At 63.6% G+C, this 54,022-nt stretch carries 59 protein-coding genes (1 of these 59 cut by a window edge); 9 read left to right on the forward strand and 50 right to left on the reverse strand.

The window, feature by feature from the left end:
- The first annotated feature begins 103 nt into the window (after positions 1-103).
- Positions 104-415 (forward strand): TIM barrel protein, encoded by a 312-nt coding sequence (locus tag F7R19_RS30660; protein WP_150982067.1) that lies wholly within the window; start codon positions 104-106, stop codon positions 413-415.
- 562 nt (positions 416-977) lie between these two features.
- On the opposite strand, the gene F7R19_RS22065 is transcribed toward F7R19_RS30660, so the two are convergent.
- Both F7R19_RS22065 and F7R19_RS22070 read right to left on the reverse strand, forming a co-directional pair.
- Positions 978-2,369, reverse strand: coding sequence for an efflux transporter outer membrane subunit (locus tag F7R19_RS22065; RefSeq protein ID WP_223505785.1), 1,392 nt, complete (start codon positions 2,367-2,369; stop codon positions 978-980).
- 103 nt (positions 2,370-2,472) lie between these two features.
- A complete protein-coding gene (locus F7R19_RS22070; protein ID WP_150982020.1) occupies positions 2,473-2,880 on the reverse strand; it encodes a carboxymuconolactone decarboxylase family protein in 408 nt (135 codons plus the stop codon).
- Positions 2,881-3,198: 318 nt separating this feature from the next.
- Here F7R19_RS22070 and F7R19_RS22075 point away from each other — a divergent pair, with 318 nt between their 5' ends.
- The gene (locus tag F7R19_RS22075) at positions 3,199-3,849 is read left to right on the forward strand and encodes a TetR/AcrR family transcriptional regulator (RefSeq protein ID WP_150982021.1); all 651 of its coding nucleotides are present in this window, start codon (positions 3,199-3,201) and stop codon (positions 3,847-3,849) included.
- Here F7R19_RS22075 and F7R19_RS22080 read toward each other — a convergent pair.
- The 3 genes from F7R19_RS22080 to F7R19_RS22090 all read right to left on the reverse strand — a co-directional run bounded on the left by F7R19_RS22080 (position 3,815) and on the right by F7R19_RS22090 (position 7,021).
- A complete protein-coding gene (locus tag F7R19_RS22080; protein WP_150982022.1) occupies positions 3,815-4,213 on the reverse strand; it encodes a GlcG/HbpS family heme-binding protein in 399 nt (132 codons plus the stop codon). The genes F7R19_RS22075 and F7R19_RS22080 overlap by 35 nt on opposite strands.
- The gene (locus F7R19_RS22085; protein ID WP_170292632.1) at positions 4,197-5,801 is read right to left on the reverse strand and encodes an MFS transporter; all 1,605 of its coding nucleotides are present in this window, start codon (positions 5,799-5,801) and stop codon (positions 4,197-4,199) included. The genes F7R19_RS22080 and F7R19_RS22085 overlap by 17 nt, the downstream gene beginning before the upstream one ends.
- A 149-nt stretch (positions 5,802-5,950) precedes the next feature.
- Complete coding sequence (locus F7R19_RS22090) at positions 5,951-7,021, reverse strand: HlyD family secretion protein (protein ID WP_170292633.1); 1,071 nt, start codon at positions 7,019-7,021, stop codon at positions 5,951-5,953.
- A 376-nt stretch (positions 7,022-7,397) separates the two neighbouring features.
- Here F7R19_RS22090 and F7R19_RS22095 point away from each other — a divergent pair, with 376 nt between their 5' ends.
- Positions 7,398-8,012 carry a TetR/AcrR family transcriptional regulator gene (locus tag F7R19_RS22095; protein ID WP_150982068.1) on the forward strand — a complete coding sequence of 205 codons (615 nt, stop codon included), beginning with the start codon at positions 7,398-7,400 and terminating at the stop codon, positions 8,010-8,012.
- 41 nt (positions 8,013-8,053) lie between these two features.
- Positions 8,054-8,989: an amidohydrolase family protein gene (locus F7R19_RS22100; protein WP_150982025.1), complete on the forward strand. Its 936-nt coding sequence runs from the start codon at positions 8,054-8,056 to the stop codon at positions 8,987-8,989.
- Positions 8,990-9,385: 396 nt separating this feature from the next.
- Here F7R19_RS22100 and mobH read toward each other — a convergent pair whose 3' ends face one another.
- Complete coding sequence (mobH, locus tag F7R19_RS22105; RefSeq protein ID WP_150982026.1) at positions 9,386-11,218, reverse strand: MobH family relaxase; 1,833 nt, start codon at positions 11,216-11,218, stop codon at positions 9,386-9,388.
- Between the two features lie 306 nt (positions 11,219-11,524).
- On the opposite strand from mobH, the gene F7R19_RS22110 reads away from it, so the two are divergent.
- Genes F7R19_RS22110 through F7R19_RS22120 form a run of 3 tightly spaced genes read left to right on the forward strand, consistent with a single transcriptional unit; the run spans position 11,525 to position 12,690 of the window.
- Positions 11,525-11,842, forward strand: a complete 318-nt coding sequence (locus tag F7R19_RS22110) for a type II toxin-antitoxin system PrlF family antitoxin (RefSeq protein ID WP_150982027.1) — start codon at positions 11,525-11,527, stop codon at positions 11,840-11,842.
- On the forward strand, positions 11,842-12,300 hold the full coding sequence (locus tag F7R19_RS22115; protein WP_150982028.1) for a type II toxin-antitoxin system YhaV family toxin: 459 nt from the start codon (positions 11,842-11,844) through the stop codon (positions 12,298-12,300). The genes F7R19_RS22110 and F7R19_RS22115 overlap by 1 nt, the downstream gene beginning before the upstream one ends.
- A gap of 27 nt (positions 12,301-12,327) precedes the next feature.
- Positions 12,328-12,690 carry a DUF3742 family protein gene (locus F7R19_RS22120; protein ID WP_150982029.1) on the forward strand — a complete coding sequence of 121 codons (363 nt, stop codon included), beginning with the start codon at positions 12,328-12,330 and terminating at the stop codon, positions 12,688-12,690.
- A gap of 7 nt (positions 12,691-12,697) precedes the next feature.
- Here the strand turns inward: F7R19_RS22120 and F7R19_RS22125 are convergent, their stop codons facing one another.
- From F7R19_RS22125 to F7R19_RS22325, 41 genes are all read right to left on the reverse strand, one after another.
- Entirely contained in the window at positions 12,698-14,221 is a 1,524-nt protein-coding gene (locus tag F7R19_RS22125) for a conjugal transfer protein TraG N-terminal domain-containing protein (RefSeq protein WP_150982030.1), read from the reverse strand.
- Between the two features lie 12 nt (positions 14,222-14,233).
- Positions 14,234-14,587 (reverse strand): hypothetical protein, encoded by a 354-nt coding sequence (locus F7R19_RS22130; protein WP_150982031.1) that lies wholly within the window; start codon positions 14,585-14,587, stop codon positions 14,234-14,236.
- Positions 14,584-15,996, reverse strand: coding sequence for an integrating conjugative element protein (locus F7R19_RS22135; protein WP_150982032.1), 1,413 nt, complete (start codon positions 15,994-15,996; stop codon positions 14,584-14,586). Before F7R19_RS22135 ends, F7R19_RS22130 begins: the two co-directional genes overlap by 4 nt.
- 10 nt (positions 15,997-16,006) lie before the next feature.
- Positions 16,007-16,957 (reverse strand): TIGR03756 family integrating conjugative element protein, encoded by a 951-nt coding sequence (locus F7R19_RS22140; RefSeq protein WP_150982033.1) that lies wholly within the window; start codon positions 16,955-16,957, stop codon positions 16,007-16,009.
- Positions 16,954-17,400: a TIGR03757 family integrating conjugative element protein gene (locus F7R19_RS22145; RefSeq protein WP_425545176.1), complete on the reverse strand. Its 447-nt coding sequence runs from the start codon at positions 17,398-17,400 to the stop codon at positions 16,954-16,956. The genes F7R19_RS22140 and F7R19_RS22145 overlap by 4 nt, the downstream gene beginning before the upstream one ends.
- A gap of 87 nt (positions 17,401-17,487) precedes the next feature.
- Entirely contained in the window at positions 17,488-18,213 is a 726-nt protein-coding gene (locus F7R19_RS22150) for a DsbA family protein (protein ID WP_150982034.1), read from the reverse strand.
- A 12-nt stretch (positions 18,214-18,225) separates the two neighbouring features.
- Positions 18,226-21,105: a conjugative transfer ATPase gene (locus F7R19_RS22155; RefSeq protein ID WP_150982035.1), complete on the reverse strand. Its 2,880-nt coding sequence runs from the start codon at positions 21,103-21,105 to the stop codon at positions 18,226-18,228.
- A complete protein-coding gene (locus F7R19_RS22160) occupies positions 21,105-21,548 on the reverse strand; it encodes a TIGR03751 family conjugal transfer lipoprotein (protein ID WP_150982036.1) in 444 nt (147 codons plus the stop codon). The genes F7R19_RS22155 and F7R19_RS22160 overlap by 1 nt, the downstream gene beginning before the upstream one ends.
- Positions 21,529-22,980: a TIGR03752 family integrating conjugative element protein gene (locus F7R19_RS22165; protein ID WP_150982037.1), complete on the reverse strand. Its 1,452-nt coding sequence runs from the start codon at positions 22,978-22,980 to the stop codon at positions 21,529-21,531. Before F7R19_RS22165 ends, F7R19_RS22160 begins: the two co-directional genes overlap by 20 nt.
- Positions 22,970-23,890: a TIGR03749 family integrating conjugative element protein gene (locus F7R19_RS22170; RefSeq protein WP_150982038.1), complete on the reverse strand. Its 921-nt coding sequence runs from the start codon at positions 23,888-23,890 to the stop codon at positions 22,970-22,972. Before F7R19_RS22170 ends, F7R19_RS22165 begins: the two co-directional genes overlap by 11 nt.
- The gene (locus tag F7R19_RS22175) at positions 23,887-24,621 is read right to left on the reverse strand and encodes a PFL_4703 family integrating conjugative element protein (RefSeq protein ID WP_150982039.1); all 735 of its coding nucleotides are present in this window, start codon (positions 24,619-24,621) and stop codon (positions 23,887-23,889) included. The genes F7R19_RS22170 and F7R19_RS22175 overlap by 4 nt, the downstream gene beginning before the upstream one ends.
- On the reverse strand, positions 24,618-25,043 hold the full coding sequence (locus F7R19_RS22180; protein ID WP_150982040.1) for a TIGR03750 family conjugal transfer protein: 426 nt from the start codon (positions 25,041-25,043) through the stop codon (positions 24,618-24,620). The genes F7R19_RS22175 and F7R19_RS22180 overlap by 4 nt, the downstream gene beginning before the upstream one ends.
- Before the next feature lie 12 nt (positions 25,044-25,055).
- Positions 25,056-25,424: a TIGR03745 family integrating conjugative element membrane protein gene (locus tag F7R19_RS22185; RefSeq protein ID WP_150982041.1), complete on the reverse strand. Its 369-nt coding sequence runs from the start codon at positions 25,422-25,424 to the stop codon at positions 25,056-25,058.
- A 22-nt stretch (positions 25,425-25,446) separates the two neighbouring features.
- Positions 25,447-25,686: a TIGR03758 family integrating conjugative element protein gene (locus tag F7R19_RS22190; RefSeq protein WP_150982042.1), complete on the reverse strand. Its 240-nt coding sequence runs from the start codon at positions 25,684-25,686 to the stop codon at positions 25,447-25,449.
- Positions 25,683-26,048, reverse strand: a complete 366-nt coding sequence (locus F7R19_RS22195) for an integrative conjugative element protein, RAQPRD family (protein ID WP_150982043.1) — start codon at positions 26,046-26,048, stop codon at positions 25,683-25,685. The genes F7R19_RS22190 and F7R19_RS22195 overlap by 4 nt, the downstream gene beginning before the upstream one ends.
- A gap of 152 nt (positions 26,049-26,200) precedes the next feature.
- A complete protein-coding gene (locus tag F7R19_RS22200) occupies positions 26,201-26,950 on the reverse strand; it encodes a TIGR03747 family integrating conjugative element membrane protein (protein WP_150982044.1) in 750 nt (249 codons plus the stop codon).
- The gene (gene traD, locus F7R19_RS22205; protein WP_150982045.1) at positions 26,947-29,109 is read right to left on the reverse strand and encodes a type IV conjugative transfer system coupling protein TraD; all 2,163 of its coding nucleotides are present in this window, start codon (positions 29,107-29,109) and stop codon (positions 26,947-26,949) included. Before traD ends, F7R19_RS22200 begins: the two co-directional genes overlap by 4 nt.
- 12 nt (positions 29,110-29,121) lie before the next feature.
- Complete coding sequence (locus tag F7R19_RS22210; RefSeq protein WP_150982046.1) at positions 29,122-29,655, reverse strand: integrating conjugative element protein; 534 nt, start codon at positions 29,653-29,655, stop codon at positions 29,122-29,124.
- Positions 29,652-30,200, reverse strand: coding sequence for a transglycosylase SLT domain-containing protein (locus tag F7R19_RS22215; RefSeq protein ID WP_223505783.1), 549 nt, complete (start codon positions 30,198-30,200; stop codon positions 29,652-29,654). The genes F7R19_RS22210 and F7R19_RS22215 overlap by 4 nt, the downstream gene beginning before the upstream one ends.
- Positions 30,201-30,235: 35 nt before the next feature.
- Complete coding sequence (locus F7R19_RS22220; protein WP_150982048.1) at positions 30,236-30,964, reverse strand: TIGR03759 family integrating conjugative element protein; 729 nt, start codon at positions 30,962-30,964, stop codon at positions 30,236-30,238.
- A gap of 10 nt (positions 30,965-30,974) precedes the next feature.
- Positions 30,975-31,622, reverse strand: a complete 648-nt coding sequence (locus F7R19_RS22225) for a hypothetical protein (RefSeq protein ID WP_150982049.1) — start codon at positions 31,620-31,622, stop codon at positions 30,975-30,977.
- A complete protein-coding gene (pilL2, locus tag F7R19_RS22230) occupies positions 31,619-32,230 on the reverse strand; it encodes a PFGI-1 class ICE element type IV pilus protein PilL2 (RefSeq protein ID WP_150982050.1) in 612 nt (203 codons plus the stop codon). Before pilL2 ends, F7R19_RS22225 begins: the two co-directional genes overlap by 4 nt.
- Positions 32,231-32,470: 240 nt before the next feature.
- Complete coding sequence (locus F7R19_RS29850; protein WP_170292634.1) at positions 32,471-32,617, reverse strand: hypothetical protein; 147 nt, start codon at positions 32,615-32,617, stop codon at positions 32,471-32,473.
- A gap of 18 nt (positions 32,618-32,635) precedes the next feature.
- Positions 32,636-33,007 (reverse strand): hypothetical protein, encoded by a 372-nt coding sequence (locus F7R19_RS30260; RefSeq protein WP_223505781.1) that lies wholly within the window; start codon positions 33,005-33,007, stop codon positions 32,636-32,638.
- Positions 33,008-33,121: 114 nt separating this feature from the next.
- Positions 33,122-35,401 carry a helicase-related protein gene (locus F7R19_RS22240; RefSeq protein WP_150982051.1) on the reverse strand — a complete coding sequence of 760 codons (2,280 nt, stop codon included), beginning with the start codon at positions 35,399-35,401 and terminating at the stop codon, positions 33,122-33,124.
- A 106-nt stretch (positions 35,402-35,507) separates the two neighbouring features.
- Positions 35,508-35,819 carry a hypothetical protein gene (locus F7R19_RS22245; protein WP_150982052.1) on the reverse strand — a complete coding sequence of 104 codons (312 nt, stop codon included), beginning with the start codon at positions 35,817-35,819 and terminating at the stop codon, positions 35,508-35,510.
- 103 nt (positions 35,820-35,922) lie between these two features.
- Complete coding sequence (locus tag F7R19_RS22250) at positions 35,923-37,104, reverse strand: DUF6094 domain-containing protein (protein WP_404842173.1); 1,182 nt, start codon at positions 37,102-37,104, stop codon at positions 35,923-35,925.
- Complete coding sequence (locus F7R19_RS22255) at positions 37,101-37,751, reverse strand: hypothetical protein (protein WP_150982054.1); 651 nt, start codon at positions 37,749-37,751, stop codon at positions 37,101-37,103. Before F7R19_RS22255 ends, F7R19_RS22250 begins: the two co-directional genes overlap by 4 nt.
- A 90-nt stretch (positions 37,752-37,841) precedes the next feature.
- Positions 37,842-38,183 carry a hypothetical protein gene (locus tag F7R19_RS22260; RefSeq protein WP_150982055.1) on the reverse strand — a complete coding sequence of 114 codons (342 nt, stop codon included), beginning with the start codon at positions 38,181-38,183 and terminating at the stop codon, positions 37,842-37,844.
- 539 nt (positions 38,184-38,722) lie between these two features.
- Positions 38,723-39,334, reverse strand: a complete 612-nt coding sequence (locus tag F7R19_RS22270) for a DUF3275 family protein (protein ID WP_150982057.1) — start codon at positions 39,332-39,334, stop codon at positions 38,723-38,725.
- 116 nt (positions 39,335-39,450) lie between these two features.
- Positions 39,451-39,993: an STY4534 family ICE replication protein gene (locus tag F7R19_RS22275; RefSeq protein ID WP_150982058.1), complete on the reverse strand. Its 543-nt coding sequence runs from the start codon at positions 39,991-39,993 to the stop codon at positions 39,451-39,453.
- A gap of 312 nt (positions 39,994-40,305) precedes the next feature.
- On the reverse strand, positions 40,306-41,148 hold the full coding sequence (locus F7R19_RS22280; RefSeq protein ID WP_150982059.1) for a phosphoadenosine phosphosulfate reductase domain-containing protein: 843 nt from the start codon (positions 41,146-41,148) through the stop codon (positions 40,306-40,308).
- A 135-nt stretch (positions 41,149-41,283) separates the two neighbouring features.
- Positions 41,284-41,649 carry a DUF3085 domain-containing protein gene (locus F7R19_RS22285; protein ID WP_150982060.1) on the reverse strand — a complete coding sequence of 122 codons (366 nt, stop codon included), beginning with the start codon at positions 41,647-41,649 and terminating at the stop codon, positions 41,284-41,286.
- 95 nt (positions 41,650-41,744) lie between these two features.
- On the reverse strand, positions 41,745-42,554 hold the full coding sequence (locus F7R19_RS22290) for a GTPase (RefSeq protein ID WP_150982061.1): 810 nt from the start codon (positions 42,552-42,554) through the stop codon (positions 41,745-41,747).
- A 287-nt stretch (positions 42,555-42,841) separates the two neighbouring features.
- Positions 42,842-43,120, reverse strand: a complete 279-nt coding sequence (locus F7R19_RS22295; RefSeq protein WP_003108989.1) for a hypothetical protein — start codon at positions 43,118-43,120, stop codon at positions 42,842-42,844.
- 96 nt (positions 43,121-43,216) lie between these two features.
- Entirely contained in the window at positions 43,217-43,954 is a 738-nt protein-coding gene (locus tag F7R19_RS22300) for a DUF5983 family protein (protein ID WP_003098947.1), read from the reverse strand.
- Between the two features lie 213 nt (positions 43,955-44,167).
- Positions 44,168-44,560 carry a hypothetical protein gene (locus F7R19_RS22305; RefSeq protein WP_003098949.1) on the reverse strand — a complete coding sequence of 131 codons (393 nt, stop codon included), beginning with the start codon at positions 44,558-44,560 and terminating at the stop codon, positions 44,168-44,170.
- A 21-nt stretch (positions 44,561-44,581) separates the two neighbouring features.
- A complete protein-coding gene (locus F7R19_RS22310) occupies positions 44,582-44,794 on the reverse strand; it encodes a hypothetical protein (protein WP_003116833.1) in 213 nt (70 codons plus the stop codon).
- Positions 44,795-45,131: 337 nt separating this feature from the next.
- Positions 45,132-45,443, reverse strand: coding sequence for a hypothetical protein (locus F7R19_RS30665; RefSeq protein ID WP_003108988.1), 312 nt, complete (start codon positions 45,441-45,443; stop codon positions 45,132-45,134).
- Positions 45,444-45,779: 336 nt separating this feature from the next.
- Positions 45,780-46,280 (reverse strand): signal peptidase II, encoded by a 501-nt coding sequence (gene lspA, locus F7R19_RS22320; protein WP_003098955.1) that lies wholly within the window; start codon positions 46,278-46,280, stop codon positions 45,780-45,782.
- 3 nt (positions 46,281-46,283) lie between these two features.
- Positions 46,284-49,196 (reverse strand): heavy metal translocating P-type ATPase, encoded by a 2,913-nt coding sequence (locus tag F7R19_RS22325; RefSeq protein ID WP_003098961.1) that lies wholly within the window; start codon positions 49,194-49,196, stop codon positions 46,284-46,286.
- 91 nt (positions 49,197-49,287) lie between these two features.
- Here F7R19_RS22325 and cadR point away from each other — a divergent pair, with 91 nt between their 5' ends.
- Entirely contained in the window at positions 49,288-49,686 is a 399-nt protein-coding gene (gene cadR / locus F7R19_RS22330) for a Cd(II)/Pb(II)-responsive transcriptional regulator (protein ID WP_003098965.1), read from the forward strand.
- A 67-nt stretch (positions 49,687-49,753) separates the two neighbouring features.
- Here the strand turns inward: cadR and F7R19_RS30270 are convergent, their stop codons facing one another.
- A complete protein-coding gene (locus F7R19_RS30270) occupies positions 49,754-50,128 on the reverse strand; it encodes a DUF3703 domain-containing protein (protein ID WP_055312603.1) in 375 nt (124 codons plus the stop codon).
- Positions 50,129-50,140: 12 nt separating this feature from the next.
- Positions 50,141-50,377, reverse strand: coding sequence for a hypothetical protein (locus F7R19_RS30275; RefSeq protein ID WP_003098970.1), 237 nt, complete (start codon positions 50,375-50,377; stop codon positions 50,141-50,143).
- 384 nt (positions 50,378-50,761) lie between these two features.
- On the opposite strand from F7R19_RS30275, the gene F7R19_RS22345 reads away from it, so the two are divergent.
- Positions 50,762-51,397 (forward strand): cation transporter, encoded by a 636-nt coding sequence (locus tag F7R19_RS22345; protein ID WP_003098972.1) that lies wholly within the window; start codon positions 50,762-50,764, stop codon positions 51,395-51,397.
- Positions 51,398-52,120: 723 nt separating this feature from the next.
- Here F7R19_RS22345 and F7R19_RS22350 read toward each other — a convergent pair.
- Positions 52,121-54,022: the 3' portion of a DNA topoisomerase III gene (locus F7R19_RS22350; RefSeq protein ID WP_003116834.1), read on the reverse strand. It continues 129 nt past the right edge of the window; 1,902 of the gene's 2,031 nt are visible here — the last part of the coding sequence; its start codon lies off the right edge, out of view; the stop codon is at positions 52,121-52,123.

Below are 54,022 nucleotides of genomic sequence, written 5' to 3' on the forward strand. Positions count from 1 at the left end.
CACCAGCCGTACCGCTTCCAGCTTGAATTCCAGCGTGTACTGCGCCCGCTTTGTCTTGCTTGTCATCACATCTCTCCTTGCTTCAGTTTAACCTCAGCAAGGGATTCGTTTTGCGGGGGCAAGCTCAAAACGGTCTGCAGCTCTCGCAATGCTGGAGCGCGCTGTTGCTCTTGGAACAGATGCAATCCAGTCCCCTGCAACGACGTTAGATGACTGCGATCCATCTACGGTTGATAGTGATCTTCGCTGGCTGTGCGACGAGGCTTCACGCTACGGTATTCGCGTATGTTACGAGCCAATGGCTTGGAGTGTTCTGGATCATACCTTGCCCGCAGCATGGGAACGAATTCAACGGATTGGCGCTGAGAATCTCGGAATCGTTGTCGACATGTTTCACATCTGCTCTCGTGGATGAACCGTTGCAGATATGGATGGCATAGACGTTGCGAAGATTTATCAGGTGCAGCTATCAGATCTTGAGTTCGAAGTGTCGCCTAGCGATATGCCACGCCTAATTGAGAGCGCGCGGCACTATCGAGTATTCCCAGGACAGGGTAAATTCTCAATGCAGCCCTTTTTGTCCAAGCTAAAGAGAGCCGGCTATCAGGGCCCTGTTGGGGTCGAGGTGTTCAGTGATGCTCTTAAGAAGGAGGACCCCTTGAGTGTCGCAATGCAAGCAAAGAAGTCGCTCTATAAGGTTTGGTTTGACACTGATATCTAGGGGATTCTAGACCAGCAAGAATTTTTCAAAAGTCGATCGCCCGCTTAGTGCGGGACTTCTGTATGGCGAGCGTAATTCGAAGGGTTTTGGTCGTATCAGCTGCATAAATTATTGGTGCCTCATCTTTTCGAATCACCGCCGAAAACCGAAAAGTGGCGCACTTGCTCCGCATAGGAATTATCTTCTGGCATGCGCAACCAGCAGCCGCACTCGGGGTGTTGAGATGGCAGCTACGTGCTGCCATTTAAATTTTCGGTCAAGTCCCGGCTTGCCAACCACCGCCGAGTGACTTGTAAAGGGCGACAAGCGCGAGGGAAACGTCCTCCGCGCCTGATATGGCCGCGTCACGGTTTGTCAACAAAGCTTGTCTTGCGGCCAGTACCTGCTGCAGGTCAACGAGGCCAACAGAGTATCTGCGTTGCGCGTCGTCGAAGGACTGCTGGCTCTGGGTCACGGTTTGATCCAGCTGGTTGAGCCGACGTTGCGTGGCAGCATAATCCGTCAATCCGTCGTCGACCTCATGCCATGCCCGCAGCACAGTCTGCTGGTATTGAATGGCGGCCTGCTGCTGCTGGGCCTGCCGCAACGTTAGCACGCTGTGCAGCCGTCCGCCTTCGAAGATCGGCAGGCTGATGGCTGGTCCAATCGCGAAGGTTCGGCTGCCCCAGGTTCCCAGGTCCGAAAGCTGAAGTGCCTGCGAGCCCATGTCACCCGACAGGGTGATACGGGGATAGAAGTCGCCGACAGCCACGCCGACATTGGCTGTTGCAGCGTGAAGGGTAGCTTCTGCCTGCCGGATGTCCGGGCGTTGCTCAACCAGTTGGGAGGGCAGGCCGACGGGCACCTGCGGAGGAACGGGTGGAAGCGGGGCAGGTGCATCCAGTTCCTTTTCGAGCGCGCGTGGCGGTGCCCCTAGCAGAAAGCTCAGCGCATTGACGAGATGGGCCTGCTGTTGCTGCAGGGGCGGCAGCCGCGCTTCGATCTGGGCGGCATTCAGCGCCGCATCGGCCACTTCGACCTGCGTTGCCGCACCATGCGTGAAGCGGACGCGAGCCAGATCGAGGCGATGACGCGCTACTTCACTGGCCTGGTCGAGCAGGGCCTGCCTGGCCTGTACCGCCCGCAACTGAATATAGTTCCGGGCGGTCTCTGCGCACACGGAAAGCAGGACGCCACGACGCGCATCGGCTGATGCTTCGATGGTCGCGTCAGCCGATTCAACTTCACGCCGTACTCGTCCCCACAGGTCCAGCTCCCACGAGGCATCGAAACCCGCTTGCCATACGTTGTAATCGTGTTCACCGTGCTCGCCCGAAGGATCGACCAGTCCTGTGGAACTGGCTCGCGCGTGCCGGTAGGCCGCATCCGCTTCCACATGGGGTTCTGCGTCTGCTGTGATGGCCTGGCGCTCGGCGCGACTTTGCCTGAGCCGGCTGCTTGCCACCCGGACATCCAGATTGGCAGTCGTCACCCGGTCAACCAGCGACGTGAGCTCCGCGTCGCCAAATACCTTCCACCAGTCTGGATCAATCGTGGCTGGAACGGGCTGGCTCGGCGTGCCTGCAGTGTCAGCCACCGGCTTCCACTGCGCTGGCATGGCGTTGGCAGGCCGATGAAAATCGGGGCCCACCGTACAGGAAGTCAGCATGGTGCTGAGTGGTACCATCAGCAACATCACCGCCCGAGCACTGCATCTTGCACAACGAATCACGTTAGCCTGCCTTATGCCATGAATTCGGGAAACCGGCGTCTTACGCGCCGGTCGCCGCAAACGCTTCGCCCGCAAGCTGGATCGCGGCCAGGGCTGCGGGCACACCGGCAGGGATGCCGATCTGGATGATCGTATCGATCACTTCCTGGCGCGAGACGCCAGCGCGCAACGCCGAGGCGATCCGCAGCTTCAGGATGGGTGCGGCTGTCGCGCCCAGTGCGGCACATACCGCCACCATGATGATCTCCCGGGTACGCAGGTCGAGCGAACTCTGGCCATAGACATCCGCAAACTCCCACTCCATGACAAACCGGCCAATCGCTGGAGCTAGGTCTTTCAGCCCGTCCAGGAATGCGCCCGAAGGCAGCCCCGTGATCTGCTCAAAGGCAGCCTGGCCGGCCAGGAAGCGCTGGTCATCGTTCGATGGTGTTCCAGTGATGTTGCTCATGATGTATTCCTTCAGATGGACAAAAGTTCGGGTGAGGGATGAGGACGGGTGACTGACTGGTGGCAAATGGTCGCTGGATGGTCCCATTATTTACCGGTTGGTAATTATGCTGCTCGACGCGCATGGCCGTCAAGGCTTATTTACCGGATGGCAATCTATGGATTTTTACATTGTGCTGGGTACGTTTCTCTTGTTTACCGGCTGGTGATCTGTCGCTATGCTGGGGGAATGGTTAAATCGATTCAATCCGCAAGCAAGCGCGTTCCCGTGGCGACGCGCGACGTATCCGGGACGCCAGCGCGTCCCAGGCGCCGGCGCATGTTGCCGGAGGACCGAGAGAAAGAGATCATTGAAGAATCGGTCCGCTTTTTCGCAGAGGTCGGTTTCGAAGGGACACTGCGCGAACTGGCCCTGCGCCTAGGCATTACCCACCAGAATCTGTTCCGCTATTTCCCGACCAAGGAAGCCCTGATCGACCGGGTGTACCAGGAGGTTTATCTGAGCCGCTGGCAGCCGGAGTGGGAAGCGATGCTCAGGCAGCCTGGTAAGTCTCTGGAGGCGCGGCTGATCGACTTCTACAAGGCTTACCTGCACGCGATCTTTCGCTACGATTGGGTGAGGATCTTCGTGTTTGCAGGACTCAAGGGCGTTGGCATCAGCCAGCGCTATCTTGCCCTGATCCAGACGCGGCTGATCGAGCCGCTTGCCATTGAATTGCGCAGCCTGTCCGGCGACACACCGACGCGCAAGGCTTTGTCGGCGGATGAGCTCGAGGTGGCGTGGGGCCTGCACGGCGAGCTGTTCTATCTCGCTGTGCGCCGGTGGGTTTATGACATGCCGGTTCCGGACGATCTGGACAGGGTGATCGAGACCGCCATTGCCCGTTTCCTGCATGGCGCACCGGCCGCCATGCAGGCCGTGGCGCGCGATCGCGCTAGTGCAAAGCCGCTACGCCAGCGCGGGCGATAGTTTCGTCCTGTTCGCCGGAGCCACCGCTCACGCCGATGGCCCCGACGATCATGCCATCGCGAAGCAGTGGCATGCCCCCGGCGTAGACCGCGACACGGCCACCATGGGAACTGTGAATGCCGAAGAACGGCCCGCCGGGCTGGCTGTACCCGGCCAGTTCGGCGGTGCTCATGTCGAAGGCTCGAGCCGTAAATGCCTTGTCGATTGCTATCTGGATTGCGCCAATGCGTGCACCATCCATACGGATGTGCGCGACAAGATGGCCTCCCGCGTCGACCACCGCGATGTTCACCGCGAGGTCGATCCGCTCGGCTTCGGCCTGCGCCGCTGCGAGAACCTGACGGGCGTCATTCAGATTGATCATGAGCGGAACTCCTTTGCTGGGTATTGGAAACTATTGTCGACGGATGCTCTCCGGCGTGCGTAAGCCCAGGCGCCGGATTTCCTCCGCGATGGGCATTTGTGCCCGGGTGCCCGGACCCGTAAAACCTCATGCACACTGCCAGCACTGCGCCGGACAGCATTGCCACGGCAAGCGCAGCCAGTGTGTCGGCATGTGCAAGGATCTGTGCCTGGAGCCGCACGTTGCCAGCCAGCAGCTGTAGAGCCTGCGCCGTTGCCTGATCGCTGCCGGTTGCTCGTGCGCTGACCGCTGTCATGAGGGCATCCAGGCGGGCGGACACGGCTGCGGCGGACGTGCTCACGTGGTCCATGATGACGTTGGACCTGGCCTGCTCGCGCACCCGGTCGAGGGTGCTGATCCACGCGAGTCCAATCGTGCCGCCGAGACTGCGCATCACGTTGAACACCAGGGCCGCATGTAGTCCTTCGCGTGGCAGCAGATCACCGACAAACAGGTACAGCAGTGGCAACAGGATCAGGGGGAGACCCAGTCCCTGAAGGATCTGTCCGATGCGCAGATCACCAGCGATCCAAACGCTATCGATGTTCAGGCTGTCATGGAGGACGCCGGCCGCGACCAGCACGAACCCCAACGCCAGCAACCGGCGGGGGCCACCCAGCCATTTTCTGTCCAGACACAGTATTGCGCCGGCATAACTGATCACCTGCGGCCACGCGGCGTCCCACAGCACCGGCCCCAGCTCGACCGGACGATAGTCATGGGCCTGCATGAGATATTGGGGGATCACATAACCGCAGCCTGTTGCGGCGAGCCCGAAGGGCACGACGCCCCAGGCGCCCAGCATGATGTTTCGCCTTGACAGAAGTTTGACGTTGAGTAGCCGGTCCCGCCGCAGGCTTGCCGCGTGAGAGGCAAAGCCGCATACGGCGACTGTACCGGCAACGAGCAGCACACGAATGGGTGTCGAATGCAGCCAGTCAAGCCGGTTGCCCTGATCGAACCCGCAGGCGAGCATGCCCAGCCCCCCGACGAAAAGCAGCAGTCCGAAGCGGTCGGTATGAAGCAGGGGCCGCAGGCGCACGGTTTCACGTGGCAGGCCGTAAGCGCCCGCAATCCACGCGAGCATGCCAGGAAGCAGGTTGGCGAGAAACAGAGACTGCCATCCCCAGTTGTCCAGCAGCCAGCCCGTGATTCCGGCCGCCACCTGCGGGGCGAGTGTCGAGGCCGAGGTGTAGAGGGCCAGCGCGAGCGCACGATGTCGAGGCGGCAGGGTGCGCAGCAACGCGACGATGGCCATCGGCAACAGCGCGCCACCGGCTAGTCCCTGGGCGGCGCGCGTGACGAGAACGACGGCATATGGAGGACTGAGCGCGAGTAGCCCCGAAGCTGCCGTGAAGAGGCATGTCGCTCCCAGCAGTACCCGCCGTAGGGATAACGCGGTGGCCAGCCAGCATCCGGTTACCACGCCGCCGACATCGCCGGCCGCATAGGCCGTTGAGAGCCACGAGCCGTCGTCGACGCCGAGGCCCAGGCCGCCACGCACGTCAGCAAATCCGAGCACCGCGTAGCGGGCACCGAGCATGGTCATCCAGGCCGCAGCGATTGCGGCCACGCAGGCGGCAAGCCGGTGGTGGTCCCATGGCGGCAGGCGGCGGGACGGTCGCGACCATCCTGCGACAGGCCTTTCGGGGGGCGGCCCGTCCGTACCCGAGCCTGCGGCGGCAGACATGCGTTCGCTCACAGCCTCCCCCGTAGCCAACCGGACAGCCCGCTCACGAGGCCGCTAGGCCGCGACCCGCCTGGCGTTTCAACTGACGCGATGACCGACATGCCCGGCAACAGGGAAGCCTGCGAGTTCTGGTCGGGGTCGAGCATAATCTTCACCGGAAAGCGCTGCACGACCTTGGTGAAGTTGCCCGTCGCGTTGTCTGGTGGCAGCAGGGCGAACTGGGCGCCACTGGCCGGCTGGAGACTGTCCACTGTCCCCTTGAATACGAGACCCGGCAGGCTGTCGACCCGGATGGAGACGTGCTGTCCGGGATGGATGTGTGTCAGCTGGCCCTCCCTGAAATTGGCGACCACCCACACGTGCGGCAAAGGCACCACGTCAACGATCAAGGTGCCGGCGCGGACGTATACGCCGGGGCGGACGTGACGTTCGCCGACGACGCCATCGACTGGCGCCGTGATGCGCGTCCAGCCAAGATCGATCTTTCTTGAATTCAATATCGACCGCGTTGCCTGGACAGTGGCTCTCGCCTCGTCGATGCTCGCGTTGCCCGTCTGCACCTGCTGCTGGGCAGCCATCCACTCGGCGTGGCGTTGTGCAAGGTTGGCGCTCAGGCGTCGGACCTCCGCGTCGATGACGTCGACCTGCTGACGTGATGCTGAACCGCTCGGGAGCATGGCGTGATAGCGGGTGCGGTCAGCAGCCGCGCGGTCCAGGTCCGCCTGTGTCGCCTGCATGGCTGCCGCGGCCGCCGCCACCTGACTTTGCTGATACCGGTTCTGGCTGATGGCCTCGGCCAGGGCGGCGTCGGCGCGTTCAGCGCTCGCCTGTGCTTCGACCACCCGTTCCCGGTAGTCCACATCCTGTACCAGCGCCAGTACGTCGCCGGCATGCACGCGCTGGTTGTCATGGACCGGCACGTCGGCGAGATACCCCTCGACGCGCGCGGCTACCGGTGTCACATCGGCCCGCACGTAGGCATCGTCAGTACTCTGCACGTCGTGCCCGGACAAAGCCGGATACGACGCTGCCATTACAGCAGCCAGAAGTACGGCAGACACCAGAATGATGCGCTTCACGGTTCGCGCCCGAGTCGTTCCGTGAGGCCGTCCGAACAGTAATGCCCATCTTCCTTTGCGGCCGTGACGGGCGGTACGCGCCGGATCACCGTCCACGTCCGCTTTCGAGCGTCGAATCATCAAACAAGCTCCGATATAATTACCAAGTGGTAATTATATCGGAGCCGCAGGCCAAGTCAATCAAGCACCGTCTGACGCCCCTTTCGGACGATGGCGACTCCGGCCGCGCCGCCAGGCTTTTCTCGCAGGGGTTGACGTAGTGTGATCAATGAAATATCTTCGAATGTAGATATAATGCGGAGGCAGCGTCGAATTGGGTGACAGCCAGACTGAAACAGGAGCGCGATCGCGACAGCGTGGGCGCCGTCGTCGGGATATGCCCGACGGGCGGCAGGCTCTCGTGGACGCTGCGACATGTGTTTTTGCGGAACGTGGATACGAGGCTGCGGATTTGCGCACCATCGCCCGCGTCGCCGATGTCGATCCAGGCCTCGTTCGTATCCATTTCGGCAGCAAGGCTGGTCTTTGGGAGGCGTGTGTGGGCGCTATCGTGGCGCAGGCCGCACCAATGATCTCGGAAGTCAGGCAGATCGTATCGGATGCAACGGCTCCGGTGAGAGTGCGGTTGAGCATCCTGATTGGCCGTTATGTCGGCTTCAGCTTTGCACATCCGGAAGTTCGCCAGTTCGTTGCGCAGCATGCGTCCGAAAGCGCCGAAAGGGCGGCACTCCTTACCGAGCGGCTGGTCCGGCCATCCTACGAGGCCAGCCTGCCGCTTATCCAGGCCGGCATCGACGCTGGGGTCATACGTGTGCGTCATCCCGCAGCGTTCTTTGCGTTGCTTAATAACGCTGTAAACCAGCCACGCGCTGCACCTGTGCTGTTGCATCAGCTCTGTCTGGATATTGCGCCAGAAAGCGTCCAGGAACTGCTGACAGCCAGTCTTATCGAGGCCTTTCTCCATGCGCCTGAGTCTTCGCCGTCTTCCTGATAAGAGGCTCAGGACGGCTTCACCCTTCAAGGAACTTCGCCATGACGTCACCCGCCCGAATTGACACCCATCAGCATCTGATTCCACCCGCTTATCGCAAATTGCTGGATGAGCGCGGCTTGACCGCGGGAGGTTGGCCTACGCCGCCGTGGGACCCTCAGGCGGCCATTGATATGATGGACAGGGAGTCGATCGCTATCGGTATTCTTTCCCTGAGCGCACCGGGTGTCCACCTGGCTGGCGACGAGGAGGGGCGTACCCTGGCGCGTCAGGTGAACGAGTATCACGCAGAGCTGGTCAAGCGGCGGCCCGATCGCTTCGGCCAGTTCGCCTGCATACCGCTGCCCGATGTCGAGGGTGCGGTTACCGAGGCCGTGTATGCGCTCGACGAACTACACGCCGACGGTGTGGTGCTGCTATCCAATGCTGCGGGGAAATATCTGGGAGATCCGGATTTCGAACCTTTGTGGGCCGAACTCGATGCACGCTCGGCTGTTGTCTTCATTCACCCGACGGAACCGCCGATCCAGATGCTCAAAGGACTGCCGAGCCCCTTGCTCGACTATCCCTTCGATACCACGCGCACTGCAGTCCACATGGTCGCCAACGGGGTCATGAGTCGGCACACGCGGATCAAGGTGATTCTGTCGCATGGAGGCGGATTTCTGCCTTACGCAGCCTACCGGTTTACGGGTGCTGCGCAATTCAACCCCGGAGTGACGCCCGAGGGGATCATGACCGACATGAAACGTTTTTACTTCGACACCGCGCTGTCCTCGACTCCGACGGCATTACCGTCGTTGCTAGCGTTCGCCGATCCCACGCACATCACGTTCGGCAGTGATTTTCCGTTTGCGCCATCCAGCCATCAGTTTAATGCCGCGCTGGACGCGTGGCCGCTGGATGAAAAGCTGCGGTACGCGATCAATCGCGGTAATGCCGAGAAGCTGTTTCCGCGCCTTGCGGCGACTGCCTGACCCAATTCGGCTCACAGGATCGTACCGCCAGGGGCAGGAATTCTGGCACTTCCTTCCAAGAGTGCCGGGATCCCTCGCCGCAAATATCCCGTGTATGGACGGGGCGACGCGTGATAGGGTGCGGCGCTGCAGCTTCATTGTCCGTCTTCCGGGGAAGTTTCCAGCGGAAGTGGGTGCGTTTCGCCGGGTGCGTTCAAGCGGATGAGGTTGCAACGTCGCCGTAGTGGTGGCCATCGGGCTTTCATATCGTCCCTCCTGCAACCACATCTCTGCGCGTCAGAAACTGAGTGCTCTTCCGTTGCTCACAATCGTGTCGAAACAAACACGCTCCGGTGGCAAGGTATCCCTGCACGGGATACGCGTGTCGTGTTTCGACCGCAGCGCACTAGTTAGAGGTTAATCCGTCGATCCATGGTCACGCGCTCCTTCATCCCCAACAATCGTCAGATATGGATTGTTCGGTGGAAACTCAGCAAACAGAGTCACGGTTTGAATCAGGAGGTAGCCATGTAGTCGACGCGTCTTTCGTGGCCCTTGTACTTGGCATATCCATATGTTCAATCCGTCAGGACGCTTGCGGTGAAGTTGCAGCCTCTCAAACGATTTCTGTACCCACTGCCAGTCTTGCTGTTTCGCTTGTCTCGCCAGGACTGCGACCCAAGGATATTCCTGTGCATAGCGCTGGAATATCCCCGGGCTTACCAGGTATGCTGAGTTAGAGACCGTATGCACAAGTGCTTTGGCTTCGTTAATGATGAGCCGACGGGAATGGATGCCATGCCTTAGCCACTCGACGAAATGCTCACCGGACGGAACTCCCAGAAGTTTGACATGTGTCTCGGAAGTGGGGGCGATCGGCGAGTCAGTCGAGGCGGTTTCAGATTCGATGTCCTGCGGCGCTTCCCGTGCAACGGCTTGAGGTTGGTCTACTACGTCACTGTTCGTATCGAGTAGTTCCAGAAGAGAATCAAGGTCTTCGCCTTGCACAGCTGCGGTCGGCTGCGTACACGTGGGAACTGATTCGATGGTATATGCCGACCGCGAAGCCGCCTCCTTCTCAGTCGGAACTGTAACTGCAGGCCCGGTGGTGGTGACTGTTCCCGCAAACGGCGCCGGTCGTTCGCTTCCCTCCCAGATAAGAGTTGGTGCCAAACGCAAAAGTGTAAAGGTATGCGACCAGCCGGCGTCGCTGCTAATTGTTCCGCGCCAGATTGCTTTACCGTCGGCCGTGGGCTGGAGCACGCCGTGGTCCTGTAGCACATTAAATACGGCCGTGTTGCTGGAAGGGATGCCCTCGATACCCTGCGACAGCAGATATGCACGCAGTTTGTCAGAGACGGTCTTGCTGACCAGCCACAGAGCATCCTGGGTCAGCCAGCCGTCCGAAGCCTGGGGCTGATTCAGCTTCAACTCCTCTTTCAGCAAGTAGCGCAGTCCTTCGAGCAGCTTACGTTGTAGCGCGTGTTTCGGTGCGGCCATGGCCTTCGCCGGATCGCCGCCGAGGGCTTGGGCGACCGATGCCTGGTCAGCCTGGATGACCAACTCACCAAGGACACCAGCATGTTCGTACTGCCCGGCTAACACGTACAGCAGCGCCGCCCACAGGTCGGGATAACCACTGAGCCAGTCGAAGATCGTCGGATCGAGCAGGTGGACGTACAGCAAGCCGGTGGCGGCGCTGTGTAGACGGTACTCTCGCTCAGGCCGGTAGCGGAAACGATAGGGGCGACGGAGTGGGCCGTGCCAGGGGTGCCAGACTGTGCCGTCGCCATACTCGACGTGCAGATCGACGGCTACCTTGCCGACGTCGTGCAGCAGCGCTGCATAGGCAGCGCCGGCCGTCCACGCCTCGGCTTGGACAGCTTGAGCTTCCGGCGTGGCGCCGGCAGGTAGCAGATGGGACTGCCGCAGTTTCAGCGCGTAGGCCACGATCTCCAAGCCGTGATCCAGCATGCCCCCGGGATAGGCGTGGTGGTGGCTCTCCGAGGCGGGAAACTGCTGGACTAGCTCGGCGTAGCGTTCCAGCGGCGCGCGGTACAACGTGATGAACTGGCTGCGCGAGACCGAGGTACGTTGCCAGATGTGTTCCAGCAGCCGTTGGCGCCGCGGTGTCGCTAGCAGTGACGAGACCGGCTCCGGCCGTGTCAGCCCTTTGGACGGCTCGATGGGCGGTGCCGGTGGCGCGCTGGCGATCGGCGGAACCTTTTTACGCTGGAACAGCGAGAGCATGGCGAATCCCGGTGGCGAACTGGAGGGGGAGCCTTTTGGCCTTTTCGGGTAGGGCCTTTCCCCTTGCCACCCGTTCCCTTGTCCCTTGCCAGCCCTTTGGCCTTCAACCTTTTGGGGTATAGGGCGGCCGGGAAGATAGTTCCACCGTCAATGTGGGGGCGCCAATGCCGGTTTGCGGGCGGAAGGCGAGCTGTGACAGCCCTACGATGGGTGGATTTTCGGATTCAGGAGGACGGCGTGGGACCGTATATTGACATGGTAAGGAAAATTTCTTACCATGCAGGCACAGCTTTCAGGAGAGCCGCCATGCCTGCCATTCACGAAGTTGCCACGCTGACCTCCAAAGGTCAGATCACGCTGCCCAAATCCATCCGGCAAGCCTTGGGCGTGGACACCGGCGGCAAGGTTGCGTTCGATCTGCGCGACGGCGAAGTCGTCGTCACCCGTGCTGACGCCGAGCATGAAGACCCCGCCATTGCTGCATTCCTGAATCTGCTGGCCCGCGACATCGAAGCAGGCCGGAACGTTCGTGGATTGCCGGAGGATCTGGCTCGCACGATGTTGGAGCATGCCGGCCACAAGGTGGTTCTGGACAATGATTTCGATGAGGACGTGGAAATCTGATGCAACAGCATGGTTGGACACTGTTGTTCCACGACAACCTGATCGAGCAGTTGATGAAGCTGCGTGCGGCCGTGCTGCGCGCGCAAGAGAACGACCTGGGCGGCTTCGAGTCTAATGCCAACGTCAAGTTCTTCCGGGCCTTGGTTCAGTTGATACAAGACGTGGTGCCGAGCGACCCCTCTCGCGACGAATATCGTCAAGGCAACACTATGGGACCGGCGTATCGCCACTGGCGACGGGCCAAACTTGGAAGGCGGTACAGGTTGTTCTTCCGGTACGACTCGAAGGCGAAGATCATCGTGTATGCCTGGGTTAACGACGAGCAGACCCTGCGGTCGTCCGGTAGCAAGTCCGACCCATATGCCGTGTTCGAGAGGATGCTTGGACGCGGAAATCCGCCAGACGAATGGAACGCATTGGTACAGGCAAGCAAGCAGAATTGGAGCAAGCTGGAATAGCACGCAAGTATGTAGCAGGTGACGACCATGAGCACGAAAACCTATCGCAGCAATGCAGAACGCTTTGGCCACTGGCTGGGTGGGATGTTGCGTGCCTATGCGCGCCGCGAGCGTCAAGCCACGGCCTGGTTGGTGACTCGGGGTATGCCTGCTGGCGGTGCCGCTGCTTTGCTGTGGGTCTTCAAACTAGGTGTTCTGGCCATCCTGTTCTATGTTGCTTTCTGGTTCGCGCTGCTGATGGTATTTGCCGTTGTGGCTGCTTGGGCTGCGAAGCGCTCTGATCCAAATCAGGAAGAGCCACAGACTGAGTGGAGAGAAGGTCCCAATGGCTTCGGACTCTACGACAAGAGCGACTGGCGGATTGACCCGCACGCGTCCGACCATGATTGAACGAAGATCACTTCTTCGATGCAGCGCCCATCAGCGTGCTTGAACTGCGGCCGCCTGCACCCTTGGCATCTGACGTGCCGGTGGACAATCCCTGTACAAAGTTTCCTGCACGCACTCCAACCCAGCCTAGCGCAGTCACCCAGAACCCCGGCAGCACGATGAACATTGTCGCCATGACGAAGTTCAGCAGCATGTCCCCGAAGGTATTGTTCAGACCGATCAGGGGGTCAAAGTTCGTATGCGGGCGCCCGGCACCGAACCCCCAACCGTAAAGCGCATCGAGAATCGTGCTGTCAATCCAGCGTGCGAGCTGGAACCAGAAGTCCACGAAAAACAGCGCGAATTCGACGCAGCTCACCGTCACCATCGCCTTCAACTCGTAAGTGCCGATTACCAGAACCAGCGGGATGCAGATGACGAGTGCCATCTTCAGGAACGACAGCACCATCGGCAGCGCCTCGCGCACCACGTCCATGGCCGGGAAGAAACCCAGCGAGCCGACCGCCAATCCCACATCGCCTGCACCACGCGTCGTTACGTTCGGCAGTGTCATGTCGATCTGGCCACCGTAGTCCGTATAGACCTGTCCCTGATTCATCTTCTGCTGTTGGGGCGAGACGATGGCGCGGATCACCGAGTCATCGACCTCGGCCTGCGACAGGAAGCCGGCCCACTTCCCGATGCGGGTCAGCAAGTCCGGATCGACCTGAGCCAGCAAACGGCTGTGCAACCCCTGATCGCCTTCTGACCACCACTGCCGGCACGTCGGATACCCGCCGCCGCTATCCACCTGAGCCAGTCCGGCGTCGCGGGTAGTGTCGTAGGGCCAGGCCGCGCGTGCCGTGCTCGAATGGTAGGTATCGTAGAAGCCACCCGTGTTGAGAAAATAGTTCGAGCCGATCCAGGTCACGTCGTTCATCTGCGTGTCCGACAGCGTTGGCCGGTTCATGAACAGCTTGGCCCGCGACGGTCCATAGCAGTCGTGCGTGAAGTCGGCGACCTCTTGAGCCAGCACCGGGTCATTGATGCGGGTAGCGTCCACGTCCATGCGGATCTGCCGTAGGTCCGTGCCACACGGAATCGCCGCTACCGCGGCCCCCGTGACGGCTTTCGAGATTGCGTGCATGAAGAACCACCAGACAGGAACCAGCGCGCTCTGGTTATTGAGCGCGGTATACGACGTGCCCCAGCCCGTGTCTGCCGGCTGCGGGACGTTGACCTGGCATTGCTGCGACCGGCTGGTGTCGAACTGGATCGTGGACAGGCTCACCGGAATAAACGGAATGCCGGCGAACATGATGACCACGATCGCCACGAACACCCGGTTCTCGATACGCATCGAGGACAGGACTCCCTTGTTGCCTTCGTCAGCGCCCTCGGCCCGCGCACGCAGCCATTCCTGGATCACGATGGCGAGGAACGGCAGTGCGAACACGCCGCTGGCAACGAGGATGTTCCAGATGCCATTGTTGACGATCCAGCCCACCAGAGTCAGGTAGTACTCCAGGTAGTCGGTCGTATAGAGCGTCATGTCTGCCTCCTCCTAGCCGTGTTGCAGCCAGGCGCTGCCTTCCATGAGCACGATGGCCGCCACGGCGGCGACCTCAATGCGCAGGAAGCGCTGGCGCGTCTCGCTGGTGGCTTCGCGCTGTTGAACCCGTCGACGCATCCACCACCAGCCCCAGGCTGTGCCCGCGTACAGGCACAGTCGCCAGGCCAGAAAGACGACGGCATGCGTGCCCAGCCAGTGCTCCCAGCCGTCGACGCCGCCGACGATGCGGATGCCGGCCAGATTGACCAGCACGGCCGCACTGATGACCAGCGCGCTCCAGAGCACCGCCAATCCGCTCCGGCGGTTGAACAGCCAGCCGAACCGCCATCCGTGCGTGCGCGTCATGGCGTGCCGCTCCGGGGCTTCTGAATCTGGTTCAGGCGGTCGGGCGTCGTATCGCCCTGGAAGATCGAGCGCGAACCGTCGGAGCGCGTGTTGTGGCGACCGATCAGGGTCATGGCCGAATTGGCCGCCAGTTCCCTCCGCAGCTCCAGCTCCGTCTTCAGGTTGTTGATCTCCTGTTCCAACGTGGTGTTCTCCGAATCTACTGCCTTCACCGCCAGATCGTTGGCAGCCACGTTCGGTTCCTTCGCGCCGGTAAGCAGCGTGCGCTGCAACAGTAGAGCCTTCTCCAGCACACTCGACAGCGCCACTTCGGAGGCCAGGCGCTTACCGAGCATGTCCTGATCCGGTTCGTCGCGTAGCGCCTCGATCACGCCGCGCGTGACCGGCAGCGAGTTGCTGCTTGCCGCGTCGAGGTTGGCCGGCGTCGTCGGCTCGGCCCCGGTAACCAGGTCTTGCAGCGCCTTGAGCTTGGTGTCGTACTCTTCCTGGATCAGCGGCGTCAGCCCCACGCCCGGCGTGGTCTGCGTTTTCGTGCAGCTTTCGCAGGTCTGCTGTTCGCGCTCGCCGAGCACGCGCGTCGCCCAATCGGAGGCTGCCTGCGGCGACGACCAGGTCTGGCAGGTCAGCCGGTTACCGCAGGTCGTGGTGTCGATCGAGGAAGTATCGGTAGCGCTGCGCCCGTTGAGCAGGTTGTAACCGGCGCGCGTGACGTCACTGACGACCTTGATCGAACGCTGGCCGCTGCCTCCGGCATTGCTGCCGCCGACCCACGGCACGCCGTTGTTGCCCTTGCTGGTCTCGGCCTGTTCGACTGCGGAGACGGCATCGGCGCTGCCGACTGCTTGTTTGAGCGCCATGCCTTCGGCGAGCTGGTCCCAGCTCGCCTGGCCGCCGGCCATGTCTGCCATGCGGTTGGCGATGGCGCGGCAGGTCATCTTGCTGCGGTCGAAATCCAGCCGTGCCTGCAGGATACCGTTGGTCAGCAGGTTGTAGAGGCCCGGATCGGCGCGCTGGATGATGAGCGCGGGCAGCGACGCCACCGCGCTGGTGGCGTTCTGGATGACGCTGCTCATGATCGTCTGGAAACCGTTGGTGACGCCGTTGAGCTGGTTTTGCAGCGTGGTCGACAGGTTCATGTCGCCGCAGATTAGGTTGCTGTTCCAGCCCAGTCCCACGCCGAGACTCTGCATATTTCCCGCACCGCCCATGGACACGGCGCGGCCGCCGCCGACGCTGTAGAGCACGTCGTCGCCGATCACGCTGCCGTTGACGCTGGCGCCGTTGCTGTCAATGCGGGTTTGCTGCGCCCAGACCACGCTTGTCACCAGCACCGATCCGGCGACTGCGAGCAAGCTCCGCCAGAGGTAGAGCCTCGCGCGGCAGGCAAGATTCGTCATGCGCATGTTCATCGACAGGCCCTCACATGAAATCGGTGCTGCCCAGGAACGTCTGACCACGACGCTGGCAGCAGGCATACGGACGCCACAGCGCCCAGGCGTAGTCGCCCTGCGTGGTTTGCACATGCACGTTGCTGTTGGGGAACACGGCGCAGGTGGTCGAGAGCGTCGGCGTCAGTTCCTGCCACTTTCCCGTCGAGGCGTCACTTTCGATCAGTGCGCCAGCCGGCCAGTAGCCGTCGTGCGCGCTGGCAAGCAGCGGCTGGTAGACGTGGATCTGGCCGCTGCGCGTCACCACGTCGCCCGCGCGCTGCGCGATGACGGCACCACTCTTGTAGTCGTCGGTCTGGTGCAGCAGTCCGCCGCGCGGATAGACGGTGCCCCACAGATTCATCGTTAGGCGACCACCGATCTCGCGCATGCCGGGAATCAGCGCCTCGGGGTAGACTGCCTCGGGCACGTCGTAGCGACAAGCCACCGTATCGAGTGTGCTCAGCAGATACGGCATGAAGGCAGTGCCAGCGCCGGTGCAGGTATAACCGAACTGGCTGGCGTACCGGGCGAAGACCGCAGCGGCCGGATGACCGATCACGTCGGCATTCTTGAACTTGGCAAGGTTGTTTTCGCTGCCTTGGTTGGTCGTGCCATCACCACCGGCTTGGGCGGTCGGGTTGGGCAGGCTCATGGGCCGCATTTCGATCCACGGATTCTCGCCTGTGTTCGAGTAGCTCGACACCACAGCATCCGGGATGTAATGCCGCACCTTGACCGAGGTAAGGACCGTGCAACCGCCCAAGCCACAGCTAAGCCAGTAGCAGATGCCGACGACGCGGTATTGCAGGCAGTCCGGCGACAGCACCGAGGCGATGATGGTCGCGGTGTTCACCGCGAACGTCGAACCGGCGGCGCCCAGCAGCAAGGCCGCAATGACGGCCCGCATTCGGTGGGTCGGGGCAAACAGTCCACCGCTCATGGTTGGGTACTCCGGTAGACATGAATGCGGTCGACCGCACGGGTGACGTCGGGCTCGCCATAGACCACATAGCGGTGATCGACCACGACGGCAGGAACCTTGGCGACGCCCAGCCCCCAAGCGTCGGCGATCCCCTGATAGGCATCGGCAAGTTGCCGCTGCAAACCTGCACCGCCTTGAGCGAGACGTTGCCGGACGATGGCTTCGGCTTGCGCGGGATCAGCCGGAAGCTGTGCGCCGAGTGCGGCCTCCAGGTTGGCTGGTGCATCGAGCAGCACCACACGAATGCCGTTCGCGTTGCTCACTGGATGCTGCGTGTCGGTGAAGGCGATGACGTCAGCGGCTTGCGCGGATGAGAACACTAGCGCCGCGCACAGCCCGATCGCGCTGCAAAGCGCGCTGGCCGGATGTAGGGATGACAGGAATGAGAACGAAGGCATCATGGCACGCGATGGAGGGACGACAGGCTCAAGTCAATCGCAGGGTTGCTTGGCTCTCCAGCAAGAAACCGAATAGCGGGATTGCCGCATTCAAGGCGGTGATGCCGTCGCGCTGGTGTCGTGACCACTGGCAATCCAGTCGATCGCCGACAGTAAGGCATCCCCCTCGACGGGACCGGGCAGCAGAATCGTCTTGCCGGACTGGCGATCGCGCACTTGCAGGGTTGGCGTGGCCTTGATGCCGAGCTTCGCTGCCTCGGCAGCTTGATCCCGAATGGCAGAGTCGGGACGGTCGCTGCCGAGGCAGCGCTGCACATCGGGCGTGAGGTCGGGGTAAGGCACATCGGGCGGCAGGCCCTGGCCGTCGCCGCGGGTGTGCGTGTAAATCCACGCCACGGCTTTCCAGAAGGCGTCATGCCCGCCGATCTCGCCCGCACATTCCGCGATCCGCGCCTCGGCTGTAGCCACAGGATCGTGCATCGTCAGCGGCAGGTGCCGCCACTGCCAGTTCACTTCGGGATGGGCGTCGATCCAGCCTTTGAGCACCGGGAAGTAGGCCCGGCAGTACGGGCACTCCAGATCAGCGAATTCGACCACCGTAAAGCGGGCATCGGCACGACCATAGACCCATGGCGGCCCAGCGGGAGCTGGGGACTGCGTATCGGTCGACGCGGCCGATAGAGGTGTGGTGCTCGATGCCGCCTCACGCGTCGTCGTGTGGTGAGCTGCCCACCAGCCGGTGGTACCCAACAGAACAACCACGGCCAAGCCGGCCAGAACACGCGGACCAAATGGCACGAACGAGTGCTTGCGCATGGTGTTCTCCTTTCAAGCCAACGCATCGCGGGGGAGCGAGGCAATACCCCGCGCGCGGTCGATCTTCTCGGCCACCCTGACTGCCGCATCCAGTTCGCTGATGCCGTACTGTTGCATCAACTCGAAACGCTCGGCCTTCTCCTCCGGTTCGGTCATCGCCATTGCGAGGTAGAGGCTCGGCGGCACGGCGCGGAACAAGACCTCCATTGACTTGGACAGGATCACGCCCTCGCTGAACTTGCCGGCCTCCTTGCGGGCCGACAGCATCAGCGCCTTCTGCGACGGATTCAGTTCGCGGAAGCGTGCGATCTTCTCGACTTCGTCCGGGGGCATCGATAGGCAGATCCACCACTCGATCATGTTGAGCATCGGCTCGGCCGCCTTCGGCAAGTCGTCCAGATTCTGCGTAGCCAGCCAGAACCACGCGCCGAGCTTTCGCCACATCTTCGTGATCTTGACCACGTATGGCGCGAGTAGCGGATTCTTGGTGATGATGTGCCCTTCGTCGGTGACGTTGATGATCGGCCGGCCGAGGAACTGGTCGCGCTCGGCGATGTTGTTCACCGTGTTGATGAGGCTGATGTACGCGATGGAAAGCTGCGCGTTGTAGCCCTCTCGCGCGAAGGTCGCCAGATCGACGACCGTGATGTCGGCTTCCGGCCACGGCGTGCCGGGCCGATCGAACATCTCGCCGTCGACGCCCTGGCAGAACAGGTTCATCGCGTCGGCCATTTCCAGCAGGCGGGTGCGCCGCATTTCCGGCAGCGTCGCGTCGTTGCCTCGCTCGCGCAGCGCGTCGCACACGTCGCGCGTGAGCACTGGGCGCTGATCGGCTACGCAACGCTGCGCGGCGTCGAGGATGCACTGGCGGATCAGGCTGCGGTCGGCGCGCGTCATCCGCGCTTCTTCCTTGTCCTCGCCGCCAGTAATCATCATCCGCGCAGTGATCTCCAGTTCACCGAGCACGTCGCGCTGTTCGTCGCCTTCGGTCGTGGCATCGGCCTCCTGTGCCTCGTCCAGCGCATCGGCATCGAGCGTCTGCACCTGGCTCGGCGTGGCGACAAGGCGCCACGCATCGGCAAACGGTGCGAGGCTCACGCCGGAGCCGGGTGCGAGCTTGACCCGGTGCACCGACAGACCCAACCGCGCCGCGAAGTCGCCGAATAAGCCGAACGAGTTGCCGGCCTCTACGATGAAAAGGCGGGGACGATAGATCGCGGTAATCTGGTTCAGGATGTTGTTGAGTGTGGCGCTCTTGCCGGAGCCGGTCGGCCCGAACAGGAACAAGTGCGCGTTCATTTGCCGGTCGAGACGGTTCAGCGGATCGAACGTGATGGGGCCGCCGCCGCGGTTGAAAAAGGTGATCCCCGGATGGCCCGTGCCTTGGCTGCGGCCCCAAACGGGTGCAAGGTTCGCCGCATGCTGTGCGAACATGAGTTGCGTGTACCACTGGCGCTTGTCGGCGGACGGATCGAATACCGCAGGCAACCAGCGCAGATAGCTATTGAGCGGCGCGACTTCGTCTTCCTCGCGCACCGGCTGCACGCCTGCGTTGAGCATGACGTTGACCAGTTGCAGACCGCGTGCATCGAGTTCGTCCATGTCGCGCCCACGCAGGTAGAACGCTACCGCACCACGGTACAGTTTGTGGGCGCTGCCGATCAGGCTGCGGACCTGTTGCACGTCCTGCCGGGTCTGCTCGGACGCGAGCGTTTCGCCGACCGACTTCTTGCTCAGGTGGTTGAGATGGGCTTCGAGCACATCCTGCGGCGTGGCGACGAGCGTCAGGCACAGCACCGTGTCCTCGGGCATCTGGTCCATCAGCGCATTGAGCGCGTCGCCCTTGCGCGTCTCGCCGGTCAGATGGCCGGTCGCCGGTGGCGTGCGCAGCCGATCCATCGAGATGACCCGATGCGGCATGCCGTCGAAGAGCCAGGTGCCGTTTGGCAGGTCCGAGTGCGGCTGGCCGAAGAACAGCCGCTGCGCGAAGTCGGTGCCGCTGGCCAGCTCGATTTCGCCATCCTCGTGTTCGTCCGGGTAGCGGGTGAGCGCGTAGAAACGCTCCCGATCCTCTGGCGTGTCGCCGAGCAGCGTCGGTGCCGGATTGAACCAGCGCAGCAGCCAGGCGTGGATGGCGGCTGCGTCAAGGTGCCTGGCCTTCACCCCTGCATTCGCTAGACCGCCCATGAGCCGGTCGCAGATGGTAGTGAGTGCCTGCTCGGGCGTCTGGCCTCGACGGGCGTTGGCAACTGTGGGCGTGCGCCGGTAAACAACCATGCGCACGCGCTGCACCTGGCCGCGCCACGGCAGGCGCGTGACGGTCGTGTCCTCGAACAGACCGCCGGGCTTGGCGATCGCGCGCAGGTGATGCGCGAAGAACCGAAGGTAAAACGCGCTGAAAGCGCTGTCCTGCGCGCGGGGTCGCAGATAGGTCTGCAACGTGCCCAGATAATCATTGAAGTCCGGTTCGTCCTGTGCGTAGAACTGCACCACCCACGGATGCTCGTCGAACTCGTCAAACGAGTCCTGCAAGGCGTTTTCCACCGCGTCGCGGGCCCGCCACAGCCAGGTCATCTCGCGGCCCTCAGTGCCGATCGGCAGCAGCTCGAAAAAAGCGGCGACGGATTGCCCGTCGTCCAGCAGCATGCTCTTCGAGCCGGGCAGGTATTCGGCCCAAGGCAATAGATCGACGAACGACGGCGCAACGTCGTAGAGCGCCTCGACGTCGGCCTGGGTCGCCGGCTTGCGCTTGCCACGACGCAAGGCCTCGCCAGGCGCGGGAATCCCATGCGCGTTCAGCGTGGCAACGTGCCGCTCCCACGCATCCGGCACGCCGGCCACGGTGCCGGCGCGCGGGACGGTCTTGCGCGGCCAGGGCAGCGACCACCGCATCAGTAGTCCTCCAGCCGTTCGCCCGGCATCGCGTACTGCACGCGCTGATACAGCGGAAAGACAGTCGTGTAGCCGGGCACCGGCACCGGGTCGGTGCCAGCCAGGTGCGGGAACACGTACATCATGAGGTCGGGGTTCGGCAGCCGATGAAACTGGCGGTAGATTTCGTTGGTAGCGTTGCGCGTGTAGGCCGCATTGGCGGCGGGTGCGTTCTGCACGTCGGCGTCGGTCAGCGGGCGGCGTAGCCCCTGGCGCGCATCGAGCAACTGGCGTGCGGCCTGGCCGCCGCCCGCGCTGCCGCCGGTCTCCTGGTTCCACACATCGAGCATCGTGCTGTCGCCGTGCGGCAGCAGCTTCTCCTTGCTGGTCGCGCAGCCACCAAGCGCGATCAGCATTGCGACGGCCAGCAGGCCGGTCGCGGCATCAGTCCAGATCCGGCGCATGGGCTTCTCCGATACGATGGTTGACCCGACGACCCTTGGGGTCGTAGTCGATGTTGAGAGGATGGTCGAGATGCACGGCGACCTTGGCGCCGGGCTGCACGTAGATCGCGGCGAACGCCTGGCCGTAGAGCTTGTTGACCCACTGCGACATCTGCTCCACGCCACCGGCGAGGATGCGGCCCATTGCCTCGTTGCCCGAGATACCCACGGTGCCGAGCGTCTGGCCGTTGCCGCCGCTGACGAAGGAGTAGTTGTTGTCGCCCTTGGGGATGAGCGCTGCCGCGCCCGCGCCAGCGGCGGTGATGAGCGCCTGCGAACCGAGGTACTGCTCGGCATTGCTGCGCCGCTCGCCGGACACGCACGGAATACCGTAGGGGTCGCTGATCCAGCCGAGGGCGCCCTGAATGGTGTTGGTGCTGCCGTTCTGGCTGCTGCTGTTGCTGGTGTTGCCGTTGGCGTTGCCCGAGTCCTCTGGTACGGTGCGGATCGTGCCGTCCTGGAACACGAAAGTGACCGAGCGAATCTGTCCGCGCACGCACGAGAGCGTCCAGTCGCCCGAGGCGGTGCCGCTGACCACGGCGCCGGCCACATCGGGAATGTCGATGCCGTTTGCCGTGAGGTTGTCCGGGCCGATCAGCACCTTGAACGGATACGGGTCGTTGACGGTTCCGTCGATCGGCACGCGGCCGATTAGCGCGGTCATGGCGACCGAGCCCATCAGCGTGGCGTTCGTTGGTACGGTGTAGACCGGCTTCGCGGGCCTGCCAACGGCCTTATCCCCGGCATCGGCCACCGTGTCCGCCGCGTTGTCGAGCGTCTTCTGCGCGGGACCGAAACTGGTCGGAAAGCTCGGCCCCTTGCCGTTGTTGCCGTTCTTCGTGTCGGGCTTGGTATCGTCGGGCTCCACCCAGCGCGTGCCGCCAGAGCTGGCACTGAAGTTCTTGCCGTCGCCGTCCTGAAGTCCAAGGCCGACCGGTAGATCGGCCTGATTGCCCTTGCCGGTGAGACCGTCCAGGCGCTTCTGCACGTCCTGCAACAGGCCCTGTGTCTGCTGACGGTCGCTGGAGACCTGATCGCGGTCCTGTTGCAGACGGCTACGCTCGCCGTCGAGCGCACTCTGGATGCGCTGGTCGATCGCGCTCTCGCGGGCGCGCAAGCGGTCGTTTTCGGTCTTGGCGTTCTTGTTGTCGTTGAGCGAGGTCTGCAATTCGTTGCGCAGTTGCTTGACCTGCGCGACCAGCGTGGCGACAGTATCGCGTGGCGTGTCGCCCTCGATCCCCAGCGCCTTCATTTCTTCGGGTGTGAGCTGGCTGGCCGCCGTCGGTGACGAAGACTTGGTGCCCGAACTACCGGAAAAGAGCTTGATGCCGACGAGCACGATGACCAGCGCCATTGGGATCATCAGCCACTTGAGCAGGCCGTTACTTTTCATCGCGACCTCCTTCGGCCTGGCCGGCCGCCGCCGCGGGCGGCAGGTTCACCATGGGGTCGATGGGCGCGACCGCCGGCAGTAGCGACTCGGCCAGGCCGTGGCTGCGGGTAACCAGATAGAGCACGGTGGTATCGGTGGATTGCCCCGCTGGTCCCAGGGTCGGGTGCTGGAACGTCGCCGCCACGAAGTCGCCCTGAAGCGCGCGCGGATCGAGGTCGAGCCAGCGACCGGCGGTATTGGTGAGTTGCACCGCCGTCACCCACTGGTCTTCGAGCCGCCACGCGCCGAGCGCGCGCGCTCGCACGGGCAGCGTCGGCAGCAAGGTGTCCAGGGCAAGGCCGCGGCGCAGGTTGGCCCGTCCGATGCCGGCGATCGGCTCCACCGTGCGCAACGGCGCGTAGAGGTTCTGCGCGGCGTAGCGTGTCAGCACGACGGGAATCGGCGTCTCGCGCGTGGCGACGGGCTTGCCGGACGTGCCAGAGCTATCGTCGGCATCGTCTGCTGGCGTCGTGACCTTGCTGCCGTACCGCGTCGTGGGGGCTTCGTCTTCTACGATGCGCACCGGCTCCAGCGGAGTTTGGCTGTCTTTTGCCGGCGTGGCGGCAATGTCGATCAGGATCAGCGCGCCGGATTCCACGTCCTGCAACTGCAACCGGGTCGGCGCGATTGCGTCGCTCGCGCGCAGATAGATCGCACCGCCCGCGCTTTGTACGCGCAGGTGGTCGGCGATGTCCGGTGTCACGCCAACGCGCACGTTGCGGTCGATGAACACCACGCGCTCCTGACCGACGACGAGCGGTACGGCTAACGGCAGGCGTGCCCAGTGCAGGATTTCGACAGCATGGCCAATGGAGGCAAGCCCCAGGCTCAGGGCGACGCCGGCCAGGGCCGACAGGACAAGGCGCTTCATGGGGTGTCTCCCTGTGGGTGGTCCGCCGTAGTGGTGGTGACCGGCGAGCTAGCAGGCGTGGCGAGCGGCCCACTGATGGGCGTGCTGGCCGGGGTTGGAGCCGGCGCGGCTTCGATGCGCTGCGGCGTGCCCGCGTAGCAGTCGAGCGCGAGGCCGAACGGGTTGTGCTCAGGATCGATGTCCATGCGCACGACCTTCAACGGATAGCGCACGAGCGCACGCTTGACCTGGTCGCCGCCGTAATACTCGTCCGCAGTCACGTCGAGCGTCACGATCCAGTCGTTGTTGGAGATGACCTTGACGCGCGTGGCCGGGTCGTCGCCATAGCCTCGGCCGGGAATCTCGTAGATGCCACGCACACGCTGACGCAGTTCGCCGTTGCTGCGCCGGTATTCGTAATCCTGTTGCAGGAAGGCGCGGCAACCCGGCGTGAGATAAGCCGACAGCGCGTTCAGGTTGCGCGGATAGTCTGCCTCGCCATCCGTGGGCCAGCGCTGAAGTTGTTGCCAGATGTAGAAACTGAAGGCATACACGCTCTCGGGAGGCACATCCCACCAGCGGCGCACGCTGCCCGAGCGCAGGTCGGGCGGGACGTGAATCGTGAGATTTTTCGGGGCACTCCACCAGCCGAAGGCGAGCAGCAGCGCCACCACAAACAGCGCGCCGGCCGCAAGCCGCAGCGTCTTGACATGCGCCTGCAGGTATTCGATCTCGTTGCGGAAGCGGCTCATGAAGCACTCCGGGCGGAAGAGCGTGCACTGGCCAAGCGCCGGGTGGTCCAGCAGCCCGAGCGGGTGATGAGGGTTCGTCCGCCCATCAGCGCCGCCAACGCTGGGTAGCGCAAGGCGAGCCACCACTGAAGCTGGCGGTAGAGCCAGGTATCGGGCCGGCCTCGTTTCTGCCGCCGCAGAAAGCCGCCACCGGCAAAGACGCCCAGCGCGATGCCGGCCACGATCAACGTCGGCACCATGGCGATGCTGCGCGTGACCCAGGCCAGCGGCAGGCCGAGCGCCAGTCCGGCCGCAGCCGACAGGCCGGTGCAGATCCACAGCTCGTCGGCGGTCAGCCCGCGCACGACCACCGGCTGGCGGTTCAGCCGGTGCGGCAGGAAAATGACGAGCCCGTCTTGCAGGCTTTCCGATGCGGCGGCCATGAGTCGCCGTCCTTACAGAACACCGGTGGCCTTGGTCAGCAGCCAGATGCCGACCACGAGCAAGATGGCGCCCACGGCCACCGTCAGGCCGAACTGTCCCCAGGTGGCGCGGCCGGTGTGGATTTCCGAATAGCGGGTGTAGGCGTGGTAGCAGACGCCGATGAACATCGAGGCGACGACGAGCAGCGCGATCAGCATCACGATGTCGTAGCCGTAGTTCTGGAGCGTCTGGATGATGCCGCTGCCCTGGCCGCGCGAGGGATCTTCCATGGTCGGCAGGCCGGCTGGAAACGCCGACAGCGGCATGGCGGCGAAGATCAGCGGGACGAATGGCGCGATGACGCGCGTGGCGGTGCGATGGAGAGTGAGATGAGTGCTCATGGCAGTACGGCCTTTCGAGGAATCAGGACAGGAGGAAGAAGGTCAGCACCACGTACATCGCGAGAAATCGCACGACGACACCGAGGAACTGACGTTGGGAGAGGCGTTGCTCGGCCCAGCCGACGTAGGCGGTTCGCATGGCCCAAACGCCCCACAGCAGGAGCACGGCGAACACGATGCTGAGCACGACCGTGGAGACAGCCGCGGGAGTGAAACCGCCGTTGGCCTGAAAGGCGGTGACTTGATCGGCGGAAGGCGTCATGGCTTCGACGCCTCCTTACCGTCGTCGGCACTACCGCGCACGTAGTCGCCCGCGAGAGGCACGGGATCGCGCGGCTGGGCGCGCTGGGGAACGAGGTAATCCTGCACGCCGGCGCGGACCCGCTTCACGTCCTCACGCAGACGTGCATAGTCGAAGTGGTAGCGGGCCCGCTCCTGGGGCGACACATCGGCCGCGTGCTCGGCGAGCCGGTTAACCAGTTCGAGCTGGCGCGCGAGCGCGGCGAGCTGCTCGCGCTCGGTCGCATCGTCTGCGGCGACAGCCGGTGGCAGTCCCGAAACGACGAGCAGCACCGCGGCGAAGGCGTGGCGCCAGGTCGGTGGGTAGCTGGAAAGGGAAGCCATCGTGCCGTGCTCCGGGGATGCGGATGGCACGATGCTGAGGTGGCGCGGAAACCCGCGCCGTAAACAATCGGGACTAGATCGCCACCGCTTTAGTCACGGCTGTATTCAATAGCCCTCGTCTTGAGTATCTTGGCTTTCTGAGATGCGCTCCATCAAAGGTACTTCTTGAAGGTTGCTGCTGCGATGTCGGTGGCGATCCCCAGCAGCGCGGCGGCGGGCAGGAGGATCAGCAGCGGATGCACGCTGACCGGCAGCGCCAGATACACCACCCACGGCAGCACTGCCAGCGGCATCAGGCTCGCTTTGGCGCGGTGGTAAATGAAGCCGGACTCCCGGCCAGCACCGAAGCGGCGCACGTCCCGGCGCGCGAGGCCGTCCACGAACCCGACGAAGGCGGCGAGCAGGAAAAGCGGCAGCGTCAGCATCAGCACGAAGAACCGCACCAGGAAGGTCAGCACCGTGTAGACGGACGCGATCAGATAGGCTTCCACATGCACGTAGACGAGCGCCATGTAATAGCGGAAGTCATGTGCTTGATTGCGGGTGCCGGCGCTCGCCTGCGCCGAGGCATTGCGTATCCATTCCAGCAGGCCACTTTTCACGAACAGCCAGTCGTAGGCGTGCTCGATCAGCACGTGCGCGGTGCGTCCAGGTTCCTGCACCAGCGCGCTGCGTGTGAAGTTGGCCGAGAACTGATCCAGCTCTTGATTGAGCATCGCCTGGGCGTGATGCCAACCCTCCTGCGGCCAGAAGAAGTGCATGCCGACGCACTCGATCAGGATGCAAAGCAACAGCGACCCGCACAGCACGCCGAACAAACGAAACGGTAGCGTGATGAGGCTGGCAACGGCTCCTTGCTGTTGCTGCTGCGCGCGCTTTGCCGCGACGGCCGGGTCGCTCACGATTCCGCCTCATCGGCGACAGTCGCCAACTGCTTGAAATCGCCCAGCAGATCGTCCGGCAATGCGCTTTCCTGCAAACCGGGTAAGCCCTGATTTTCCCACCAGTCGACGGCCTCGACATAGTGCTGTCGCATGTAGCCGGCCAATTCCTGCAAATCCTTCGGCATCACCTCGTCTGGATCGGGTGCAGGTAGCGGCATACGCACTTTCCAGAGGTTGCCGCCTTCGATTAGCGCAAAGCATTGCCCCTTGGGCAGTGCGACGATGTGCGCCGGTTCGATCAATGGCACGCTGGCGCTGCTGATGCGGTCCTGGGTATTCGACGTGAATGCCGTGTTGCCGCGCGGGTCGGAACTGTCGGTCGCGCCACTCACCAGCGAGGTTGCGTACACATCGACTTTAGGTAACTGGCGCGTCAGCAGTTCGGCGGTTGCCGTTTCGCGCACCCGCAGCATGAAGAGGTTGTTGAAGTTTCCGACGACCTGGCCCGCCTTGGCGCGGTTGCCGATGCGCGCTTCGATGTCGGAAAGCGTTTGCGTATAGGCCGTTACCTGCACACCGGCACCGCCGCCTTTATTGACCATCGGGATGAACTCGTCGCCCATGAGTTCGTTGAACTCGTCGGCATGCACGTTGATCGGCACCTTCACGCCTGACGCGGCGCCGGGCAACCCATCGTCAATGCCGAACTTGTAGATGTGTCCAGCGACCGAGACGAGATCCGAGAACATGGAGTTGCCGACAGCCGAGGCCACTTCGGCGTCAGACAGTGCATCCAGACCAACATAGACCACCGCGCGTTTGCGGATGATCTGCATCCAGTCGAAGATCGGTCGCGGATCGCCCAGGTCCGAGTAGTTCGGTGCCAGCAGTTGCGCGATCTTGCCAGTGGTGAGCTTTTCCAGGAGAGGGAGCAGCGACGCGACGATCTTGTCGAAGTAGGTACGGTCGTAGCGCACGGCGCTACGCAGGCCGTCGAGCACCGGGTCATAGACGCGTACCTGCGACAGGTACTGCTCCAGGGCAATGACGCGCTTCTCGCGTCCGATCATGTTGCGGGGGATGTTCTTGTCGTTGAGCTTCGCTTCGAGCTGGACGATGATTTCCCAGGCTTTCGGCTCATGCGTGGCGAAGTAGTGCTGCGCGTATTCGATGAACAGAGCATCGATGTTGATGACGTGGCGCTGGATCAGCAGGTAGTCGGGACGCTGCCCCAACTCCACGAGCGCTCGGGCGATGATATTGACGAACCGCCATGCAAACTCGCGGAACGCGGCGCTGTTGCCTTCGCCGGAAAGCTGGCCGGCGATGCGCGTAGCCACCTCGCTGATGCGGCCGAAGCGACCCACGGCGTTATAGCGGGCGCTGATGTCCGGCCAACCCAGGTGGAACACGTAAAACTCGCCTTCACGTCCTGCGCGCTTGGCCTCGACGTACATCCGTTTCAAGAGATCGGCGTCGCCCTTAGGGTCGAAGACGATGACGACTTCGTGCTCACCGGCTGCATTGCGTCGCCGGATGTCCTGAGTGATGAACAGCTCTGCGAGCCGGGTCTTGCCGACGCGGGTGGTGCCCAGCACCAGGGTATGACCGACACGTTCACCCAGCGGCAACGTGACGTCGACCTCGCGCGGTTCAATGCCGTGCAACCGCGGCAGACCGCCGACCGGCGGCAGCGGCCGCGCGGGGTTCAACGGGCTGTCCCACGTCAACGCCTTGGTAAGCCGGGAGAGCGGAAACGGCGCGAACTCCAGCCTTTCCTCCAGGCGCCGTGCGACCCGGTAGATCATGGTCGGCTCCACGTAGCGCCGGAACTCGGGCCGGTAGGTCTGCATCAGCCGGTGTGTGTGCCGCTGGTCCCAGCGGAACCCGCGGCCGACGAACAGCCGCTGCTGGCTGACGGGCACGTCGCGGCTGGTCATCACGTAGCGCGGCAGGCGGCGGATGTTGCGGCGATAGCGCAGGATGACCCAGGCATCCCACAGCCGGGTCGCGCCGAAGACCAGGAAGGCGAGTGCACTGGCCAGACCCAGCAGCGGACTCAGCGCGAGCGACCACGGTGCCACCACGCACAGAAGCGCGGCGCCCGTGCACACGGCAACGGTGTATAGCTCCACCGCTGGCCGCAGCAGTACCTCGATGGTATGGGGCTGGGCCATCGCGGACGCACGTCAGGGCTCAATGCCGGTGGCGGTAATCAGCACCGGGTAGTGGCGGATACCCAGCCGTCCGGCCAAATCGTCCCCCGACACCGGCGACAGCATCAAGCCTGGCGCGAGACGCCGTAGCGACGCCAGCGCTTCGGGCGAGGCCACATTGACCACCAGCCCCACGGCCTGAAGGTCGCGCAATGCCCTTTGCCGCTGCCGTAGCCAGGCACGCGAGCGATCGTCGTCTCCGACCAGAAAGAGCGGCGTCAGGCCCGGTGCGCGGATTACCCTGCGCGGTTCGTCACCCGGCGACAGCCGTGCGGAGCGCACCGGCAGCATGGCCGCTTCGGCATCGGTCGGATTGCCGATATGGGGAGCCAGGGCCGACGCGGGCGGTGCGTCGGAGCCAGCATCCTGGGGATTGAGCGCCTGGTAGTACGGCAGCGCAGAGACCCCGCCGCGGTCATCGACCACGATCAGCGGCGCGCTGGTGGTCTGCGCGTGGACGGTCGTTGCCGCAAGCAATCCGAGGGCGAGAAAGGCAATCCGGCTCATGGTGTCGTGTCCACGGAGGGAAGAGGAACGCCGGGGCCGAGCACGCGCGTCAGATGCTGATGGACGCTGCGCCGGTAGCGGGCTGCCGCTTCGCCACCGGCGGGACGGTGGTAGCGGCCGATGGCGAGCAGCCAGTCTTCGCCCGGCAGGTGCTGCTCGTGCAGGATGTCGGCGGCAATCGCCAGGTTCCGGTAGGGATCGAGCAGTTCGCAGGGTGTGCCATAGCGATGTGCCTGGTAGCCGAGGTTGACCTGGCCGAGGCCCGCGTCGATACGACTGGCGGGTGCGCGAGCTAAGGCACGGCTCAGGCCTGCGCAGGCTTCGATGCGCGTGGCGTAGCGTTCGGCCTGACCGGCGACGTTGAGCGTCCACGGCCAAGGGATCAGCCGGCCTCGCAGCTTCGCGCCGCTCTCTTGCAAGGCGACCGCGTACAGTACCGGCGACGGCACGCCGGCCTGTTGCGCGGCGAGCTGATAGGCCGGAGGCGGAAGTTCCTGCGCCTGGACGACCAGCGCCGGGATGGCGGCGCCGAGCAGCCACGCCATGCCGAAGGCGGCGCGTAGCGGGCGGGATTGCCGCGTTACTGGCGCTGCCATTGCCCGTTCACCTCGCGCACCACGGCCGGCAGTTCACCGGGAAGGCCCAGCGAAAGCCAACGTCCGCCGTCGTGGTTGAGCGTGATCGTGTGGGCGCGCACGCGGGCCGGGTCGATGCCGGCCTGCGTCGCCCACTGGCGGATCAGGGTGTCGTCTCCGCGGCTGCCGACCATGTAGAGGTCAAAAGGCGTACCGGCGGCCTGGAGTTGCCGCACGCGCTGTTCGCAGGGCGTGCAGTCGGCCTTGATGAACACCGCCGTCCGGCCAGACCCCGTGTTGCCGACGCTGGGCGTCTGGGTGTCGGGCAGACTCACGCGCGGCTGGCCGGGAAAGAGTCGTTGCCAGGCGGCATCGTAGGCACGCTGGTAGGCCAGCGTCTTGTCCACGCGCCGGGCTTCGGCCTGAACCTGCAACTCCGCGTAGTGGTTGCGCTCCTCGTCGTTGCGTGCCTCGATACCAAGCGCGCTCAGCGGATCGAGTTTCGGTGCGTAAATCCCCAGCGGACCTTGCATCAACTGGCGGTAGCGCGCCCATTCCTCGGCACGCAGGCCCCAGTCGTGCGCCTGGCGCTCGTCGAGCGCGGCATCCGCGTTGGTCTGCGTCTGGCTGAGGTTCGTGCGGGAGGTCGCCGTCGAGGCCGACTGCGCGCGAGCGTGCAAGGACGCCAAACCCAGCGCGCAGAGCAGGCAGGCGGCGATGGCAGACTGTCGCATCTTGGCCGTCCTACGGTAGCGCCACGCGCTGCGGCTGACCCTTCACCAGAAACAGAGCAGCATGGGCGTCGATGGATTGGAGCTGCCAGTCGCCATCGCTGTCGCCTTCGCGCAGCAGACGGACGTTGGCGAGCGAGGTCGTGGCCGGTGACGCGATCGACAGGAAGCGTTCGCCACCGCGCAGTTCCAGGCCGACAATCCGAAACGGTGGCGTCTGCACCTTGGGTTGGGTTGCTACCGGCGCTCGTGATCGACGCACGGTAGGCGTCGCTGACTTGAGTTCTTGCTGGCGAGCCTCGACGGTGTCGACGCGCTCCTGCAAGGCTTGCAGGTCACTGGCATGCGCAGCATCGGCTTGTGCCTGTTCAACGCTGGCGAGCCGGGTTTCGAGTACCTGGCGGCTCGCTGCGAAATCGGCCTGGCTCACGGGCTTGGGCTGGTGTTTGTCGGCCTCAGCTTGCTGGGCCAGTTCTGCTATCTGCCCGGCAAGTGCCTTGATCTGCGTGGCCTGTGTGTCACGGCGGCCCTGTTCGGTCAGGCGGGAGAGTCCGACGCTGTGGACGATGGCGATTAGACTGATGAGCAGGAGCCAGATGCCGGCGGCGATCTTGAGCCAGCGGGTGCGGCGACCTGCTTCAGGGATTTGCGGAAAGGTCATGGCTGCTCCCACGGTTGGAGGGCATCGAGGGGATCGGTTCGGGTGTCGGCAGGGGGCGAAACCGGCGCGGTCACGGCTTCGGTCGCGGGAGTGGTCGACAGCACCGGCGGCGTTTGCCGGGCGAAGCACACTTGCCGGGCGGCATCGTCGATGGACAGCTCCCAGGCATCGGAGCCGGCGAGCGTCAATAACGCATCACGTAAGGCCAGCGGGCCAAGATGCAAATGCGCGGCGGGCAGCGGCAAGGCGTAGAGCGTGCTGGCATCCGCGGTATCGCAGAGCCGGTAACCTGAGCGCAGGAGCACGTAGCGCAGTGCATCGCCGACGGTCGCGTCGGAACCGGACGGAATGGAAATTTCCACCACCTGTTGCATCAGGTCGCGCTGCGCCAGTTCGGGTACCAACTCGACCAAGGTGTAACGGCCGTAGCGGGTCACTGGAACGAACTCAGGAGGCGGTTCGGCTACGGCAGCGGCAGGCGGTTCCGGCGGTGCTTGCGGTGGCGTCACCGTCGCGCAGCCGCCGGCCAATAGCGACCAGAGCAGGCCGAGAAGCGCCGGGAGCGGGCCTCGGTCGGAATGGCGAAACAAGGGGTGGTCGGGGCACATGGCGCGGCGTCCTGAAGCATCGAGTCCTCACCATCGCCGCGCAGGCTTCACGCGGCAGCAAACAAAGCGAACTGCGCAGCGTCGGATTTCACAAAAAAGAACGGCCCCGAAGGGCCGTGCAGGTACAACAGGTAGATGTAGAGGTTGGGATCAAGCCGCACCAGGTACCAGACCCAGCGTGCGGACTGCCGCCAGGAGAACCGGCTGTTCGGTGTCGTCGTAGCAGAGGAAGGGTTCCTCTTAACCGGCATCTTCGGCCAGCGCTTGCGCCTTGTCGTAGTGGATGCCGAGGTCGTATTCCTCGTCAGTCACGGTGACGGTGAAAATCGGCATGTCGGGCATGCCCGATGCGTTGCGGCAGGCGACCGCGATGTGAAAGGTCTTCATGGGATCAATTCCTTGTACTCAGTCATCCAACGTCGTTTCCATGCGCTCGCGCATCTCGGAAACGAAATCGTCGGGTGCCATCAGGCCGTAGCGCGCCAAGCGCGTGGGAATGTCCTCGGCAGCGAGGTTGCCGTCCTCGATGCGCAGGCGCATGAAGTCGGCGATCTCGGCTTCGGATAGCGGGGCTGGCGGAACGGACACGTCGATCGTGTACTCGTCCACTTCCGCTGCGGTCTCGCCGGTCAGCAGGCCGTTGCCGATGGCGTGTTCGCACATCTGCTGGAGACGCTCGACCATTTCGGTCGAAGGCTCGCCGTTGAGGAGATAGGCCACGTCTAGCGTTAGACGAACTTTGACGGTATCGGTAGCCGGTTGGGTGTTGTGGTTCATGGAATGCTCCTTGGGAGAACAAAGCGATGACGCCATGCCCGCGAGGGGCATGGACGCATCGGTGAGGTGAGGAAAAATGCGGCGACCGTAGGGCCGCCACGATGGGTTTGACGATCAGGCAGTGACCAACTGGCGGGCCAACGCCACTTCGACGGAATCGTCGTCCTGGTTCAGGACGTCGAGCCCGGATTCCGGCACGTCGCCAGAGGTGGATTGCGAGACCATGATCTTCTTGGCCATGAGCGTGAGGCAGGTCATCTGCGACGTTGCCGCGTAGCCGAGGTAGATCACACGCACGGGCTGCTTCTGCCCGATGCGCCACGAGCGGCGGGCCGCCTGCTGAAGCGAATAGACGTTGTAGCCCGACTGCATGAACACGATCGTCGGGAACTCCAACAGGTCCAGCCCCGTCTTGACCAGCTCCGGGTTGGTGATGAGCACATCGATGCCGCGATCCAACTGCTCGGCGATCCAGTCCTCGCGGCGGGAGGCATCCACGCTCGCGCGCAGCACCGCCACCTTGAAGCCTTCCTGCTCCAGCAGCATCTTCAGGCGTGAAGTCGTGTCGCGCGTGCCGGTGTAGACCGAATACACCAAGGTTTTTCGACCTTCGGCCTTCTCCTGCTTGCAGACTTCGATCAGCTCGCGTTCCTTGGGCATCACTTCCAGCTCGTTGAACTGAGCCGGGACATACGCCAGGGTGTTGCGCGTGCGCGGATGCACCACTGTTTCCGACCGGAAGCACGTATCCGGCCAGGCCAGCAGCACGTTGAGGACCACCCCGAGCAGCGTCGTGTCGCGTTTCGCCAAAGCCTGACGCAACTCGGCCGTCAGCCGCCCGGACAGGTCGCGGTAGGCCGCGGCTTGCGCCGGATCCATCGCCACCTCGCGGAACTCCTCGTCATACGGCGGCAGGACGTTGCCGCCGATGTCCTTGAGCTTGAGGAAGATCGTGAACGGCAGGATGCAGCGCAGCACCCCTTTCGGGCCAAAGCCCGGCGCCTTGACTGTGCGCACCGATACTTTGGTGCCCTTGGCTGTCTTGTGCGCGGTGCCGGTACTCTCGGAATAGATGTCCTTGAGGACACCGTGATCGCGCATGAACGCCATGGCTGCTGACGTCATGCTGCCGTTCCTGGTCGGGCGGTAGCCGTCTTCGATCATCCGCCCAGGCAAGGCGCGGAACAGCAGATAGAACAGGTCGTCGCCGTAGCCGCCCATCAGCGTGCCGGTGAGCAGCAACGTCTTGCGCGACTTCGCCGCCAACACGCCCATGGCCTGCCCTTGGGCGCTGCCACCGTTCTTGTACTCGTGCGCCTCGTCGGCGATGAGCAGGTCGAACGTGCCTTGCGGCAGGTAGCGTTTGATGAACTCCGAGGGTTGATAGCCACCCTCGCCAAAGCCGAACTCCATGTTCGCCATCGCCCGTTCCATGCGCGTGGCCTGACGGTCGGAGAAAACCAGCTCGCCATCGCCATCCATCAAATTGATGAACTCGTGGATGTTGTCGCCGAGCATCGACGCCAGGAACGCATCGCCGAACTTCTGCATCAGCTTCTGTGCGGTGACTTCCCCGATGGTCGGGATACGCTTGAGCGCCTTGAGCACAGCGGAGGACTGGTCACTGGCGGACAAGCCCCTCGGACGGATCAGCGTCCACAGCGGTGCGGCGCAATGGCTGCACTTGCGGCGGTATTCCTCGGCTTCGAGTTCGATCGGGTTGACCGGCTCGCCGTCGAGGTCGGTGATGACGTGCCCGCAGTCCGGGCACATGCCCACGTCGCCGTGCCGGGTGCGCCGCCGGGTGAAGACGGGTTTCCAGTGGAAACCCATCCGCATCCGCACGCGGCCCAGGACGAAGAACTCCTGACCGGACGGCTGCACACCGAGCTGCTCGCGCAGCTTGATGAGCTTGACCAGCGTGTCCGGGCCATTGAGCACCCAGACCTTGGCGCCAGCCACCGTCTCCTGGATCTCGCGCCGCCACTTGTAGACCAGGTGCGGTGGCGAGAGGACCAGCGTGCGGCGGTAACCTTCGGCGTTGAGGACGGCGGCGGTGGCGATGCCGACGGTGGTTTTGCCGCAGCCCATCTCGCCGTTGACGACCGCAGCGCGTTCGCCACGATCGATCAGCAGTTCGGCGGCGGCATGGACTACCTCGGCCTGTGCCGGGAACAGCTTGCGCTTGAGGCTGGCGACGATGAGCTGGCGGTGCGCCTGCGGTGTGCCGGAGTAGACCGGCGGGTTGGCGCGGTTGAGGGAATCGAGCAGTTCGTCGCCGAACTCGGCAACGAAGTCCTGAAGGCTCAGGGTGAGCGGAGAAGGTTCTGCGTCGAGCAGTTCGCCCTGCACGGGCGAGGTCTGGGCGGCGGCGGTTTCGAGATCAAGGGACATGGTGATGCTCCAGATGAAAATGAGGCATGCACCACCCCCACGGGGCGATGGCATGCCCCGGTGTGGGAAGAGAAGAACGGCGCTTGGCCGTCGTGCGTGGAGAGGATCAGTACTCGCTGGGCAGCAGCAGCGTGGTGACGCTGCGATCCCATTCGGTAATGATCCAGAGCTTCAGGTCAGGCTCGACCTGGTAGGACGAGAACAGGCGATCCTCGCCGGACTTCAACGCGGCGTCGTTCTGGCGCCGGTCGCTGTCGTCGAGGTCACCCCAGTCGCCATGGAGATGGCGAAACAGGAACGGCGCGGGGTTGAGCCGGCCCTGCCGGACCAGTTCATCGACGCCGCAGGTCATGACCATCTGGCCGGGCGAGAAGCGCCGGTTCGAGGTCTGGGCGATGGGAGATGCTTGGGTTGCCATGGTGTGCTCCCTGGAGAATGGAGGGGCCACGGCACCCCAGCGGGGTGGTAGACCCCGGTTGGGTGGATGAGAGCGACGGCGAGCCGTCGTTGATGAGCCGCGATCAGCGGATGGTCAATACCTCGCCCCGCGTGGCGGAGCCTGGCGTCATGTCCCAGGCTCGGATGACAGGGACGAACTTGTCGGTGAGGATGCGGGTCTCGGCTACGGAGCCGTCGTCGCGCTCGGTGAACTCCTGCTGGAGGGTCTTCTCCTTGTGAGTGTCCCCTTTGACGACGAGCACGCGACCATTCCTGGAGCGCACCACGCCGGAGATCGCGCCTGCGGCCAGGGCCAGGGCGAGATGCCAGTGCGACAACGCACGCGCCGGAGGCCGCAGCGCTTTCTGCGCGGCGCCCAGGTGCGTGTCCACGGACGGCCAGAGCCCTTGCAGCCGGCCGACTTCATCGGCGAACTGCTCCGGTTCCATCGTCACGCGGTAGAAGTGCTCCGGCTCGGCCTGAGCCGCGGGGACGGTATACGGCAGGAACGGCCATTCGCTCGGCAGTTCCTCGGCTTCGGCATCGCCTTGCCCGATCTGCAACAGCAGACCGCGCGTGGCCTTGACCGCATCCGATGCCTGGTCGCGCTGGCGAATGCGCCGACCGAAGATCACCACCTGCCGGAACTGCTTGTCCACCGCCTGGTAGATGCGTAGCTCGGCGAAGTGCCTGGTCAGCCAACCGACCAGCTCGGCGTCGAGCACGTAGGACGGCACGATGAAGACCATCACGCCGCCGTATTGCAGCAGCGGCAAGCTGCGCTGGTAGAAGAGCTTTTCCAGCCGGGCGCGGCCCTGACCCTGGTAGCCGATGTTGCCGTTGACGTCCTTGCTCAGGTCGCCATACGGCGGGTTCAGCCACAACAGGCCGAAGGTCTGGCGGGAGATCAGCGTATCCATCAAGTCGCCGTGGATGCAGTGGTCGACCAGACTGCGGGCATGGCGTGCCCGCTCGGCGTCGTATTCGACTGCGAAGGCCTTGGCCTGCTCGCGCCCGAGGACATGGGCGGCCTCGGCGATCGCCACGCCTTCACCGGCGCACGGATCGATGATGCACATGGGGCCGTTGGCCGGCGCCAGTGCGGACAGCACCCGCTCCAACGTCGGTTCATCGGTCGGGAAATAGCCGTTCTTGATGAAATTGCGGGCAAGCCGCGGAAACATGAGAGCCATGGGATTTCTCCTGGAATGGGATGAAGGAAAGCGGGCATGTGCTGACGCACATGCCCGTGGTGAAGGCTTCAGGCGACGTGCCGCAGGGGCGCGTTCGAGGCCAGCTCGTAGTCGGAAGCGCCGAGCGTTCCGCTGCGAATCAGATCACCGAGCGCGGTGGTCAGCGCCGGCACGTCGATGGCGAGCCGGTGGCCCTCCAGCGGTCCAAGAGCGAACGGGAGGCCGGCCAGCATCTGGCGGGTTTGCAGCAGTTCCAGCACGGTCGCGCGCCAGTGGTCGAGCAGAGGCAACGGGCAGGTGTCCTGCACCAGCGTCCACAGCCGATCGAGCCGGTGCGTGGAATCGCGGGGCAAAAGCGCCAGTGCGCTGGCGTTAGCCTTGTCGGGCTGCACGCAGCGCTTGTCGAACAGCCACACATTGGAGAGCGACCCGAACAGCGTGCGCCGGTAGGCGCGCGTGGCTCGCTTCTCCAGGCGTTCGACGTTGCCGACGAACAGCGGCAGCGAGCCGCCTTCCGGGGTGATGACGTGGAACTGGTCCAGTCCCTGCTCGTCGCGCCCGAGGGTGAGGCGTGCGAGGAACTCCTGAACGGCGGTGTCACGCGCCCAGATGGACAGGAAGATCAGATTGCCCTGATCGTCACCAACGCAGGCGTCGGCCATCAGGTCGGGGCACTCGTCGATGCGGTACAGCGGTTTGGATGAGGCGGAAGCAGGCATGGTGATGTCCTCGATAAAGAGAGAGCAGCACCGCCCGCCAGGGCAATGACTGCCCCGTGGGGTGGATGAAAGAACGCGAATTACCTGGGATCAGAGTTCCCGTTCGGTGAAGGAACCGTCTGCCTGATGCTTGACGGTGCGATTGCCGGTATTCATTTCCTGGTCGCGCTCGGACTGGATGAACATGCTTTCTGGCACAACGATCTGAAAATGACGCAGAACCTCGCGGTAGTAGTCGAGGTCATGGCCGAACGGATCTCTCTCGTGCAGGTTGCTGTACAGAAAATCGTCGTCCTCGACCATTGCCGTGTCGTCGATCAACTCGGCTGGCTTCTGAATCATCAGGAAGAAGTAATCCATCGGCCGATCCCAGCCGAGGATGACGGTGATGGGAAAGCCCTTGTGGGTCGTATCAAAGTAGTGCCGGCTCATGGTGAAGCTCCTAGGTGAAGTTGCCGGAGCTTCCCCATCGGGGAAGAACCCCGGCGGGTGTGTGGAAATGCCGTATGTACGGCGTGGGAACCAATGCAGGGATTTCAGTCCCAGTCGTCGTCTCGATCGCAACCGGCCGGGCAACATCCCAACTCGATCCCGTGCGAGCAATAGCCGTTTTCAGAGTTCCAGCTCCGCGTCGCCTGCCGTTCGGCGGGTGTTGCGTAGCCCCATTCCTGAGCTATTTGCAGCGCTGTTGCGTGCTGGGATTCCGGAAATTGACGAACTTGCGCATCGATCTCCGAACTGAAACGCTCTACGTAGTAGTCGTAAGACAGTCCGCACCCTGCGTTAGCTTGCGTGGCCGCTCTCTCGCAGACAGTTCGCCACGCGGGTTCGTCCGACACAGGGCAGGTATCCCCGCCGGGGGCATTGGAAGTGATCGTTGACATGATGGGAGGCCTTAAGAAAAAGGCCGGAGTCCTCCCTGCGAGGAAGAACCCCGGCGGGCGGTGAACGTCGCCGAGGCGACGGAAAGATCAGGCAGTGGCGAGGTGCCAGTCCTGGGACAGCGGCGCGAACTCGTAGCCCAGCACGCCGAGACGGTCGCGCTGCTCGCGCAGAACACGACGATCGACGGTAGCGTCGAGCTTGACGATCTCGCCCAGCGGCCAGAGGGTGCCGAACAGCGCTGCGTCGTCCGCATCGGCCGAAGCCTCGGGGGACGCCACAGCCGGCTTGGAACCGAACGGCGTGGTGTCGACCAGCGGATCGCGCGGGCCGCGGGACTTCGCCTTGGCCCGAGCCTTGGGCGTTGTTGGTGCGGGAGCCTGCGCTTCCTCGTCGATCGGATCGACTTCCTGCGGGCTCAGTTGTCGGGCTTCGTCACCGCTCAGTTCGTCGATGTTGGAGAGCGTCATTCCGCCCAGCAGGGCGCGGATTTCGATGACCATGCGACCGTTGGCGGTGTACGTGGACGGGCGGATCTCGGCAATAGCGAAATCGCCCTCGTACTTGCCTTCGGCGTACTGGTCGAGTTCGGCGTTCTTCACAACGAACTCGCCGATGGAGGTCGCCAGGCGGCCGACGTTGAAGTCGCCGTTCCTGCCGTGGATGGTCTTGATGGCTAATTGGCCCGGGATGGTAATCATGGGAGGCTCCTGCGAATGAAGGACAGCCACAGGCCTTCGGCGTAGATGACCGACGACGGGGTAGCTGCGGGGAGAAGAACAAGGCCCCGGAGTGCGGGGCCTTGTGGATCAGCGGGTCAGAACGACTCGGCGGACTCCAGTGCGGAGGCCTCGACGTCAGCTTCAGCGGCCGGCGCGGGGGACGCCTGGGCCGGAGCTTCCTGCGGTGCGGGCGTTTCGGCAGAAGCCGGAACGTCGCTTTCGCGGTCGTCGGAGTCGGTCGGCTTGGACTCGGCTTTGTAGACGAGATCGCCGTCGACCTTGATCCAGGAGATGAACAGCAGGCGGGCCTTGAAGCTCACCCCCTGCTCGCCGACGCGCTTCCCCTTGGTATAGGTGAAGACATCGGCCCAGAGGTCGCCGAGGCGGAAGCCGATCAAGACCTTCTTTTCGGCCTTGACCGCATCCTCGCAGCGGCGAACCAGGTGCTGTGCTTCGTTACCCGAAACGCGGGTGTCGAAGCGCACATACGAGACGTCATCGGTAGGACCGTTGAGCGCCGCGATGTCGCAGGCCAGGAAGGGGGAACCTTTCTTGGGCTTCACCTCGCGGATGCGATTGAGGTAGCCCAGACCGGTGATATGCAGGTCGAAAAAGGACTTTTCGCTGGAAGTGGTCATGGTGAATCTCCAGTAGGACAAGAAAGCGGAGACACACCCGACCCAGGCGGGGAAGGTGTGGAACCCCCGCGTGGGTTGATGGAACAGCGATGGCATCACCGTTGGGATCGACGGTCGTTCGCGCATGGATGCCGGTGCGAACTGGCTCAGTCACACGGAAAAACCGTGCGCAGCCTCAAAGACCGAAGGCTGCCTGGCATGTTGCTGACGACGTCAGCGGGACATGGAGTGAGCGTGGCACGCCGGGCCAGGCCGGGGCCACGGATAATCGGAAATTGCATGCGCCCGCATTGGCGATGCAGACCTTGCTCTTCAATCGCCGCAGAAACAGGCGATCGGTTCGTCCGCCGGATCGAACAGGTCGCCTTGATCGGCTGCGAAGCGGGCCAGGTCGGCGTAGCTCGGTCCGTCGACGCGGAAGCGCGCGCCGCTGGGCTTGCTGGCGAGATTCAGCGACTCCATGCGAACCCACCACACGGCCGCTTCCGGGCGGGCCTTGATGAGCGCCAGGCGCTGCCCGCGCGGTTTCAGGAAGCAGAGATCGCAGTTGCCTTCGAGCGTGCGGCCGTTGACGGTCAGCAGCTCCAGGTCAAACGGTTGTGCCTTCCAAAAGGCGGTCACGTCGCGCACGGTTGTTCCGGCTTCGGCCAGCGGCATGCACATGGTCTCGTGGACAGATTCGGTGGAGTGGCCGCGCGCGCGGATCTTGGCGACGCGCCGCTGTTCGTCGGTGCGAATACCGATGAACTGGTCCCACTCCGTCCAGCCAAGCTGCCGCAGGAAGCGGTGCATCGGGCGAATCTTCAGTGAGGTGGTGCAACCGCGCGCGACGGGATTGGGTAGGTACTGGCGCTTGCGGATCAGCGCCTCGAAGGGTTCACCGTCACGGCTCGCGCGCTCGAAATCTACTCGCACGAAACCGGGTGCCTCCGGCTGATATTCAAGCCAATGGACCGGCACGTGCCAGTGTGTGGCGCAGTCGCGCACGAAGCGCAGCGTGGCTTCGACTTCCTTGCCGGTGTTGGCAAAGCAGACCACGGTGTCGGCAGGCAATCCGCTGTTCGCCTGTAGCACGCGCCACAGCATGTAGGCGCTGGTGCGCCCACCGCTGAAGCTGATGCAGGTCGGTTGGTCGATCTTGAACGGGTCGCGCATGGTCGTCTCCGGTGACATGCCGGCGGGCCGGCCGGCGACGAAGGCCGTGCGGCCTGGAGACGAGTGCGGGCGCGCAGCAATAGCCGCGGCGCGAGGAAAAAAAGCCCCCTTGCCGGGGGCGATGAGACCGGAGGGTTAGCCGCTGTTCTTGGTCGGTTCGACCGCCTGCAAGAACAGTTGCGTCTCGGTGGCGGACACTTCGAGATCGTCCTCGCTGTTCAGGATGCGCGTGAAGACGCCATCCTTCGGGTCCAAGAACTCGCCGAAGTCGTCGCCACCCAGCTCGGCGCGTACCAGCTCCCACCAGTCGTCGAACGGGTCGGTATCCGGGTTGCAGCCGACGGCGTAAGCGATCAGCTTCTGGCGGCCATCGGTGCGGCGTTCCCCGCGCTCGGCGAGGAAATACGCACCCTGGTCCTTGGCGAGGATGACGTTGCACTGATTGGCGATTGCTTCCGCCAGCACGGGGCGCAGATCGGCGCCTTTGAATCGCAGTGACATGAATGAATCTCCTATGGATTGAAAAGGAAAAAGGCTCCCCGCCCGATGGGTAGGGAGCCTGCGAGGCAGAGATGCAGACGGGGATGAGTTGGGCTTTACGCCGCCCGACGCTGGCGGGAGGCCTTCGTGCCGGAGGTGACGCTCACCTCGATCTGGCGCCAGCGCCCGTCGTCGATCAAGCGTTCGAGCACTTCGCCGAGCATGTCGAAATACACCTCGTCATGCCGATCGACCAATTCGCCGTCGCGATGCAGCTCCACCACGTAGGTGTCGCCGCCTCGGTCGTACAGCACCGTCACCCGGCCCTCGAACTTCGCGGTCGAGACCGTGAAGCTGATCGCCGGAGGCGTCTCGATGATCTTGGACGGCGTCGGATCGACCCAGGTGAAATCCCGGGCACCCGCATCGACCAGCATGTGGGTGATGCGCCGGAAGCCATCGGGCGCCGGCATTTCCTCCAACTGCTGGATGAGCTGACCCAGCTCCATGCACTGCGGCTCGGGAATGGGCAGCTTGGCCGGCGCGGAGCCGAGGATGTGCGTCTTGACGGTGTAGGGAATGCCGTCGGACGTCATCTCGGTGCGCTCTTCCGGCGTGTCCGCCCGCAGCCCATCGAAACGGCGCCGTGCGTAGGGTTGGACATGCACCTTGGCGCCTTCGTCGGGGACGGTGGTCACCAGCTTGGAATCGAGCACAGCGAACTCGCTCGGCTTGAGCTTGACGACGATGGCATCGTCGGTGATGGCGACTACCTTCCCGTCGAAGGGCTGGGGGTCGACGGCGAAGCCCAATGTCGAAGATTGCGGCTGATCGTCGAACACGCGGTACTTGAACGACCGCACGTTGCGGGGCACGTGGCCTGCGACTAGCGAAGGCATCATGGATTTGATGAGGGAACGGTCCATGGGAATCTCCTTGAGGAAGAAACAAGGGATTCCCCGCCCGCAAGGGAGAGGTCCCTTGTGGGTGGTGTGGATGGACGCGGTACGTCCGTGGAAAACATCGACCAGCACGGCTTCCCGTGCTTGCAGCCTTGAAGGTCTTGGCTGCCTGGGCATGTGTCGGCAACGCCGACGAACATGGGGCAAGAATGGCCCGGGAGTAAGCGGCCCGCTTGCAGGAAACGGCACCCCATCGCACCCGCTTTCCAGCGCTGCGGGCGAGAAAAAGCCCCTCGAAAGGGGCTTGGGGGTCAGGCTTCGTACACGAAGTAGTGTTCTCGCTGACGCGGGAAGAACACGTGCTTCCACGTGTCGCCGCTTGTGTTGCCACCGTCGAATACGACCATTTCGTAGTCGTCAATGTCGGTGTCCACCAGATCGGCGCTGTCGATATGGCGCATGTGCAGCGTACCGCTCATGCGCTCGAACACCAGGATCTGGCCGATGGCGTCGTCCTGGCTCATGGCGTTGACGCAGGCTCCAAGCTGATTCTCGAAGTCGGGCGTGGGCAAGATGAGATCGGGGAACATGAGATTGCTCCTATGGAATTGAACCAGCCCGGCTCCTGGTGGGAGGCGGGCTGGCATATGGGGGATAAAGGGGAAGGCTTGCGCGTCGCGTGTCTGCTAGGTCTCGGCCAGTGGCAAGCCCAGTAGCGCGGGTGCGTCGGCATCGAGGATGAGGATGCGCACATCTGCCTGGCCGGCCAGTTCAAGGATGTTCGCCAGGTCGTCAGGCATGCCCTTGTCGCGGTGCTCCTGTCGAAGCTGCTCAGCACTGATGCCCTCGGCATATTCCAGGTTCTTGTCTGTCCAGGGCGTGGAGATCAGCTTGACGCCAATCGCCGGGCTGTACGGAACCCGAAAGGCGATGAACAGAAAAGCCTCCGGCGTGGCGAGGTCTGCCAGGTTGGCGAGGTACTGGCCGGTTTCCTGGCAGATGTGCGCGCTGCTGACTTCCCAGCACCGGCTGTAATAGCCGGTCTCGAAACTCAACCGCTGCACCACGTCTCGCGCGGCTTCGGCCGAATAGGTATCACCGACATGGACCGGGCGGCCGTCGAGGTCGTCGCCATGGATGGCATAGACCACGGCGCCCACCACGCCTTCGCCGTTGATGCCTTCAACAGCATCACATTCAGCAATCAGCTCGTCGCTGATGGCGTCAGTGCCGCTTTTGATCAACGCGAAGTCGCTGGTGACGATGCAAGGCGATGAGATCAGGTCGTTGTCGGAAAGATGCGCTTGGCTCGTGTGGATGGATCGCCAGACATGCGGGCTTCCGTCCCCGTAGCAGATGCACAGCGTTCGGACGACTCTCAGATTCCAGTAGCCGCGTACAAAGGGATTGGGATTCTGGGTCATGGAATTTCTCCAGATTGAATAATGGAGCCAATTCCCGCCACCGGGAATTGAACCCCGGTGGGTTGAAAGTGGAAAAAGCGTCAGGCGGCACTGATCGAGGGCTTTGGGCCAATCGGCGCAGGCTGACGGAAGAAAAATCGAGGGACATGGCCGCGTGGACGCATGTCCCTCATGGGCAGTGAACAAAAAGACGGTGGTATGCCGCAGACCGGCTCACCAACCGCTGTAGTTCACCAACAGATCGGCGATGACCTTGCGGCGTTGCAGATCGAGACCATCGAAGTCCGACAGTCCTTGGAAGTGGCAGCGCTTGAGCATGGCACCGCCCTCGCGCGCGTTGTAGAAGCTGAACATGGCGGACAGGAACATGCGTTCCCCGCTGCTCAGGACGCCGAGTGCGTCGTTGGCACGCAGCATGTCGGGACGCAGATCCCACTTGCTCTTTGCCTGGTTCAGGCCTTCGCGCGTGCCGTCGCCAAACCATTGCGGGCCTGCGATCTCGACGCCGCGCTTCCAGACCTCGAAGAAGGCTTGGGGCGCGGCGGCGAAATGCTGCTCTTCCCGCATGATCTGATCGACGACTTCCTGGGGCAAAAGCTGGTTCATGACGTGGTTCCTCCAGTTGGATCAGGGTGTGGCGAGCTGGGACCAGCCGCCTCTTTCGAGGGCACGTTGAGCCGCGGCATAGCTGCGGAAGTACTGGCAGGATTCCCGCGAAACGGGACCTTCTGTATCGCGCGTGCCGATGTAGTGGCCGGCGGCGCTATGCAGGATTTCGAGCGGCAGGAACTTGCCGCAATGGATCAAGGCCAACTGGCCGAAAGAGGCTTGCTGGGACATGGACGGGCTCCTTGGAAAAAGCGGGGCCTCGTCCCTCACGGGATGGCAGCTCCCGCACGCGGTTGAGAAAAAAGCATCGGCGTCACGGGTGACGCGCGTCCGCAGACTCGATGCGATGGCGGACTGGCGGGTAGCGCGGAAAGAATCCGCGGCAGCCTGGAAACTCTGGCTGCTGGCATGGTGCTGACGAATCAGCGACACATGCGGGCAGCTTCATGCGCGAGGCGAGCCGCGTCAGCCGGAAATCGGCATTTGCAACAGCCCCGATTGGCGAACGCGGAAAAAAGAAAGCCCCGCAATAAGTGCGGGGCTGTCAGGAGGATGAGGCGAAACTGGGTCAGCGAGGCCTGTCGCCCAGTACATGCTGCTTCCACAGGGCGAATGCCTCGTCCGGTCCCAGCTCTGCGAGGATGACGATGGGCTGGCCCCGACGGGCACGCAGCGATGCGAAATACGCTGGCCGGTCGGCGATGGCGTTGAGCTTGATGCCCTTTAGGAACAGCAACTGGCGGGGGCGAACTTTGGTGGTAACGCAGGCATGATTGCGCTTGTTTGGGGCAAAAGGGCCAGCGAAGCGGGCGGACACGGCCAGAAAACCGCGACGAACTACTTGTACTTGCCAGGCGAGGCGAACGGGTGACATCAGCATATCGCTATGCGGTAAAGAAGACCGTCCTAAAGCTTGCAGGATCCCGGCATAGCTTCATCATCACCTCTCCGTGACGGCTCATTGGAACGAAAAAGGCCAGCATCGCCGTGATGGACTTTCATAATTGCCAGGTCAACTGGCTTGCGTGCTGTTTATTCACAGCAAGGCATTGCGACGTCGTTGCAGCAATCGCCGCCATCGCAACAGGGCGTTGCAGCAAAAGCGGCGGTGGGCGCTAGCATGAGGGCCAAGCCGCGGCCGCTCATGCTGGGGGCCGTTCTCTTCAGATTGGTGTCCTGCACCGTGTGCATTGCGAATTTCCGGATCGTCCCAATGTCACTGGGACTCCTTTGTGGCGGCCGGGTTCTCCACGCTCATGAACGACTGGGCCACCAGCGCGATCGCCCCGCCCACGATGGCCATGTCAGCGATGTTGAAGGCGGGCCAGTGCCAGCCGTGCAGGTGAAAGTCGATGTAGTCGATAACGTGCCCGCGCGTGGCGCGGTCGAACGCGTTGCCCAATGCGCCGCCCAGAATGAGGCTGTACGAAAGGCCTTCCGTTTTGCGCAGCGGCCGGGAGAGCAGCCATGCGAGCCATGCCGATATTGCGAACGCGATCGCCAGAAAAAACCACCGCTGCCAGCCGCCCGCGCCAGCAAGGAAGCTGAACGCCGCGCCGGGATTGAGAGCGTGAACTAGGTTGAAGAATGACGCCACCTCGTGCGACCAACCCAAGGGAGTTGTCGCGTCAATGTAGCTCTTAGCTGCCTGATCGCCGGCGAATATAACGATCGCGAGTGAGTACCACTGCGTCTTGCGAAGAGATGGTTCATCCATTGTTCATGCCGCCTTGAACTTCAGGAGGCGCAGCCCATTGACGACAACCAAAAGACTTGCCCCCATGTCAGCGAACACAGCCATCCACATGGTGGCATGCCCTGTGAACGTCAACGCAAGGAACACCGCCTTGATGCCAAGGGCCAGAACGATGTTCTGCGTGAGGATCGCCGCAGTGCTACGCGACAGCCGGATGAAGGCGGGGATCTTGCGCAGGTCGTCGTCCATCAGGGCGACGTCGGCTGTTTCGATCGCGGTGTCGGTGCCGGCCGCGCCCATGGCGAAGCCGATGTCGGCACGGGCGAGCGCGGGCGAATCGTTGATGCCGTCGCCCACCATGCCCACCTGGCCCTCGCCGCCGACCAGGCTTTCGATGGTCTTGAGCTTGTCTTCGGGCAGTTGGTCACCACGGGCTTCAGAGATTCCGACCTGGGCAGCGATGGCCGCGGCCGTGTGCTGGTTGTCCCCCGTCAGCATCAGCGTGCGCACACCCAGCGCCTGCAGGTCGGCCACCGCCTCACGGCTGGTTTCCTTCACGGTGTCGGCCACTGCAAAAATGCCGAGCACGGTCGCATCGTCCATCAGCAGGATCGCTGTCTTGCCTTGGCGCTCCAGGGTCTCCAGCCGAGCCTGGAGCGTCGCTTCGCTCAGGCCCAGCTCCTGGGCGAGCCTGTGGTTGCCCATGTGCAACATGCGCCCGGCGACGCGGCCGCGCACGCCGCGGCCAGGCAGCGCCGCGAAGTCGTCGACCTCGTGCAGCGCGATGCCGTCACGGTTCGCCTTGCGGGCGATGGCCTGAGACACAGGATGGTCCGAGCGTGCCGCGAGGCTTGCGGCCCAGGCGGCAACTTCCTGCGCCTCGCCGATCAGCGGCACGAAGTCGGTCTGCTCGGGCTTGCCATGTGTGAGTGTGCCGGTCTTGTCCAGGGCCAACGCCTTGAGCTTGCGCCCGCCCTCCAGGTAGACGCCACCCTTGATCAGGATGCCGCGTCGGGCGGCAGCGGCCAAGCCGCTGACGATGGTGACCGGCGTGGAGATGACCAGAGCGCAGGGGCAGGCGATCACCAGCAGTACCAGGGCCTTGTAGACCCAGTCAAACCATGCGCCGCCGAAGGCGAGCGGCGGCACGACGGCAACCAGCACGGACACCGCGAACACCGCCGGCGTGTAGACGCGGGCGAACTGGTCGACGAAGCGCTGCGTGGGCGCACGGCTGCCCTGCGCGGACTCCACGGCATGGATGATGCGCGCGAGCGTCGAGTCGCTGGCGCCTGCGGTCACCTTGTATTCGAAAGAGCCGGTCTCATTGATGGTTCCGGCGAAGACCTGGTCACCTTCGGCCTTCTCGACGGGCAGGCTCTCGCCGGTGATGGGCGCCTGGTTGATGGCCGATCGACCCGAGGTGATCAGGCCGTCCAGTGCGATGCGCTCGCCAGGACGCACGCGGACCACCGCGCCCTTTGCGACCTCCTTGGCCGGCAGCTCTGTCCATGAGCCATCGGCCTGCCGCACGGTCGCGGTCTCGGGCGCCAAGTCCATCAGCCCCCGAATGGCGTTGCGGGCGCGGTCCAGCGACTTCGCCTCGATCACTTCCGCCAACGCGAACAGGAACATGACCATGGCGGCCTCCGGCCAGTGGCCGATCGCCATGCCGCCGGTGACCGCGATGGCCATCAGGGCGTTCATGTTCAGGTTGAGGTTCTTCAGCGCGATCCAGCCCTTCTTGTAGGTGCTGAGGCCGCCGGTGAAGATCGAAACCAGTGCCAGCACGATCACGGCCCAATGATTGCCGTCGTTGACCCAGTACACGCCTTCGGCGGCCACCGCCGCAACGCCCGAAACCGCCATCGGCCACCAATTGGTCTTGTGCGCGGCCACCGGGGCATCGCGCGGCTCATCAGTCCTCTGGACCTCGGCTTCCATGCCCAGCGATTCGATGGCTTCGACTGCCGGCTTGATCGCGTCGGGTGTGTGCCGAACCGTGAGCGTGCGCTGCATCAGGTTGAAATCCATTCCCTGCACGCCCGGCATGCCTTGCAGCTTGCCGCGGATCAGACTTTCCTCGGTCGGACAGTCCATCTTCGCGATGCGAAGTACCGTGGTGGCTGTCTGCATGTCCTGCCGCGCAGCCTGCATTCCAATGGAAGCAAGCGCCTTCTCGATCGGCGCTGAGGTCGCCAGCGTGTGCTGGACTCCCAGCACACGCTGCATCAGATTGAAGTCGAGCGCGGTCACACCCGGCAGCTTGCCCAGCCGGTCGCGGATCAGCGCTTCTTCCGTCGGGCAATCCATGTTCTCGATCCGGTACGTCACCCGCTCGCCGATCGGCGGCGCGGAAACGGCAGCGGTTGGTTGCTGCTGCAGGGCCGAGGATGGGATCACAGCCGCGGCTTCGATCGGCCCCGTGTGGCCGAAGGTCTGCTCCTTGGCGCGCATGCCGATCGAGGCCAGGACCTGCTCCATCTGCGCGCGTGCCTGAGCGAGGTGTTTCACCGACAGGGTGCGCTCAGCGAGGTCGAAGTCGAGGTCCTGAATTCCCTCGACTGCCCCGAGGTGCGAGCGGATGAGTTTCTCCTCGCTCGGGCAGTCCATGTTCTCGATGCGGTAGGTGGTCGACACGGCGGCGTCTCGGACAGCCTGAGCCTTCATGCCCACCGAATTCAGCGCTTGCTCCAAGGCATCGGCCGAGACTTCGCGGTGCGAAATGGTCAACAAACGCTGCGGAAGATCGAACAGGAGCCGCTCGACACCGGGCATGCCCTCCAGCGTTCGCCGCACCAGTGCTTCCTCATTGCGGCAATCCATGTTGCTCACGTGGAAAACGGTGGTTTCAGTGCTGGCCTGCTCACTGGCGCACGCCGTCTGTTGGCCATTGCCGCCGGAGCAGGCGCATGGGCTGGAAGGTTCTTTGTTCATAGATCGCTCTTCATTGACAAGGTTTTCCCCGGATGCCATCATTAGAAAACCTCTAGTAGATATAGAGTCAAGTTTTTTATAGGAAGCAACCATGATGCGGATCGGTGAACTGGGCAAGAAGGCAGATTGCTTGGTGCAGACCGTGCGCTTTTACGAGTCAGAAGGCTTGCTGCCCGAGCCTGCACGTAGCGAGGGCAACTTCAGGCTCTATGACGAAGTCCATTTGCAGCGCTTGCTGTTCATCCGCCGCTGCCGGGCGAAGGACATGACGCTGGATGAGATCCGTCAACTGCTGAACTTACGGGATCGGCCAGAGTTGGGCTGCGGCGAGGTGAACGCGCTGGTCGACGCTCATATCGCGCAAGTGCGGACCAAGATGAAGGAATTGCGCGCCTTGGAGCGCGAGTTAATGGATCTGCGACGCTCCTGCGATAGCGCCCGAACCTCGCGCGAGTGCGGCATTCTCAACAGCTTGGCCGAGCCCGCCTGAAGCTCGAGCGTGTCATCGGTGCTGGAAGTGATCGGGTCCAGTTCTGAGAGCCACGTGCCGCGCTCCATCATGCGAAAGCGCGCGGTTCTGACGTTTTGAGACGGCGTGCGACCGAGGGCGTGGCCCACAGGAGCCAGCGCGAGCCGGACGACCTGCGCGCCGCAATCTCCGCCACCTTACGGGTTCTCCAGGCCAGACCGAGCATCGCGGCGTGGCTGCGCAGGTGCAGGTGCAGGCCAAGGTAGCAGTGCGCCACGACGCGGCCCGACTCATGGGCACGCCACGCAACTCGCGATCGCTTCGCAAGAAGCCGCAAGGCCCGACTCGCGCAAGAATGCGACGTGGGCAAGATCGTATAGCCAGCAGCGCAAGCGTTTGCCGCTGCTGGCCGGCTCCGGAAGGGATAGACAAGCTGCGGGCCGTAGTCCATTGGAAAGTCCATCTTTCTTGAGTGTCACTCTTTGGCGCCCAGCGTGTGCTTTTGCGACCGGAAAGCGCTGAACAAGTGGCCCCCGGGCATCCAGAAATCGCCGTAGTTGACTTGGGCGTCTTCGTGCTCACGCTTGTGATGCCAGCGATGGGCTTCAGCCACCCCGATCAACAATCCCAACGGCCCGACCCGGTATCCCAGATTGGAGTGCTGGAAGGCCAGATGCACGACCAAGAAGCCGAGCCATGCGCCGACGGCCAACCACAGCTTGGAACGCCGCTACTGGCTCAACGGGGAGTGGAAAGGCCGCCCGCCCTCTAGCAAGGCGGCACAAGCGAGCGCGACGATCACTGTGAGTAGCTCCGTCGGAAAAGACGGCCGGCCGGTCGCGAGCTCGCCGAAGAGCACAACCGCAGTGGCGCCACGGATCAGTGGATAGCAGCCATACCGGATGACAGTCGCAATGAAGGGGGCGCATTGGTGCTCATCTGTTCTGTCCTAAAGCTCTGACTGGATTGGAAAACCTTCTAGCTACGGTAGAGTCAAGGGCGTCCGGGAAGACCCTGTGGCAAGTTCGTTGCATCTGCGCCTTGACTCTCCAGCCGCTACAGGCTTCAGCATCCATCGATTTGGAAGGAACAATGCATGGCTGAAAACCACAGAAATCACGAAAACGACGAGTTGGGCCGCCTAGATGCGAGCGATGCGAAGGACCGAAAGATTCTTCTGACTGTGTTGCTGATCAACCTGACGCAGTCCGCCGCCGGCATTGCCCTTGGCATCTGGGCTGGCTCTACGGCGCTGATGGGCGCCGGGTTGGACAACCTCGCCGATGCGTCGGTCTATGCGGTTAGCCTGTATGCCGTCGGTCGTGCGGCAACGGTCAAGGTGGGCGCGGCCCGCTTGTCGGGTTTCTTGCTAATCGGCCTGGCCGCGCTGCTGCTGTTGGAAGTCCTACGCCGCTTCGCTGGAGGGGAAGAGCCTGTCGGCCCAGCCATGATGGCCATGGCCGCGCTGAACGCGGCTTTGAACCTAGTGTGCCTCAGACTACTGCGCCGCCATCGCGGGGAAGATGTGAACTTCAAGGCGTCAGCGATCTTTACCAGCAACGACTCCATCGTCAATGGTGCGATTGTGCTGTCCGGGGTGCTGGTGATGGGGTTCGGGTCGAACATCCCGGATCTGGTGCTGGGCGTCATCGTGGCCGCAATCGCAGCGAATGGGGGGCGGGAAATCCTGCGCGAAGCATCGGAAACAGCTCGCCGTAAGGCGGGCACATAAGGCATGTTTTCGCCCAGTTCATCCCGAGGTTTACCTCTGCAAAAGAGGTAGTCCAGCCTTTGGGCTACGGCCTCGGCTGCAGCCGAGCGTACCATTGGCGATGGCCGCGCGATAGGCGGGCATGCCGTTCTCGACCTCCGTCTGCCGTACAGCAGCGGTGCGCAAGGTTGAGGGTGCATGTCGTCTCTCCTGTTCGTGTGGCCCAGGCCAATGGCCGGGCCGGGACGTTGATGGGCAGGAGAATGGCGCCGAAGGCCCAACGGCCTTCGGCTCGGGAGAAAAGAGGAACCACCCGTGGGCTGATTGGCAGGCCCGGTCGTCGCTAGAACCGTCTGCTCATCAAGCAATCACACCCGGCCCATGTCGTGGCTGGGGCCGGCATCGTCTGGCGCACATCCGCGCACAAAGGGAGCCCGTTTTTGCACCGGCGGGCACCGGCACCGATTACCGCTGACCACGAAGGGTCTCCCGGTGGCTCGTGCAGCCTGGCAAGCCACCGGGAGACCCTTCGCAGAGGGCGGAAGAAACGCAGATCAACAGAACGCGCGTGGTGCGGCTCGCAGAGAAGCTACCTTCAGGTCCCGCGGCCGGGGACGGCTGGGCGGGACGCGCACACGGATCAAGAAGGCGTTGCGCGCTGGGCGTCCCGCAGGGCATGCGGCGGAGTGCGGGACAGGGGCCACGCCGCCGAAGGCGGGCACGGCTCACGGGGAACGGGGGCGGTCAGGAGCCTTTGCGGCCGCTACGGCGCGGGCGCGAGGCGCCGCGCTTGGAGCTGCCGGATTCGACTGGCAGCGTGCCTTTGCAGTCCGGGTAGCGGCTGCACGACCAGAACGGGCCGCTCTTGCCGCTGCGCTGGCGCGTGGGTGCGCCGCACTGCGGGCATGCCGGCCCTTGGGGAACCTTGATGGACAGGGAGGCGCTGCCGTACTGCGCAATCAACTGCGAAATCCACGCGGCCTGCTTGCCGATGAACACGTCCAGGGTGAGCTGTCCGGCCTCGATCATGTCGAGCGCCTGTTCCCAGACGGCGGTGGTGCCAGGGTCGGCAATCGCCGCAGGCACGGCATCGATCAAAGTGAAAGCCGCATCCGAGGCGCGGATGGCGCGCCCCTTCTTCACGAGGTAGCCGCGAGCGATCAGGCCGCCGATGATGTTGGCCCGCGTCGCTTCGGTGCCGATGCCAACCGTATCCTTGAGCTTCTGCTTCAGGCGGGGATCGGACACCAGCTTGGCGACGCCTTTCATGGACTTGACCAACTCGCCTTGCGTGTACGGTTTGGGCGGCAGCGTCTTGAGTGCCTTGAGATCGACGTCGGCCACCTGGCATGCCAGGCCCTCATACAGTTTCGGCAGCGCGGGCAGCACCTGGGCGCGGACCGCAGTATCGCCCTCGCCATCACCGTCTTCGGCCTGCGGCTCGGCGAGCACCTGGCGCCAACCCGGGATGACAACCTGCTTGCCCGTGGCCGCCAGGTTCTGCCCCCCGCACGAAAACTTGGCCACAGTGCGGTCGAACTCGTGGTGAGGGAGGAACTGCGCCAGGTAATGCGACCGGATGAGCCTGTACACGGCCAGTTCCTTCTCGCTCATGGCGGAGAGCTTCGCCGGTTCGAGCGTCGGGATGATGCCGTGGTGCGCCGTGACCTTGCCATCGTTCCAGGCGCGCGAGCGCTGCGAGCGGTCGAGCTGGCCCATGATCGAGCGCAGCGAGGGATCGGTCTTGAGCAGGCTGTCGAGAACGGTGGGCACTTCGGCAAACATGCTCTCGGGCAGGTAGCCGGAGTCCGAGCGGGGGTACGTCGTGGCCTTGTGCGTCTCGTACAGGGCTTGGGCAATCTCCAAGGTTTCCTGCACGTCCAGCCCAAGCTGCTTGGAACACACTTCCTGCAAGGTGCCCAGGTCGAACGGCAGCGGCGGGCCTTCGCGGACACGCTCAGTCTCCACCGACACGACGTGGGCACTGCCCGCAGCGCGGATCTGCTGCATGGTCTGCTGTGCGACCGGCTGCCGCAGGCAGCGGCCTGCGTCGTCGGTGCACGCATCGGGTGGAACCCATTGCGCGGCGAAAGTCGAACCGCCTGCGAACAGGGACACGGCGATGGCCCAGTATGGTACGGACACGAAGCGCGCGATCTCGCGGTCGCGGTCCACAACGAGCTTGAGCGTCGGGGTCTGTACGCGGCCGACCGACAGCACGCCGTCGTAACCCGCCTGTCGCCCCAGCACCGTGAACAGCCGGCTCAGGTTCATGCCCACGAGCCAATCCGCACGGGAGCGCGCCAGCGCCGAGTGGTACATCGAAAGCGTCTCGGCCGAAGGCCGCAGCTTGCCCAGTGCCGCCCGAATGGACGCATCGTTGAGCGCCGACAGCCACAGGCGTTCGATGGGGCCGCGGTAGCCGCAAAGCTCCACGATCTCGCGGGCGATCAATTCGCCCTCGCGGTCGGCATCGGTGGCGATAACCAGGTGAGTCGCCTTCGCCAAGAGCGCCTTGACGACCTTGAATTGCGTGGCGGTCTTCGGTTTGACCTCGACCCGCCAGTGCTGGGGAATGATGGGCAACTGCTCAACGGACCATCGTTTGAGCTGCTCGTCGTAGGCCTCGGGCGGCGCCGCCTCCAC

Origin of the sequence: Cupriavidus pauculus, assembly GCF_008801835.1 — a bacterium.
Taxonomy (GTDB): domain Bacteria; phylum Pseudomonadota; class Gammaproteobacteria; order Burkholderiales; family Burkholderiaceae; genus Cupriavidus; species Cupriavidus pauculus.

What these genes read in the sequence shown, in the direction of transcription:
- F7R19_RS22065 (WP_223505785.1), bottom strand. Translation starts at nt 2,369, where the DNA reads ATGCTGACTTCCTGTACGGTGGGCCCCGATTTTCATCGGCCTGCCAAC.
- F7R19_RS22070 (WP_150982020.1), bottom strand. Translation starts at nt 2,880, where the DNA reads ATGAGCAACATCACTGGAACACCATCGAACGATGACCAGCGCTTCCTG.
- F7R19_RS22075 (WP_150982021.1), top strand. Translation starts at nt 3,199, where the DNA reads ATGTTGCCGGAGGACCGAGAGAAAGAGATCATTGAAGAATCGGTCCGC.
- F7R19_RS22080 (WP_150982022.1), bottom strand. Translation starts at nt 4,213, where the DNA reads ATGATCAATCTGAATGACGCCCGTCAGGTTCTCGCAGCGGCGCAGGCC.
- F7R19_RS22085 (WP_170292632.1), bottom strand. Translation starts at nt 5,801, where the DNA reads ATGACCATGCTCGGTGCCCGCTACGCGGTGCTCGGATTTGCTGACGTG.
- F7R19_RS22095 (WP_150982068.1), top strand. Translation starts at nt 7,398, where the DNA reads ATGCCCGACGGGCGGCAGGCTCTCGTGGACGCTGCGACATGTGTTTTT.
- F7R19_RS22100 (WP_150982025.1), top strand. Translation starts at nt 8,054, where the DNA reads ATGACGTCACCCGCCCGAATTGACACCCATCAGCATCTGATTCCACCC.
- mobH (WP_150982026.1), bottom strand. Translation starts at nt 11,218, where the DNA reads ATGCTCTCGCTGTTCCAGCGTAAAAAGGTTCCGCCGATCGCCAGCGCG.
- F7R19_RS22110 (WP_150982027.1), top strand. Translation starts at nt 11,525, where the DNA reads ATGCCTGCCATTCACGAAGTTGCCACGCTGACCTCCAAAGGTCAGATC.
- F7R19_RS22115 (WP_150982028.1), top strand. Translation starts at nt 11,842, where the DNA reads ATGCAACAGCATGGTTGGACACTGTTGTTCCACGACAACCTGATCGAG.
- F7R19_RS22120 (WP_150982029.1), top strand. Translation starts at nt 12,328, where the DNA reads ATGAGCACGAAAACCTATCGCAGCAATGCAGAACGCTTTGGCCACTGG.
- F7R19_RS22125 (WP_150982030.1), bottom strand. Translation starts at nt 14,221, where the DNA reads ATGACGCTCTATACGACCGACTACCTGGAGTACTACCTGACTCTGGTG.
- F7R19_RS22130 (WP_150982031.1), bottom strand. Translation starts at nt 14,587, where the DNA reads ATGACGCGCACGCACGGATGGCGGTTCGGCTGGCTGTTCAACCGCCGG.
- F7R19_RS22135 (WP_150982032.1), bottom strand. Translation starts at nt 15,996, where the DNA reads ATGAACATGCGCATGACGAATCTTGCCTGCCGCGCGAGGCTCTACCTC.
- F7R19_RS22140 (WP_150982033.1), bottom strand. Translation starts at nt 16,957, where the DNA reads ATGAGCGGTGGACTGTTTGCCCCGACCCACCGAATGCGGGCCGTCATT.
- F7R19_RS22145 (WP_425545176.1), bottom strand. Translation starts at nt 17,400, where the DNA reads ATGATGCCTTCGTTCTCATTCCTGTCATCCCTACATCCGGCCAGCGCG.
- F7R19_RS22150 (WP_150982034.1), bottom strand. Translation starts at nt 18,213, where the DNA reads ATGCGCAAGCACTCGTTCGTGCCATTTGGTCCGCGTGTTCTGGCCGGC.
- F7R19_RS22155 (WP_150982035.1), bottom strand. Translation starts at nt 21,105, where the DNA reads ATGCGGTGGTCGCTGCCCTGGCCGCGCAAGACCGTCCCGCGCGCCGGC.
- F7R19_RS22160 (WP_150982036.1), bottom strand. Translation starts at nt 21,548, where the DNA reads ATGCGCCGGATCTGGACTGATGCCGCGACCGGCCTGCTGGCCGTCGCA.
- F7R19_RS22165 (WP_150982037.1), bottom strand. Translation starts at nt 22,980, where the DNA reads ATGAAAAGTAACGGCCTGCTCAAGTGGCTGATGATCCCAATGGCGCTG.
- F7R19_RS22170 (WP_150982038.1), bottom strand. Translation starts at nt 23,890, where the DNA reads ATGAAGCGCCTTGTCCTGTCGGCCCTGGCCGGCGTCGCCCTGAGCCTG.
- F7R19_RS22175 (WP_150982039.1), bottom strand. Translation starts at nt 24,621, where the DNA reads ATGAGCCGCTTCCGCAACGAGATCGAATACCTGCAGGCGCATGTCAAG.
- F7R19_RS22180 (WP_150982040.1), bottom strand. Translation starts at nt 25,043, where the DNA reads ATGGCCGCCGCATCGGAAAGCCTGCAAGACGGGCTCGTCATTTTCCTG.
- F7R19_RS22185 (WP_150982041.1), bottom strand. Translation starts at nt 25,424, where the DNA reads ATGAGCACTCATCTCACTCTCCATCGCACCGCCACGCGCGTCATCGCG.
- F7R19_RS22190 (WP_150982042.1), bottom strand. Translation starts at nt 25,686, where the DNA reads ATGACGCCTTCCGCCGATCAAGTCACCGCCTTTCAGGCCAACGGCGGT.
- F7R19_RS22195 (WP_150982043.1), bottom strand. Translation starts at nt 26,048, where the DNA reads ATGGCTTCCCTTTCCAGCTACCCACCGACCTGGCGCCACGCCTTCGCC.
- traD (WP_150982045.1), bottom strand. Translation starts at nt 29,109, where the DNA reads ATGGCCCAGCCCCATACCATCGAGGTACTGCTGCGGCCAGCGGTGGAG.
- F7R19_RS22210 (WP_150982046.1), bottom strand. Translation starts at nt 29,655, where the DNA reads ATGAGCCGGATTGCCTTTCTCGCCCTCGGATTGCTTGCGGCAACGACC.
- F7R19_RS22215 (WP_223505783.1), bottom strand. Translation starts at nt 30,200, where the DNA reads ATGGCGTGGCTGCTCGGCGCCGCCATCCCGGCGCTGGTCGTCCAGGCG.
- F7R19_RS22220 (WP_150982048.1), bottom strand. Translation starts at nt 30,964, where the DNA reads ATGCGACAGTCTGCCATCGCCGCCTGCCTGCTCTGCGCGCTGGGTTTG.
- F7R19_RS22225 (WP_150982049.1), bottom strand. Translation starts at nt 31,622, where the DNA reads ATGACCTTTCCGCAAATCCCTGAAGCAGGTCGCCGCACCCGCTGGCTC.
- pilL2 (WP_150982050.1), bottom strand. Translation starts at nt 32,230, where the DNA reads ATGTGCCCCGACCACCCCTTGTTTCGCCATTCCGACCGAGGCCCGCTC.
- F7R19_RS29850 (WP_170292634.1), bottom strand. Translation starts at nt 32,617, where the DNA reads ATGAAGACCTTTCACATCGCGGTCGCCTGCCGCAACGCATCGGGCATG.
- F7R19_RS30260 (WP_223505781.1), bottom strand. Translation starts at nt 33,007, where the DNA reads ATGAACCACAACACCCAACCGGCTACCGATACCGTCAAAGTTCGTCTA.
- F7R19_RS22240 (WP_150982051.1), bottom strand. Translation starts at nt 35,401, where the DNA reads ATGTCCCTTGATCTCGAAACCGCCGCCGCCCAGACCTCGCCCGTGCAG.
- F7R19_RS22245 (WP_150982052.1), bottom strand. Translation starts at nt 35,819, where the DNA reads ATGGCAACCCAAGCATCTCCCATCGCCCAGACCTCGAACCGGCGCTTC.
- F7R19_RS22255 (WP_150982054.1), bottom strand. Translation starts at nt 37,751, where the DNA reads ATGCCTGCTTCCGCCTCATCCAAACCGCTGTACCGCATCGACGAGTGC.
- F7R19_RS22260 (WP_150982055.1), bottom strand. Translation starts at nt 38,183, where the DNA reads ATGAGCCGGCACTACTTTGATACGACCCACAAGGGCTTTCCCATCACC.
- F7R19_RS22270 (WP_150982057.1), bottom strand. Translation starts at nt 39,334, where the DNA reads ATGATTACCATCCCGGGCCAATTAGCCATCAAGACCATCCACGGCAGG.
- F7R19_RS22275 (WP_150982058.1), bottom strand. Translation starts at nt 39,993, where the DNA reads ATGACCACTTCCAGCGAAAAGTCCTTTTTCGACCTGCATATCACCGGT.
- F7R19_RS22280 (WP_150982059.1), bottom strand. Translation starts at nt 41,148, where the DNA reads ATGCGCGACCCGTTCAAGATCGACCAACCGACCTGCATCAGCTTCAGC.
- F7R19_RS22285 (WP_150982060.1), bottom strand. Translation starts at nt 41,649, where the DNA reads ATGTCACTGCGATTCAAAGGCGCCGATCTGCGCCCCGTGCTGGCGGAA.
- F7R19_RS22290 (WP_150982061.1), bottom strand. Translation starts at nt 42,554, where the DNA reads ATGGACCGTTCCCTCATCAAATCCATGATGCCTTCGCTAGTCGCAGGC.
- F7R19_RS22295 (WP_003108989.1), bottom strand. Translation starts at nt 43,120, where the DNA reads ATGTTCCCCGATCTCATCTTGCCCACGCCCGACTTCGAGAATCAGCTT.
- F7R19_RS22300 (WP_003098947.1), bottom strand. Translation starts at nt 43,954, where the DNA reads ATGACCCAGAATCCCAATCCCTTTGTACGCGGCTACTGGAATCTGAGA.
- F7R19_RS22305 (WP_003098949.1), bottom strand. Translation starts at nt 44,560, where the DNA reads ATGAACCAGCTTTTGCCCCAGGAAGTCGTCGATCAGATCATGCGGGAA.
- F7R19_RS22310 (WP_003116833.1), bottom strand. Translation starts at nt 44,794, where the DNA reads ATGTCCCAGCAAGCCTCTTTCGGCCAGTTGGCCTTGATCCATTGCGGC.
- F7R19_RS30665 (WP_003108988.1), bottom strand. Translation starts at nt 45,443, where the DNA reads ATGCTGATGTCACCCGTTCGCCTCGCCTGGCAAGTACAAGTAGTTCGT.
- lspA (WP_003098955.1), bottom strand. Translation starts at nt 46,280, where the DNA reads ATGGATGAACCATCTCTTCGCAAGACGCAGTGGTACTCACTCGCGATC.
- F7R19_RS22325 (WP_003098961.1), bottom strand. Translation starts at nt 49,196, where the DNA reads ATGAACAAAGAACCTTCCAGCCCATGCGCCTGCTCCGGCGGCAATGGC.
- cadR (WP_003098965.1), top strand. Translation starts at nt 49,288, where the DNA reads ATGATGCGGATCGGTGAACTGGGCAAGAAGGCAGATTGCTTGGTGCAG.
- F7R19_RS30270 (WP_055312603.1), bottom strand. Translation starts at nt 50,128, where the DNA reads ATGGACTTTCCAATGGACTACGGCCCGCAGCTTGTCTATCCCTTCCGG.
- F7R19_RS22345 (WP_003098972.1), top strand. Translation starts at nt 50,762, where the DNA reads ATGGCTGAAAACCACAGAAATCACGAAAACGACGAGTTGGGCCGCCTA.